Source organism: Bacillus sp. DX4.1, assembly GCF_030348195.1.
Lineage (GTDB): Bacteria > Bacillota > Bacilli > Bacillales > Bacillaceae_G > Bacillus_A.
Genome location: NZ_JAUCFT010000006.1, coordinates 115,343 through 173,013 on the forward strand (window position 1 = coordinate 115,343; position 57,671 = coordinate 173,013).

Here is a 57,671-nt window from a genome sequence, read left to right on the forward strand (position 1 = left end):
GTTGGACGGAGTGGAAGCGGGTATGGCCGCAAGTCCTTGGAGGTCTATTCAAAGCTTGCAATCACCGATGCCCAGCAGGGATATAACGAGTTCATCAATAAATAATTCCCCATTTAATTACATCTACATTGGGGGTGGTGTCAGCTTCGCTGGTACTACCCCCAATAGGGGGCTTAGCTTAACAAGCCAAATTAAAAAGTCGGTTCCTAAGGAATTCGACTTTTTTAGGTTGAATTTCACAATTCGTGTTTCTTTAATACTATTTTTGATATTGTTCGATTTGGAAAAAAAGTAATCCTATGACCCGTTTTTACACGTATCTCGGCTGAACCCCAAGAAAGGTACGCAATACATTCAGTTAGATATGGAGAAGTTGATGAATTCCATGCAGCCAGGACAAACCTATGAAATGACAGATGCTTATGTAGGGATGAGTGACAAAATACAGACTCGTGTTATTGTTCATCGACTTACAGAAGAACAACAAAAAAAACGTCTACAAGATCAAGCTGTTCGAGAGAAAAAGAAAGGAATGACGTATTCTCCTCGCAGCAAACGGCTCAGTGGTATAAATGTGTATATGACAAACACCCCTACAGATATTGTCCCGATGGGACAGGTACATGACTGGTATTCTTTGCGTTGGCAAATCGAAATTTTATTTAAAACGTGGAAGTCATTCTTTCAAATTCATCATTGTAAAAAGATAAAACCAGAACGATTGGAGTGCCATTTATATGGTCAATTGATTGCTATTCTACTCTGTTCTTCTATCATGTTTCAAATGCGCCAATTGCTCCTCATAAAGAAAAAACGAGAGCTTAGTGAGTATAAAGCCATATATATGATTAAAGACTATTTTCTTCTTCTATTCCAAACTATACAAAAAAACACCCAAGAGCTATCAAAGGTGTTACTTCGCCTGTTCAAGCTCCTACAGCAAAACGGACGGAAATCTCATCGATATGAGAAAAAAACGGTCTTTGATGATATATTAGGTGTCGTTTACAATTGTACCCTGTCTGATAATCAAGCCGCTTAATTTAAAAAAGTGAAACCCGTTAGGGCTTATTTCGTATGCAAATCTTTAAATCACCTACACTTGCCCTTTAGAAAAAAGAAACAATCTCGCCTAAAATTGACTTTGCATAAGCTTAGCTTGATAGCGATGGGGTAGCACCACATCGCTATCAAGCTAACAAAACAAAATTCCCCCTAAAATGAAAAAATACGCTATTCTTTCTGTAGAATCATAGGAAAGGATGGCGTTTTTGTATGTCAATTTCTGTATCTGATGAATTACAACTATTTGCTCAAGAAATTCAAAGCTTTTTATCCCCTAATATCTTACGAAATCTTGCTAGAGATGTTGGCTTTGTGCAACGAACAAGTAAGTACCAAGCCAAAGATTTAGTCGCTTTATGTGTATGGATGAGTCAAAATGTCGCTACGACTTCTTTAACTCAGCTATCTAGCTGTTTAGAAGCGTCAACAGAAGTTCTCATCAGTCCTGAGGGACTAAATCAACGATTTAATAAAGCGGCCGTTCAATTTTTGCAACACATATTAGCCGAACTTCTAAACCAAAAATTAGCCTCATTTATACCGATTTCTTCTCCATTCACTTCTGTTTTCAAGCGTATTCGGATCCTGGATTCCACCGCATTTCAACTTCCAGATATCTTTTCATTCGTTTATCCAGGTGCAGGAGGCTGCAGTCATACAGCTGGGATGAAAATTCAACTTGAGTATGACCTGTTAAGCGGACAGTTCCTACATATTCATACAGGTCCAGGTAAACAACATGATCGAACCTACGGTTCTCTGTGTGTCCCAACTATAACAGCGAATGATTTATGTATCCGAGATTTAGGTTATTTTCATTTGAAAGATCTTCAACATATACAAGATAAAAAAGCTTACTATATCTCTCGTATCAAGTCGAATACACGTATTTATCAAAAAAATTCCAACCCTGATTACTTTCAAGATGGAAGAATTAAGAAAGGTACAGAGTATATACAGATAGATATGGAGGTCTTAATGAACTCTCTTCAGCCAGGACAAACATGTGAAATATCCGAAGCCTATGTAGGAATGACTGATAAAGTACCAACTCGTGTGATTGTACATCGACTAACAAAAGAACAACAAAAAAAACGATTACAAGATCAAGCTGTAAGAGAAAAGAAGAAAGGAATGAAGTATTCTCCTCGTAGTAAACGACTCAGTGGTATCAATGTATATATGACAAATACCCCTACAGATATTGTCCCGATGGGACAAGTACATGATTGGTATTCTTTACGTTGGCAAATCGAAATTTTATTTAAAACGTGGAAATCATTCTTTCACATTCATCATTGTAAAAAGATAAAACGAGAACGATTGGAATGCCATTTGTATGGGCAACTGATTGCCATTCTACTCTGTTCCTCTATTATGTTTCAAATGCGGAAGTTACTTCTCATAAAAAAGAAACAAGAGCTGAGTGAATATAAAGCCATATATATGATTAAAGACTATTTTTTTCTTCTGTTTCGAGCAATGCAAAAAGACACCCAAGGATTATCAAAGATTCTTCTTCGTCTGTTTAACCTCCTACAGCGAAACGGACGGAAATCTCATCGATACAAGAAGAAAACAGTCTTTGATATATTAGGTGTCGTTTACAATTGTACCATGTCGGACAATCAAGCAGCTTAATAAAAAAAGTGAAACCCGTTAGGGTTTATTTGATATGCAAAATTCCCAATGATCTACACTGATTTTTAGAAAAAGAAAAAATTTTCTTCTGAAACTGACCTTTCCTAACCTTAGCTTGATAGCGATGGGGTAGCACCAACAAAACGCGGATTCCGTACGCTAAGGCTGAATTACTTGATATAACAGTAAGCGTCAAACTGTCCCCACCTACCAATAGAATCAGTTCCATGTCAAAATCTCCTTACGTACAAGACGGAAAGGAGATTTTTTATGGCTAAAATAGATCAATCAATAGCGTGGAAGAATCGAGTGGACGCTTGTCGTTCCAGTGGTTTAAGCATCCGAAACTCGTAAGAAAAAGAAAGATGTTTATTTAAGTCTTAATGCGTTCGCTTTTACTGTTGGTTATGATTGGTAGGGACATTCTCCATTAATAATTTTTAGGAAAGAGATAAACATTAGAAAAACTGTCAATGAAAATTCATGTAAACCCTCTAAAAAAGTCTTACAATCAAAGCAGAGAGACTTTGGAACGGGAGGCACTAGCCATGAATCGAATTGAACGTGAAGAGAAAACAATTAGCATTATGATTGATATGTATTGTAAAAACGAACATGAACAAGATACTATATGTGAAGAATGTCAGAAGTTAAAAGAGTATGCTTATTTTCGTTTATCAAAATGTCCATTTCAAGAGAAGAAGCCAGCATGTCAAAATTGCAAAATTCATTGTTATAAACCAGATATGAAAGATTTCGTTAAGGATGTTATGAAGAAGAGCGGACCGAAAATGATTTTAAAACATCCATATTTCGCGGTCATGCATGTTGTTGACACAATGAAGAAGGCTCCTGACTTACCGAAAAGAAAAAAGAGCTAAAAGAAAAAACGGGTTGTCTAACAAGCCCGTTTTTTCTTTTATTAACGTAAACGACAAATAGACCTAAAAAATCAATTTTATTATATCTTTAGGTCTATTTGTCGTTTACATATAACAAGGATTTAACAATAGGAGCCAAAAACGGACGTTTAAAGAACTTTATTGAGTTCTAACGAAACTAACAGAAAGATGGTCAAAAACCAGTTCCGAAACTCATTACCAAAAACAAAGTCCCGTAACAAGCATTAAGTATCGTTTATGGAACTTTCTTAACGTACGGTAAAACCAAGTTTTTGAACTTAGGTATTCCTTAGCGTACGAAATTCGCGAAATGTTGGCGAGACCCCATCGCCATCAAGCTAAGATTTTAAAGTACCCCTAAACGGAAATTTTGTGTTTTTTATAGTAACGAAGTTCATTTTTATCGTTTTTTGGGCAACCTGTTCTGTTAGATTGATAGGCAAGGGGTGGGCCCCCTTTTTGTAATGATTTATTACTTGTAAGGGGCTTGGGATGGGCTTATAAGGGACCATTCAGTGTGAATTGAAAAAATTATCTACCATTTTTATGTGTCGTTCTATTAAAAAATCCAAATTTGGCCAATTTAATGCGATAAAATCTGGTCAAAGATAATGAAATTCTAAGAACAATAAGGTACACTAGTCAATGGCTTTAGTTTAAAATCTATTGACGTTGATGTATACGGAGGAAAGATTGATGAACAACAATACAATAAATGAGTCAGTTGAAGAAGTTGATAAAAAACGAGTAGGATCAAGCAAACGTTTTACAAATTGGAAGCTTATCGCAGCGGGTGGCGGTATAATTGCACTTCTCATTGGGGGAATGAGTTATTATCAGGTAACCCACTTCAATTCAAATGTTACGATTAATGACACAAAAGTCGCTGGTCTGACCGCTGATCAAGCAATACAGAAATTAAAAACATCTGGACTAGAAAACAAAGTCTATGTCGGTCAACAACAAATTTTAGATGAAAAAGATACGCAAACGGAACTTACGGAAAAAGATTTGCCTCAAGTTAAGAAACTATTAAAAAGCCAGTGGACATTTTTCCCTTCCTCAAAGGAAAAAAAATATTCACTGCTACCGGAAAAGGCGGATCAGTATCGTAGCGAAACGATGAAAAAACTTGTAGAGGAAAAGCTCGTCTCTATGAATAAAAAATTAAAAGCGCCTCAAGATGCTATGGCGAAGCTCGAACAAGGAAAAGTTGTTATCTCGAAAAGCGTTGACGGAGAACAGTATGACGTTACTAGTCTATTGAAAGATTACGACAAGCAGAAGTATAAAAGCGAAATTCATCTGAAATCTGCATACATACAGCCTATTAAAGAAGATAATCCGATTGTCAAAAAAGAGGAGAAAGCACTACAGGATCTTCTTCAACAGTCCGTTGATTATAAGGTACAGAATGAAGTTTATCCTTTAAAAGCGAAAGATTTAATTCAAAATGCCTCTATGTCAAAGGATATGAAAGTTACAATCGATGCGAGCGACATTAAGAATAAGATTGCTGGAATTAATAATACTAAATCAACATTAAATAAAGACTTCACATTTAAAACACATTCTGGTTCGGTCATATCAGTAAAAGGACAAGGCTATGGCTGGGCACTGGATGTTGAAAAAGAAACAAAGCAAGTCCAACAAGCCTTTGAAAAAGGCGAAAAATCGCTTTCTGCTTCTAATATTCACGGAAATGGCTGGAGTAATGAAGGCATCGGTTATGAAACAACATCGAATAATGGCATCGGAGACACGTATGCGGAAGTTTCAATTGCAGAGCAACAAATTTGGATTTACAAAGATGGAAAATTAGCAGTCACAACAAATGTAGTAACTGGTAAACATAGCACGAGTGAAGATACATCATCAGGTGTGTGGTACGTCCTTTATAAACGATCACCGTACACACTCAAAGGCAGCGCAGTAGGTAAACCTGATTATTCCGTTAAAGTAGATTACTGGGCTCCGTTCACAAATAGCGGCCAAGGATTCCACGATGCCGGCTGGCGAACAAACTGGGCAAATAATGCTTATTTAACGGGGGGATCGGGCGGATGTGTTAACCTTCCTCCTAGTATTGCTAAAACTGTGTATGATAATTTAAGCACTTATGAACCGGTTATCGTGTACTAGTAAATAGCAATCTCACGTGAAGCGATGTATGTATCAAGAACTTAAATTTATAAAAAAAGCAGGAAATCGCGAGTGATTTTCTGCTTCTTTTTTATTATTTATGCTATGCATTTCTCGTGTGCGGGGTGGAAAAACAGTTATATACGTTAACGTAAATACATAAAGTCATAAAATCATAATTTCATGGCTTGTAAAAAAAGAGCATTACGTGGTGAGTTGTTAAAAAGAAAATAGCCTAATAGGGGTCACCATACATCGCTATCAAGCTAAGGTTATAAAGTACTCCCCTAAAGGAAAATTTTTATCTATCTACAATCATTTATAACAATTCAGTTCATTTTTTTCGTTTTGGAGAACAAAGAATTTCTTAAGTTGATGGCGATGGGGTTCAGCCAAGATACATGTAATTTTGGGTCGTAGTCTGTATTTTATTTCCATTATCAGAATTCGGTGTAACAAAAAGGTGGTTTACTATTAATGTTACGAATTATTTTTGATACAGTATTTTGTTACAGCCAGTTCAATGATTGGGATATTTCATATTTTCAAATACAAAGGGTAACTTAGCACAAATAGGCACTTACAGCAAAATGAATAATTGGGTAAAAGAAGGAATACTTTTGTATTTTAAAGAATTTTATACCTATTAAATATTTAATAAGTAAGGGGCTTACTGCCAGTTAATATAAGTTTTGCTACTAAAAAAGGAGGTAAATTAGAGTCGATAATGAAAAAAGAAACAAACTTTAACTCACCGTTGAAACCGAATGCACAAAATAGAAATCTAGTTTCAACAATTACACATTTCCCTAGTACCTACGTGATTTTTATTTTTGGCTTACTGATTTCCAGGATGGGTGATTCCCTTTATACGTTTGCTCTTCCTTGGATTGCCTATAAGTTAACTGGATCAGCAATAATTATGAGTTCACTTTTTGCTATCGGTGTGTTACCTATTGTTTTGTTTGGTCCAATCGTAGGAGTAGTAGTGGATCGTTTTGATCGGCGGAAATTAATGTGGGTTGCTGATTTAGGATGTATTATTTTAGTAGCCTTAATTCCTATCCTGTATAACTTGAACGTACTTCAACTCTGGCATCTATATGTTGTTTCTTTTATTTTAGCCGTACTATCGATGTTATTTGACGTAGCGACTATTACAGTAATTCCACGAATCGCAGGTCAATCGTTAACAAGAGCCAATTCCGCATACCAAATGGTTAATCAAATTGCTAGTTTAACAGGACCCGCATTAGCCGGCATTATAATTGCTATAATAGGTGGGATTAATGCCCTCTGGATAAATGCTATCTCTTTTATAGCTACTCTAGTTGCTGTATTACTATTGCCGAAATTAGAAAAGAAGAAACCCACAGATAGAGCAAGAACACTATTGCACACTATAAGGAATGATATGAAAGAAGGGCTTAAATGGTTAATGAATGATCGTCTTAACATTGCTTTATCTCTTCAAGCAATGGTGGGAAACTTTGGCGCTAGCGCTGTATTAGGTGGGCTTATGTATTATTTGCTTTCTACATTAAATCTATCTGCTGAAGAAAGTGGGATTAATTATACTTTAATCGGGGTGGGTGGTCTTTTAGGAAGTATCATTGTTATTCCACTTGAACGACGCTTTCGAAGGGGAATCCTTATTCCAATCCTTCTTGGTGTGGGAGCAATTGGATTGACCTATGCAATATGGAGTGAATATTGGCTTGCGCCGGGCATTTCATTTGGTATTGCTATGATTTGTAATATAGCTTGGAATACTATTGTAGCATCCGTCCGGCAGGAAACAGTACCCACTGATATGCAGGGAAGAGTTTTAGGATTTTCACGTGTACTTACTCGTTTGGCTATGCCATTAGGAGCACTAGGAGGTGGATTAATTGCCGATTTTAATCCGGTTGCAATATTTATTTTGGCATCAACTACAAAGATCATTGAAGTTATTATCGCGCTTACTAGTCCCATTCATAAACTATGAGCAAAAGTGCTTCTTCATTAATGACTTTCTTACTAATAAAAAAACTAATAATGTGTGATGAATCTCTGATTTCCCTTTTCAAAAATAGAATATTCAAGATTTTTCATTACATAAAATAGATTAATATGAATTAATATCATTCGATTGGAGATAATTCAAATAACTAACTAAACAAAAATCCAATTTCCTGTACGCTAAGGAAATTGGATTTTTGTTTATCGTGAGGTAATTATTTTTACCTAAAAAACTAATGATGGAAATATAATACAGCTTATGACCTGAAATTATACGTATCTCGGCTGAACCCCTTTTAGCCTTGTTTTAAATTGTGTTGCATATAAAAGTAGGCTATTTTGAGTAAATTGTGTTGCGTTAGCAACCGATTTGAATAGTTTTTCTCGTTTTAATGCAACACAAATGACATTGTGTTGTATTAATCGTTCTTATTGCTTTTAGAATTAAGTAGTTTTATGTTGAAATTAGTTTAATGGACTATGTAAAAAGAGAGGAAGTTACTACAATGATACAAAAAAATCAGAACCTCAAAAAAGAAGAAGAAGTTGTACAGTCATTTGTAGCAATAAATAAAGAAATTATAAAATTTACAAATCAAAATGCCTCTTGTTTAGGATTAACAGTACAACAAATGGGAATCTTAAACACAATTTATGGAATTCCTAATATTACTCTTAAAAGTATTTCAGAACGACTTTCAGTCCCTAAAAGTACAGTCAGTGTAAATGTGGATGAATTAGTTAATCTAGGATTAATCGAACGAAAGCCCTCATCAGAAGATCGTAGAGAGATAAAATTAAAAGTAACAACGAAAGGTCAAGAAACATCAAAAAAATCTATTGAAAATTCTACTTCCTATAAAGCTATGTCATTAGCATTAGAACAACTTCAGGAAACAGAAATTCAAACATTATTACGTATTCATAAAAACTTATTAAATTCTCTACAGCAATTTAATTAATTTATACAAACTATATTTTTACGTTTAAAAATCTAAATTCTTTACGTCTTTTAAATATTAAAGAGCCGCTTTACTCTTAACAGGGTAAAATGCGGCTCTTTTCTTATCCAAATTTGCTTAGCGTGGTTTTTTTCCGAAATGCTGACGGTACCCCATGTCCATCAAGCTAATATTTTGAAGTACCCCCAGAACGAAAGTTTTTATCTCTCTACAGTTATTTATATGAACGCAGCTCATTTTTTCGTTTTGGAGAACAATGAATTTCTTAATTAGATGGCGATGAGGTCACTATCTAATTAAAAAAATTGTACGCTAAGTGTAGGTGTTAAAAAAAGTTTGATCATTTTATTTAATATATCTTTTTTTGTCCCGTAGATAAATCAGTTGTACTGAAGTATCCATTTCTCATATCTACTTTGCCTTCTAGGTCTAATTAATCTTTTATAAGAAGAAAACGTGGCAAATATGTAATTTTCCATATCTGAGCCACGTTTTTATCCTATTGCAGTTTTTACACTAATCGTTTCCGTACCCCTACAAAGGTACAGGGAGCTTAATGCCATAACGTTGCTATACAATTGTAAGTCAATGTAGTTGCTAGAGTATTATACAGTGGAAATTCACATGGAAATCATAGAGCTACAATCACAGGCTAAATATGAAAAAAAGCTTCCTTATGAAGACTGTTTCATCCTTATGTATCCTGTGAGGATATCCATTATAAAACCCTAAAATCTTTAATACTTTCTCCAAGAATATAGTGTGAAAACCACATCAAATTCTGCTTCATAATAGCCACATTAATTCCTGGCTGGTCAGAACTATATGCCATTCCTTTAAATATAATTAATTCTGTATCAACTTCCATATCCCTTAATCCTTGATATAGCTCATATGCATTTGGAGTTGGAACTCTTGCATCCTTTTCGCCATGTTGGATTAAGGTGGGAGTACAGGCTGATTTAATATATATCATTGGTGATGTTTTAGTATATATCTCTGGATCATTCCATGGATTATTTCCTAAATACATCCTAATAAAGTAAGGTATATCTGTATTTACATAATGGGTACTCCAATTAGTAATTCCACCTCCAACTGAAATAGCTTTAAATCTACTACTAAATGTAGAACAGAAAGCTGATATATATCCCCCGTTGCTCCATCCCATAACCCCTACTCTATCTTTATCTGCAATCCCTTTGTCAACTAGTTTATCCACTCCAGATATAACATCATCGTAGTTAGCGATTCCCAGTTTTCTATAGTTTGCTTTTAAGAATTCATTACCATAACCAGAACTTCCCCTGTAGTTTGGTTCTAAAACTATAAAGCCTTTTTCGATAAACTGTTCAATAGGATATTTCTCATTAAAACAGTCTGAAAATATTGGAAAGGATGCCCAAGCCGGACCACCATGGATTACCACTAATAAGGGATATTTTTTATTTGCGTCAAACTCTACTGGGGTTGATAAAACACCCTCTATTTCAAGACCATCACTACTTTGCCATGAGATTATTTCCCTGTTACTTTTAAGCTTTCCTTTGAAAAAGCTATTTTCATTCGTTATTTTTTTATCGTCTAAATAGATTTCAAAGGTTTCATTTGTTATAGCCTTATTATAGGATATATGATTTCCATCCCTTGTTATAGAAGCATCCATTATAAAGCTATCTACTTTTTCGCTTAACATTTCCACAGTGCCATCCTCAGATAGCAACCCAATAAGATAATTAGTTTTATTCTGCCATCTAATTAAAATTCCTTTAGCTGTCCACCGTAATGGAATAACCGTACTATCAAAATCTGTTAAAGGTTGAATTAGCTCTCCATTATTAATATCATATATCTCTAATGTACTGTCTTGTATATGGGTCTTATAGTAATCCTTCTCCCTTATGCTTGCTGAGTAACATATTTTGCTGCCTTCAGGAGAAAAGCAAACGCTCCCTCCCAACAACTTATCTATATTCATCTTTTGTAGCTCTCCAGCTTTAATATCTAGTATGTATAGATCTCCATTAATATAATCTCCCATATTTGGGCTTGGTGTAGCCATAAATACAACCTTTTTCCCATCATTTGAAATATCAAATTCATGGATATGAAAATCCTTCCCATCAGTTAGTTGATAAACAACGCTATTTTCGTGTTCATCTTTATCCTTACCAGCACTATCAGAATTTTCCGGGTGTTCATATTTATCATTTTGTATCACTTTTTCTATTTCAATGTAATATAAACAATTATTCTGGTATTCCTTACCTATATGATGGAAATTTCCATATAGTTCCTTACGTTTCTTTATCACCTCAGATTCTTTTGACTGTGCAACATAATAAAAACCCTTGCCAGTAGACTCCCATTTGAATTTACTGACCCCTTCTTTCTCATCAGTAATTTGAACCCCACTATAACCATCTATTGACTTAACAAAGATCTGATTTTTCTTATTATCCCCGTGACCAACTGGGCTAAGGTATGCGATATCCCTAGAATCTGGAGACCATAATGGGTATGTACTATCTATATCCCTAGTTGTTAATGGGTAACTCTGCCCCTTATCTTTTTCATATATCCATACATGATTCCTATATTTATTGTCTTTCCAGTTAGCTGTCTTCTTGACAAATGCTACGTTTTTGCCATCATCACTTATGTTTGTACCTGATAAGGTTGGTAATGAAATAATCTCTTCTATACTTAGATATGTTTTTTCATTCATTTTCATTAATAAACCCCCTCGTAATGTCTAGTAATCTAATTTGTTCAATAAAACCTCTGCCCTATGCTGAACCCCTTTAGAACTGTGTTTAGCTTTCACCACTGTAATACCTTGACCTTCAATGCTTTTCAATGACTTACTTGTCCAAGTTCCACTATCATTCACAAGATTTATAAGCAGTCGATCATAAATAGTTTTCCATTCACGAATTTCAAACGATGATAATATTAACATCGACAAAGAGCGATTTTCCCGTTCAATTTCAAACTTCTCTAACACACGTTCTTCTAATAGCTTATCTTTCATTTTGATAGTATGAGCGACTTCAAATACACCTTGTCCTTTATCAACTGTTAATAAAAAGTCCGTTGTCATAACAATTGGATCGCCTGTTTTTGGATCAGCTGGGTGTTTAATCCCAAGCTCTTCAGCAATGACAATCGTCTCTTCTTGTGGTAATAAAGGAAATTGTTCACGAATATCTAAAATAACATCAGAAAATTCAGTTAAATAAAAGTAGTTCCGTTCCAAATCCGATAAAAACTCATGTTGTCTGGCGGTCTTTATACCTTTTAATCTTGTTGACCTAGATAATCATATCCAAAGGAGTAAAGCTTCGCAACTTTTTTATAAACGTCGCGACTTTATTTTAAACTTCGGTAAACGTAAAGTAACTCCAAAATATACAATAAAAGTTGATTTTGGAGTTATTTTTTGTTTGCTTCACTTTTTTTCGGTACTCTGCAACTAGATGGTAAATCCATTGACCACGGCAAGACTTTATCAATTTCCTCTTTATTGTTTAAATCGATGTTGGGAAGCGTTTCAAACAAATAACGAAGATAATGATAGGGACTTAGATTATTCTCTTTTGCGGTTTCAACCACACTTTACATGATGGCACTTCCTCTAGCACCTCGCGATGTATTTGAGAGCATCCAATTTTTTCTCCCGATTACAAACGGTTTAATAGAACGTTCACTTCTGTTGTTATCAATTTCTAAATGACCGTCTAATAAAAAAGCTTCAAGATGATTCCATTGATTCAAACAATAAGTGATGGCCTTTCCTAGAGCGCTTTTGGGTAGAACACGATCTTTCTGTTCATGAAGCCATGCCGAAAAAAGGTCCAGAATGGGCCTGCTTTTTTCAAGTCGCTGCTCATATCGCTCGGTAGGGTTGACATGTTTGAGCTTCATCAATCTCTAAACCGTTATTCCATTGATATATAAAGGATACTAGTATTAAAAGTATAACAAATCCTGCAACATATCTTACTGTTTCTCGCGTCTTTGTGTCATTCGTTCTCAAAATCATATTCATCCCTCTTTTTTATTTAATTAATAATTTTTTTGATTTAAATAGCCGATAAACTGTAGTCTTTTTTAGCTAGTAACTAAATATGTATAATTGCATAAAAAAATTGAAATATATAAGTTATCATTAAACTACATTTTTAATGTAGAAGAATATTTTTGTTTCAAAGTGAAATCGTTTACGTTATTGATGAAATTGAAATTTAGGAGAATCATATGAAAAAGAAATTATGTACATTGGCTCTTGTCACAGCAATAGCTTCTGGGACTGTGGTAATCCCAACAGTCACAGAAGCTTGTGGAATAGGCGAAGTAATGAAACAGGAAAACCAAGAGCACAAACGTGTGAAAAGATGGTCTGCGGAGCATCCGCATCATCCTAATGAAAGCACACATTTATGGATTGCACGAAACGCAATTCAAATTATGGGTCGTAATCAAGATAAGACGGTTCAAGCAAATGAATTACAATTTTTAAATACTCCTGAATATAAGGAGTTATTTGAAAGAGGTCTTTATGATGCTGATTACCTTGATGAATTTAACGATGGCGGTACAGGTACGATAGGTATTGATGGGCTAATTAAGGGAGGATGGAAATCTCACTTCTACGATCCTGATACGAGAAAGAACTATAAAGGAGAAGAAGAACCAACAGCTCTCTCGCAAGGAGATAAATATTTTAAATTAGCAGGTGAATACTTTAAGAAGGATGACCGAAAACAAGCTTTTTATTATTTAGGTGTTGCGACGCACTACTTCACAGATGCTACTCAGCCAATGCATGCTGCTAATTTTACAGCCGTCGATATGAGTGCCTTAAAGTTTCATAGCGCTTTTGAAAATTATGTGACAACAATTCAGACACAGTATGAAGTATCTGATGGTGAGGGCGTATATAATTTAGTGAATTCTAATGATCCAAAACAGTGGATCCATGAAACAGCGAAACTCGCAAAAGTGGAAATCGGGAACATTACCAATGACGAGATTAAATCTCACTATAATAAAGGAAACAATGCTCTTTGGCAAGAAGAAGTTATGCCAGCTGTTCAGAGAAGTTTAGAAAAAGCTCAAAGAAATACAGCGGGATTTATTCATTTATGGTTTAACACATTTGTTGGAAATACTATGTCTGAAGAAATTGAAAATACTGTAGTGAGAGATTCTAAAGGAGAAGTAATACAAGATAATAAAAAATACTTCGTAGTGCCAAGTGAGTTTCTAAATAGAGGTTTGACCTTTGAGGTATATGCTGCGAATGACTACGCGCTATTATCTAATCCAATAAATGATAATAAAGTTCACGGTACACCTGTTCAGTTTGTATTTGATAAAGAGAATAATGGAATCCTCCATCGCGGAGAAAGTGTACTGCTGAAAATGACGCAATCCAACTATGATAATTACGTATTTCTTAATTACTCCAACATGACAAATTGGGTACATCTTGCGAAACAAAAAGCAAATACTGCACAGTTTAAAGTGTATCCAAATCCGAATAATTCAGCTGAATATTACCTATATACAGATGGATACCCAGTAAATTATCAAGAAAATGGAAAAGAGAAAAGCTGGATTGTGTTAGGAAAGAAAACGGATCAACCAAAAGCATGGAAATTTATACAGGCTGAATAGGATTTTCTATCGTATAGAGAGAAAATGTGTATGTAGTTTTAAAATATTTCATGTGTTTAGAAAGAATTGTTTTCGTTCATTAGTTAAAATTAAATTCTAAAGGGGATATGTGTATATGGTGTTTCGAAATACAAAACTTGCTATTTTTACTATTTCTTCATTTTTCATTTTAGGTTCTTCATCCCTATCATTTACAGATATCGTATATGGTGAAGGAGCTTCTTCGTCCTCAAAAGCAAATCAAGGGGTAATTGCAACTAATTATGATGATACATATTATAATAGTGCGAAGGGAAAAGCGGGTTCAGAATTAAAAAAGGAGCTTCATAATATTATTGATAATCATACAAAGATATCATACAGTGCAGTTTGGGATGCACTAAGAGATACTGATGAAGATCCAAATAATAAAAATAATGTGCTCCTTTTATATACAGGACGTTCGCAAGGGAAATTTACAAATGGTTCAGGGGTCGATAATTGGAACCGAGAGCATGTTTGGGCAAAATCCCACGGTGATTTTGGGACAGCTGCAGGGCCTGGAACTGACCTTCATCATTTAAGAGCCACGGATGTATCTGTCAATAGTTCACGTGGGAATTTGGATTTTGATAATGGCGGTGTGAGTCATTCAGAAGCAACAGAATGTAAATACGATAGTGATTCTTGGGAACCTCGTGATAGTGTAAAAGGGGATATTGCTAGAATGTTATTTTACATGACTGTTCGTTATGAAGGAGACAATGGCGAAGTAGATTTAGAGCTTAATGAAAAAGTGAATAACAATAAAGATCCATATATGGGGAAACTATCTGTTTTACTAAAATGGAATGAACAAGACCCTGTCGATGATTTGGAACGAAAGCGTAATGAAGTTATTTTTACAAAATATCAACATAATCGTAATCCATTTATTGATCATCCTAAATGGGCAAATGAAATTTGGAAATAAATAAGTAAAATCATACCTGGGTAAATTTTAAAGTAGAAAGGAGTGATCATAAGAATCACTCCTTTTTTGGGTTTACTCCACAATAACCGGTCTGTAAGGGATTGGTGAGGAGAGTATCATAGAAGTTTTTACTGTACCAAATGGAATTACAACATCGATTAATTCTTCTAATTCTTTCATTGATTGCACAGCTACTTTTAAGTAATAGCTACTTTCGCCAGTGACTCGGTGGCATTCAAGTATTCTGTGTTCGTTATATATTTTTTCTTCGAATTTTTTACAGGCGATTTTTAAGTTTTCTATTCTTAAAAACGCTTGAATGTCTTTGCCGACTGCATCGAGGGAAATACGTGCTGTATATTTTTCAATTATTCCTGTATCATGTAATCGTTTGAGTCTTTCGGTAACACTTGGACGACTAAGATGTAATGGTCTTACCCCTGTCAAGTAGACAGTAAAAGATTAGATGCCTTTTCATTAAGCAGCCTTAGTTCCAAATTCAGCAGGACTAAGGTTGTTTAATTTTTTTTGGAATCGTTTGTTATTGTAATACCTCATATATCTTCTAATGGCTTTGAAAACTTGCTCTTTTTCATGAAACTCATTTCTGTAAAAACATTCTGTCTTAAAATGACTAAAAAAACTCTCTACACATGCATTATCATAACAATTGCCCTTCCTAGACATACTTACATTCATTTTGTATTTTTTAAGTAATAGGTTGTATTTTTTGGACGTGTATTGATACCCTTGATCGCTATGTAATACTGTTCCGTGGACATTTCTTTTTCTTAAGGCCTTATTCACTGTGTCTATAACTAATTTTAAATTGTTGCTTTCGCTTACTTGGTAGGCTACAATTTCGTTATTATAAAGATCCATTATCACTGAAAGATACATACGCTTACCGTTAAAAGTGAGATAGGTTATATCTGTAACCCATTTTTCATTTGGCTTGCTGGCTGAAAATTCCCTGTTTAAACGATTTTTTGATACGACACATTGTTCTTTTAAGCCAAAATGCCTCCACTTTTTCTTTCGAATCTTAGCTTGTATCCCCATTTTCTTCATTAAACGGTACACTCTTTTATGATTTATCTGTAAACCACAATACTTTTTGAGCCATGTACAAACTCTTGGATAACCAAAACTACCATTTATATCTGGATCTAGTTCGCATTCCACTATTTTGGACATAATAAATTGGTCTTCCTTCATCTTTTCAGAGGGATTAGTTCTTCTTTTTTCCCATTTGTAATATCCACTTCTTGAGACCCCCGCAATTTCACAAAGAAACACAATTGGAAAGCTATGCTTTAATGTATGAATGATCTCGTATTCTATTGATTTGTCTCTTTTGACCTCATCTCCTTTTTCGCAGCTAAGAGCTTTTTTAAGTATGCATTTTCTACTTCTAATCGTTCTATTCTATCATCATGACTTGTTTTTATTGAACTTGCATTTGTTTGTCTAGATCTCCCTCGTTTTTCTTGTAGGCCAAGAATACCCTCACTATTGTAGTTTTTAATCCATCTGTCTATAACTGAATATGTAACTCCTAATTCCCTTCCAATTAATTTACTACCCATTCCTCTATGTAAGTACATTTCAATAGCTTTCATTTTAAAATCAATCGAAAAAGTTCTTCTAATTTTCCCCATAAAAAAATCCCCTCCATAATAAACAGTACAGTAACTTTCTTTCAACTGTCTACTATGAGGGGATAATACCATAAATGTGCAGTCATTTCTTTAATTGTCATTCTGGCATCTTCTTGTAAAAGTGAAACTATCTTTTTATCGATTTCATCCATAATGTATACTCCTTTATGAAATTGAAAATAAATAATTAAAAAACCTTCATAATATAAAGTTTAGAAAAAGTTTATGTTCATTTTTGAATATAAAATAGATTAATAATTTTCTATAATTTAAATATAAATGGAGGTGCATTAAATGTCTAATGATTTTAAAGAAACGATTTCTATTCGAAAGGGAACAGCTTTATATGTGGGAGCTGTTTTAGGATCAGAAATTCTCATTTTACCGGGTATGACAGCAAGTATAGCAGGGCCAAGTGCTATTATCTCTTGGTTTATCATGATTTTGCTTAGTATCCCGCTTGCGTTTACTTTTGCCTTTTTGTCTATCGAGCATCCAAGCGCAGGTGGAATTGCAACGTTCTCTGAAAGTCAGCGGAAATTCTGCTTATTCCTATTCCCATCCCTTGGATGCAATAAATTCAGACATCAATTTCATTGCACCGCGGAATTTGTCAGGGTGAAGCCCAAATCCAACCCTGAAATATCCAGGACGCTCAAACACTTCACCAGGAAGAACAGATACTTCCGTACTCGCAATCAATTTCTCTGCATAATCAATCTTTATTTTAAATAATCGAACTTTGTTTTAAATGATCAATCTTTTTTATAAAACTACAATAAGTTAATGGTGTTTTTTCTATATAGGGGTCTCGCCACATCGCTATCAAGCTAAGGTTAGGAAAGGTCAGTTTCAGAAGAAAATTTTTTCTTTTTCTAAAAATCAGTGTAGATCATTGGGAATTTTGCATATCAAATAAACCCTAACGGGTTTCACTTTTTTTATTAAGCTGCTTGATTGTCCGACATGGTACAATTGTAAACGACACCTAATATATCAAAGACTGTTTTCTTCTTGTATCGATGAGATTTCCGTCCGTTTCGCTGTAGGAGGTTAAACAGACGAAGAAGAATCTTTGATAATCCTTGGGTGTCTTTTTGCATTGCTCGAAACAGAAGAAAAAAATAGTCTTTAATCATATATATGGCTTTATATTCACTCAGCTCTTGTTTCTTTTTTATGAGAAGTAACTTCCGCATTTGAAACATAATAGAGGAACAGAGTAGAATGGCAATCAGTTGCCCATACAAATGGCATTCCAATCGTTCTCGTTTTATCTTTTTACAATGATGAATGTGAAAGAATGATTTCCACGTTTTAAATAAAATTTCGATTTGCCAACGTAAAGAATACCAATCATGTACTTGTCCCATCGGGACAATATCTGTAGGGGTATTTGTCATATATACATTGATACCACTGAGTCGTTTACTACGAGGAGAATACTTCATTCCTTTCTTCTTTTCTCTTACAGCTTGATCTTGTAATCGTTTTTTTTGTTGTTCTTTTGTTAGTCGATGTACAATCACACGAGTTGGTACTTTATCAGTCATTCCTACATAGGCTTCGGATATTTCACATGTTTGTCCTGGCTGAAGAGAGTTCATTAAGACCTCCATATCTATCTGTATATACTCTGTACCTTTCTTAATTCTTCCATCTTGAAAGTAATCAGGGTTGGAATTTTTTTGATAAATACGTGTATTCGACTTGATACGAGAGATATAGTAAGCTTTTTTATCTTGTATATGTTGAAGATCTTTCAAATGAAAATAACCTAAATCTCGGATACATAAATCATTCGCTGTTATAGTTGGGACACACAGAGAACCGTAGGTTCGATCATGTTGTTTACCTGGACCTGTATGAATATGTAGGAACTGTCCGCTTAACAGGTCATACTCAAGTTGAATTTTCATCCCAGCTGTATGACTGCAGCCTCCTGCACCTGGATAAACGAATGAAAAGATATCTGGAAGTTGAAATGCGGTGGAATCCAGGATCCGAATACGCTTGAAAACAGAAGTGAATGGAGAAGAAATCGGTATAAATGAGGCTAATTTTTGGTTTAGAAGTTCGGCTAATATGTGTTGCAAAAATTGAACGGCCGCTTTATTAAATCGTTGATTTAGTCCCTCAGGACTGATGAGAACTTCTGTTGACGCTTCTAAACAGCTAGATAGCTGAGTTAAAGAAGTCGTAGCGACATTTTGACTCATCCATACACATAAAGCGACTAAATCTTTGGCTTGGTACTTACTTGTTCGTTGCACAAAGCCAACATCTCTAGCAAGATTTCGTAAGATATTAGGGGATAAAAAGCTTTGAATTTCTTGAGCAAATAGTTGTAATTCATCAGATACAGAAATTGACATACAAAAACGCCATCCTTTCCTATGATTCTACAGAAAGAATAGCGTATTTTTTCATTTTAGGGGGAATTTTGTTTTGTTAGCTTGATAGCGATGGGGTCTCGCCACATCGCTATCAAGCTAAGGTTAGGAAAGGCCAGTTTCAGAAGAAAATTTTTTCTTTTTCTAAAAATCAGTGTGGATCATTGGGAATTTTGCATATCAAATAAACCCTAACGGGTTTCACTTTTTTTATTAAGCTGCTTGATTGTCCGACATGGTACAATTATAAACGACACCTAATATATCAAAGACTGTTTTCTTCTTGTATCGATGAGATTTCCGTCCGTTTCGCTGTAGGAGGTTAAACAGACGAAGAAGAATCTTTGATAATCCTTGGGTGTCTTTTTGCATTGCTCGAAACAGAAGAAAAAATAGTCTTTAATCATATATATGGCTTTATATTCACTCAGCTCTTGTTTCTTTTTTTTGGTTTAGAAGTTCGGCTAATATGTGTTGCAAAAATTGAACGGCCGCTTTATTAAATCGTTGATTTAGTCCCTCAGGACTGATGAGAACTTCTGTTGACGCTTCTAAACAGCTAGATAGCTGAGTTAAAGAAGTCGTAGCGACATTTTGACTCATCCATACACATAAAGCGACTAAATCTTTGGCTTGGTACTTACTTGTTCGTTGCACAAAGCCAACATCTCTAGCAAGATTTCGTAAGATATTAGGGGATAAAAAGCTTTGAATTTCTTGAGCAAATAGTTGTAATTCATCAGATACAGAAATTGACATACAAAAACGCCATCCTTTCCTATGATTCTACAGAAAGAATAGCGTATTTTTTCATTTTAGGGGGAATTTTGTTTTGTTAGCTTGATAGCGATGTGGCGATACCCCTATTAGAGCGTAAATGCCCAAGTATAAATTTGGCTAAAGGGGCCCTGTTCATTTCAAAGATTGTAGCTAACATACTGAACATTTGATTAGAGAAGGAGGAAACAAAAGATTTATTGTTTACTTCCTCTAAAGGGATTTGGCTTATTAAATCAACTGTTATTAATCGAATTGGATCCCCCCATTTATTTCAGCTAGTGCATAACTAACTTCGGAGGAGGGAGGTTCTATTTTTCCATTTTGAAGATTACTCAAATATGATTTATTTTTATTAAACCCTTTTTCCTGCCTTTTTTTTTCTAGTTGGCTGAGGCGATTAGGAGTTAGTTATCTCTTATTATGTTTATTAAAAAACACCTCAAAGAACAAAGTAGCTCTTAGTCTTTGAGGTACTTTCTTTAAACTCACATTATCAAAATTAAATCACTGCATCGAAGTCATTTAATTTAGGCAGAGAAGCTGCTTTTTTCATAAGCACTTCCCATAAGTGTACGGATTTCTTCCATTCGGCTGCGGCCTGTCCCTTTTGATACATAGCGTTCTCATAACTGAAAGTAAGTTGTTGCATATCAGTCGAGTTGTAAAGTGTATCGATGCGGAGAGCGTATTCTCGGAATGTTTGACTTTCACCCCGTGGTATGCCGATTCTCGCAAATTGTTTTAAAAGTGCACCGTAAGCTTTTAGATAAACAGCATCACCTTTTCGGTATTTATAGAAAAGAATAATAAAAAATGTAATCCATTTCATTCTAGTGGTGAAGAGAATGTATCCCATGATACTAATCGGTATCGTAGAGAGGAATACGTACCACCAAGAAAACCCATTTTTAGAATTTGTGATCTTTTTAGTAGAGGCTTCTTCTGTATTTTCTATTAAACTTTTGAGCTTTGCTTCATTGTTCCGTTGGTGTATTTGCTCGTTTTTAGAATTATTTTCTTCGCTATTTTGTGAAGTAGAAGCAGGAGTATTATTTATAAAATTATAGGGATTGGTAAATCCTTTTGTTGGTTCGAATGGAATCCATCCGTATCCTGAAAAATATACTTCGATCCAAGAGTGTGCGTTATTGTTCGCGATTTTATAAACATTCTCACCTTCTGTACCAGCAAATGTATTCTCAATAGTTCCTTCTGTATAGCCTTTTACCCAGCGAGCGGGAATCCCGACAGAACGAAGTAACACGATCATAGACGTCGAAAAATTATTACAGTAGCCGCTTTTTGTATCGAAAAGGAATTGATCTACATAATCTTGGTTTTTGGCAGGAATCATGACATTCATTGTTTCGTATACAAAAGAATTGTCTGTGAAGTAATTTTCAATAGCTAATACTTTATCATATCGGTTGTCTTTATCATTTGTAAGATTGACAGCCAAGTCTTTTACTCGCTGCGGTAATGATTCGGGAAGTTGTGTGTACTTTGTCATGAAATAAGAACTTGTTTCATGACCTTCATTCGTTTTTACAGCTTTCAAATTTTCTATGGAAAACTCCGGGATCTCATATGTTACTTTATACGAATTTAAAGTAGTAGAAGAGTCTCCGTGCATTGTATAGATTTTTTCTGAAAATGGGTCAACACTGTATGATACATCAGAAGAAGCCTCAACTGATACTAATCCTGCTGGATAGGTAAGGTGAGGATAACTTTTTTGCATGGTGATTGTTGCTTCGGTTGTCTCCGTTTTTGTATTTTGTTCGTACCACCTCACGACGTCGTTTTTATTTTTAAAAGAAACCTTTTTCGGCTTTTCAGAAACCTCCCAGCCTTTTCCTGTATAAAAATCTTTTGTTTCTACTCTCCAATATTGTTTGTTTTGCGTTTGTGCTGTAAAAACAATTGTATTATCCGCCTTAAAAGGACCGCCTAATTGCGAGTCATCTAAACCATACCCAATTTTAGAAACTTCTTGTTTTTTACTTGCTTCGGATGTGTTGAATTTTAAAAAATTCATTGGGTTTGGCCATTGAGGGCCAAATTTTGGAGCAAAGTATGCGATGGTTGCTGACAATACAATAAATATTGTAAGAGGTCTAAGTAATTTTGAGATTTCTCTAGCATAATTTTGTAAGTGTTCAATCTCTTTTATTCGTTCTATTTGAAGAAGACTAAGCATAAAAAAGCCGATGACAACAGTACGAAGAATAGCGTAGTTTGCATTGTATAAATGTAAGTTATGAAAAGTTGTGATATAAATAATAGTCAATACAAGAAATAACAATCCACGTTTTTTATGAATCATCCAAAAAGAGATGAAAGAACTCAAAAACCAAAATGATAGAAAAAATAAAAATGTCGGAAAAACTGGAGAAATATCTAGCAAATTCCCCTGGAAAAACAGGGAGGAATTTTGAGAAATATCAGAAAAAAATGTTGTTAGCCAAGATGGATTTATAAAAGCATTTTTATAATACAGGGAATGAATGATGAATAAGATCGTGACGATCTTTATTGGAATCTGCCACCTTGTTTGAAAAAAAGAGAGAGTGAAGCAAATTCCTATAAATATTACAAAAATATCTAATCTACCTACGTTTGTAATACCTATAAGAGGTCTTAGCCATTCTAGTAAAAGAAGAAGTCCACATACATGCATGAAGAATCTGCTCATATCCCATTGGTTTTTTGTTTGTAATGTTATCATTTGCTCACCTCAAAAAACACGTTTGTATACCGGTTTTCATAAACCGCTTTTACAAATATTTTTCGTTTTTGTAGAGTTTCTAGTATACTTAGTTCTCGATGTGAGAGTTGGTTCGCTTTTTCTTTCACGACAAACACCATTAATTTTCTATTTTTTATAGCAGCACAATCAGCCGCCTTTTGAATATCGGGAGAAAGATCGCTTGTCACGAGTATAATCGTTACGGGCTGATAAATTTTTCTTAATTCCATTTCTACACTTCGAGAGAGCGGGAATACACTGTCTGCTTGTACTTTCGCTAAATGACAAAAGATTTGTTGCAACTGAGTATCTCCATTGTCTAAAGGGAAAATAGTTCGTTCTTTTCCGACAGACACGAATGAGGCTGGTGAATTTTGCTTCAAGACAGCCCTCACAATAGAGGCAGTAAACGTTACGACTGATTCGAATAGAGGGGATTGGGTTCTGTCCATGAATATCATGATATTATGGCTGCGCTGTTGTTCAAACTCTTTCGTCATAATATTGTTTGTTCGTGCAGTTGCTTTCCAATCAATCCATGAAAAGCGGTCACCAGGTTTATATTCTCTGACACCGACAGAGACTGTAGAGTCTTTTGCTAAATTTATATTTGCTGAAAGCGCTCCTTGTTCGAAATGATTTTCCAATTGTCGATACGTTATATCTACATACTGGGGATAGACTAAAAATGTATCTGGAACTGAAAAAGTTACTTCTTTCTCCATCATACCGAATAGATCGCCAGTTTTGACACGTACGCTTGTAAAAGTGTGCTCTCCTCTAGGGATTGTGTCAATAACATATTGAAACGAAATATTTCGTTTTAATCCTGGAAAGAGTATTACCTTATTCGTCTTTGTTTGTCTACAACTTGTAAATTGTGGTGGCAGTTCATCTTCTACAACTAAATAAAGTAAGGGAAAAGGAAATTTTCTTTTTATTGTAATAGTGCTTAAAAATTGTTCTCCTGCTACATATTCGTTTTGGTTTGTTATTCGTTTTACTTCAGCGTCCCGTAAAGCGTAGAAGGGGAGTAGTAGTGAATAAAGGCCAATAGGAATCGTACTGTAAAACAAAAACCAACTTACAAATCCTCCTTGAAGCATGGCGTACACAAATGTTAAGACTAGGCATAAAGGGATTAGCAATAACTTGGTAACGTGATATAGTGCTCGTAGTAGTCGTTTCATCAAAGGTTCATCGTCCTTTGAGTCGGCACGGTAGTTCGTGCAACGATTTTGGCGATAACTTTTTCTCCTGTTATTCCTTCAAATTTTGCTTCCATTTTTAGAATGAGTCTGTGAGCTAAAGCGTAAGGAGCTAAAAATTTAACATCGTCTGGAATAACATAATTTCTGCCATGGATGAATGCATAAGCCTGTGAAGCTTTCATTAAAGCAATTGAGCCGCGTGGACTTGCACCTAGCTGTATAGAACTATAAGAACGAGTCTGATTAACAAGCTTTACAATGTAATGCTTGATTGCTTTGTCCATGCTTACTTCCCGTACGCTTTGTTGTAAATAAAGCAATTCTTCTATTGTAGTAATAGCTTGTAAACGGGAGAGTGGATTTGTTTTTTCCATCCGGTTTAAAATTTCAAATTCTTCCTCTGGTGTAGGATATCCCATTTTTAGCTTCAACAAGAAACGATCGAGCTGAGCTTCTGGTAAAGTGTATGTTCCCTCATATTCGACCGGATTTTGTGTAGCCATTACAAAGAACGGTTTTGGTAACGGTCTTGTAATGCCATCTATTGTGATATTGCCTTCTTCCATACTTTCAAGTAAGGCAGATTGTGTCTTTGGAGATGTACGATTAATTTCATCAGCAAGTACAAAATTCCCCATAATTGGTCCAGGCTTGAACTCAAATTGGAGCTCTTTTGGATTATAAATAGAAACACCTGTTACATCTGACGGCAGTAAATCAGGTGTGAATTGAATTCGCTTGTAATCGGCATCAATTGATTTAGAAAGAGCACGTACTAGCATTGTTTTCCCGACACCGGGAACATCTTCTAATAGTACATGACCTTCAGCTAAGAGAGCTGTCAAGGCTAAGATCGTTTCTTTTCGTTTTCCGACCATTAATTTTTCAATATTGTTGATTATTTTTTCTACAATGGGATGTAATGAATCAAGCTGGGTCATCGTAATCCTCCTAATTTTATTATCGTTTTCTAATTCATTTAGTGGAAAATAGAATTTATGTTAAAGAAAAGGAGTTCCTTCATTTTATTGCAGTATGATAGTAATCTAAGAGGTAATTAGTAATGGTATTATATAAGTTCATATTGAGAACTTATATAAATAGGAAGAAACTTACATGTTAAAAAATCATGGTGATATACTTTATAATTTCTATGTCCTCAAAGGAAATCCTACTCTTAATTTCAAAAATATTCAGATTATACATTCGGATTACATCTAGTATAATTGTTGCCGTAACCAAGGGCAAAACAGTAAATAATGAAAGGTACATCTAATTCAATGGTTGCTTCTTGAATGTGAATTCGAATCGTGGCATGTATGTTTTCTTCTACGACAGGGACATTCATAGAAATCCAATTCACACGCTCATTTTCATTTTGATCTGCAATTTCAGGTGATAATTTTTTCAGCCAGTAATATAGCTGATGAACTGGTAGGTTCTGTTTTTGACATCAGGCAACTTTTGATAATCCACTGTTTTTATAGTCTTGAATATAAGCTTCCCATTCTTTCTTTAATAGGTGTCTTTTCATAAAAAAACCTCCACATGTAGTATGTAAGGAGATTATCTCATTGGTTATTTACAAATTGTAGGTGGGGAATATTTGACGCTTACAAATATATCCAGTCTATGTGGGCTTTTTCAAAGAAGCAGTGAACTGAACCCGGTCTATGTGTTTTATTAAAAAAGTGTTTTAGACTATAGAATAAAGTATTAGACTATTAAAAAATAGTTGTAGACTAAAAAGGTGTTTTCTGTCAAGAAATGAATCTTTTGTTAACATAAAACCAATTTCAATAACATATGGAAGAACAAAAAAGTTTCGGTGACCAAACCGATACTTTTTTGACCATGTGATAGAACGTGAATTAGAACCACCCAAATTCCTATTCTTTAGGATATAGCTGTTTCATATCTAGTATATTTAACGATGCATATGTAGACAATTATCCATACGAAACTTCCTCATACTCATGTAGAGAAGAGTCTCTAAGAAAATCGAGGACCATCTCATTGAAAATATCTTTTCTCATTACATTGAGTGGATCGAATGCATCTTGGAATAAAGCAAGTGTGCTATTTGGGATATGCTGGTGAATTGTTTTAGCTGCTTTTCCTTCATCAACACCTGTTACAACTTTTCCTGCTCCAGATAGAATTAGAGTGGGGGATTGAATGAGATGTAATAAAGAAGTATGAACAGGAAATTTTGCTTTTTTCATCATTAATAACATTTTTTTGTCTATTGAAAATGAATCGCATAGCATTTGTTGCGTGTACGGTTCGTGTTTGTAAAATTTCATCATTAAATCAATAATTGTTGAATAGGATAGCAAACTGAAGATGAAATTTGAAAGTTCAAGCACCCATTTAGAAGTTTTAGTTGGAAATTCACTATAGCTATTAGAAATGACCAATTTTTTTACATAGGAAGGATGATGAATGGCTACTAATGTCGCAAGAACTGCTCCTTGTGAAACGCCGATTACATTAAGAGGTGTGTGGCTTAGTGTATCTAAAAATGAAATGATATCAGATACGATTAAGTCGTAATCATATACATTACCAGGAAAGGTTTTTATTGATTCGCCATGACCACGATAATCGAGAAGAATCATTTGATATTCTTTAGAAAATGATTCGATTTGTGGTTTCCACATCTTCCAAGATGCCCCGCTTCCGTGTAAAAAAAGGATTGGTTCCCCTTGTCCAAAAGACTCGTAGTGAAATTCACCGTTTTTTGTTTTAATAATTGGCATGAATAAGCCCCCTTTTTTCAGTTATCAAAAGTAAGATCACTTTTAAAATACAATATATGGAATACGCAATCAATATAATTTTGAAATATCTATTGTATTTTATTTCAAAATTACAAAGTGCGTTCGCTTTAATCGTGAGATGCGTTTTCATACGTGTGATAGAATAAACCCTACTATCTAGTCTAATACTTTATTTTAATAAAATTTCTTTTCTCTAAATAAAAACTATTCATTAGTCTAAATCCTTATTTAATTAAAACAGGAAAATAAAACTAAAGGAATCTTATTAAACCAGCGATACTCAGTCTAAAACATTTTTTTAATCAAACAATAATCGGTTATTTTGGAGAATAAAATTAGGTATGATAATAGCATACGCTGTTGTATCTATCAGCTTAAATGACAGCGTACACTAAGATGTATTCACATATCTTTCAACTTTTAGAGTCTGTGTAGTAACGAAACCTCTTGTGCATATCATATTCATGTGAGGTTTACATAACGTTCCTTATCGGTATTCAATGTATCTAGGAATCTAAAAGAATCCCTTCAGAAAATCCAAAAGGGATTAACTGTCCCAAAAGGTATACCTTTTGGAACAAAAAAGAAGAATCCTTTAACAATAAGGATTCTTAAATAGGAAATTACAATTGTATATTTTGGAGTTACTTTACGTTTACTTCTTAAATTGATGAGCATGTGTTGTGCCAGAACCAAATGGAAACGGCAAGCGGGTACACTCCGCTTGCCGTTTTTTCATAGATTCGTATGTATTTGAATTCCTTTCGCTTTCTCTTCTTCACCCTTCACGCGTACAATTAAATCATATGATCCGGATTTTGGCGCTTCAAAGGAAAGCAAACCTTCTTTTTGAGAAGTGACTTCTTCTTCATAAATGACCTTATCGTCTTTTGTGACTTGCAATAAAATCGTACCTTCTTCAACGGCTGCCTCATAAGGAATTTCCACATTTCCTTTTTCAGCTTTAATCGTTTGCACATCGTGATACCCTTGCAGGGAGCCAATTTTTAAAGTCGTTTCGCCATTTTCTTGAACCTTTGTGACTTTTGTTGCTGTATTGCATGCGCTTAACAATACAACAAGAGTGAGAATTAGAAATGAACGTAGCAATTTCATAGAGATTCGCCTTTCTTTTTTATCATTATAAAGTTTTACCATTGCGGTAACTATTTTATCATTTTTTGATAAGCCAACATACTCATCAAAATTAAAAATTGTTATTTACTGATAACCTGTATGACATCCGCATCCTTTCAGCCTAATAAACTCCCGTAAATTTACTTCATCTACATTTCTTTTTGTAAATTTTAATACAGATTCTCTTGAACGTTCGATTTCCTTTTTATTTTCATTATAGAACTTTGACACATACCCCCAAACACAATTGGAATGATTTGGTTTGTACAAAAACCCCCTAAAAATATTAATAAATAACGCTTCCAAACTGGAGGGACTGGTTGCAGACAAGAGCTGGTCTGTAGGAGACAAAATTCTGTCTGAACCGGAACTAATCGAAAAGCTAGGGTGCGGCCTAAATGCCATCTGTTCAGTTTGAAAAATGTTTTAGACTGAACATCATTAATCTAATTTGATTCCTCAATTCTTATATTTCTAATTTAATAAAATAAAGATTTAGACTGGTGAATAAGTTTCATTTTTGGAAAAGAGTTTTTATTAAAATATAGTATTAGACTAATAGTAGTTATGTAATTTTCACACGAGAAATAGGAACAATTCTGAGAAAACATACTTAATAAAACAAGAATGTATATATTCTGGCATAAAACTTTTAAAAGGGACAAGGTCTAATCTTAATGAATATGGAATTAAGCTCTGTGTTTACTGCGTATAATGAGACATTATGGAAACTTCACATGTATACGCTATACAGGATTTCATTGCTCAATATAGAACATTAAAGGAGTATTGATATATTTAAAAAAGGGGAAATATACATGAAACTCACAAATGATGTTAAAGCCATTGTCTTAGATCTCGATGGAACTTTATTAAATTCACAAAAAGAAGTGTCCGAAAGAAGTAAAAGGGCCATTTTGACAGCTCACGAAAAAGGTGTTGCTATTATTTTTGCAACAGCAAGACCACCAAGGTCTGTTAATGATTTTTTATGTAGAGAGCTTCAGGAAATAGCATCTGTTGTTTATTATAACGGTGCTTTGTCCGTAGATAATCAGTTAGGTAGAAAACATTACCCAATTAAACAGATGTTGACCGAAGAAATACTAAACTATATACATACAAATCAGCCAGATGCTTATATTTCTATAGAGTCTGAAGATGTTTGGTACAGCAGCCAAACTTTAGACTATAAACAGGTCATGAAAGTTACAACAAATCCTACAGTGATAACCATTGATGAACTAAGGAAGATACAAGCCTCCAAAATACTAATTTCTCAATACTATGACTATAAAAGTTTACAGAAACTTTTTGCAGATAAAGTTAACATCATACGCACTGACTCGGGAAGCTTGATTCAAATTATGGATAAAGATGTGTCGAAAGAGCGTGCTGTTATTGATATCTGTACAGCTAAGAGAATACCTATGGATTATGTTATGCCTTTTGGGGACGACTGGAATGATTTTAACTTATTTAGGGAATCTGGATTACCAGTAGCAATGGGTAATGCTATTCCTGAGCTAAAAGAGATTGCATTTTTTGTTACTGGAAACAATGATGAAGAAGGTGTGGCACAGGTATTAGAACAAATAATCTTTGGTGCCAATCCAATTAAAAACTAACGTGAATAGAAGGTCCCTTCAGTTCTTCTAAAGGGACTTTTAAAGGTTTTGTGATCCTTGGTTTTATGTTAATAAAAGGTGCTTTCATGTCCAAAATACGCTTTTGCAGTCTATAACTATTTTTTAATAGTCTAATACTTTTTTCTATAGTCTAAAACATTTTTTTAATGAAACACCATCCTTACCCTGATTTACTCAGGGCTTCTACATACACGGCATGGAATAAATACATTCTTCTAAATGATTTGTATAAAAAAGTGCGCCATTGAGATAAGATGGCGCGCTTTTTTATTTTACTTGATCCGAGAAGGTGTAATATGTTCTAGCCATAGAATGCCATCATACTGTTGATTTGGAATCATAATTTCATCCTCATTTCCCCAATGTTGTGCAATTATTGGCGTATACATCCAAGATGTTTCAGGACGATTTTTCTCACCTTTTAAATTTACAAATACTTGTGGATGTTGCGCAGCTTTCAAAATTTCTTCGATACTATTGGATTCATGTTTCTCCTTTACATACACAATTGTTTTATTATCCTCAGAATTTAGGCTACTCCCGCTATACGCAAATAAACCAATGGCATACATCTGATCCTTTATATGTTTTGGTAGGTAGTCTATCATATTGGGGCCTACAAATCCGTATTTATGAGTATTACTAATATCCTGTATCATTTTAGAATTTTGTTTTCGAATATGATAATTATGACCCCATACCATTATTTTTTACCTGTATATTGTATTTCACTAAGCCATGCTAGGTTTTGAGCCATCTTTTGGTCACGTGAATATAATGAGTAATTATTGTAAATAGTGTAGTCAAATGGAATGCTATACGTCTCTTTCACTTGATTTGACATATATGTTTTAAGCGAATCAATACGAATACTAATTGTCTTTTCTAAAAGATTTACATCATATGATGATTTAGGTGCCACTTGTCGTAATTCATCCTTATGTTGTTGGATAAATTCTTTTATCCTTTCATATTTGTCTATAAGGGGTGTCTGCATTGCTTGAAACTCTTTATAGGAAGACACAGAATGATATTTAAAGATGTCACCTTCAGCTTCTGTAAGTAAATTAGCTACTTCAGGATTCAACTTCTCAATCCATTCGTAAGCAAAGGTTGCAAATGGAAAATTTTCAATTTCATACGGGATTTGTATGTCAAACCCCGTTAACATAAGGGGTGTCCCTTTTTCCTTTTGTTCCTTTATGTACTGAAATAATTCTTCCACGTCTTCTGTAGACCATACATCAGAAATAGATTTCTTCATCGCTTGTTCAGCTGTTAAATTATCTAGGTTTTGATACACTGTATTCATTTCTGCAAATCCTGATTCAAATGCAATTACATCATAACCCATTTCTTCATGTAAATACTTAATTATACGAATCTTTGATTGGTTCATTTCTGTTGAACCATGTGTTGATTCACCAAGGAGAACAAAACGTTTGTCTTGTATCGTTTCTTTCAAGAATGATAAATCCTCATACGTATGAGCAGTTGGCTCCTTTAATTTTTTGGCATGCTCCCCAACCCATTCTTGCCATTTTGGCTGATCCACAGGTTTTTCTTCAGCGGATACCGCCGCTGTAAATGTCGTTAGTGCAAGAATTGATGCTGTAATTCCTATTTTCCACTTTGATAACACACATACCCCTCCTGTATTTGTTAGATTCTCATCCATCTAGGAAAATAATTTTCTACAACCAATGTATGGGCTTTGATAATTATTTTCCTTATATTTATATTAATAAATAGAAATGGTGTGCACAAGAAAAAACATAACATTCATTTTAATCAGAAAATATAAAAGCATTTTCCTAGGACTGTACCTATGCCTATCAAGCTAACATAACAAAATCCCCTCTAAAATGAAAAAAAAGGCTCTGGTGCAAACCTCGAATGCTGTCAAAATACACACAAAAATATAAGATTAATTACGAACATTCAATCTTTACAAAGTATAAAAATACGGATTTTTATACTAATTCCCGAACAACTCATTCACATAAAAATATAACATTCATGTTGTATTATCTACGTAATCATTTTTGCACCAGAACCCCAAATTGATTAATGCTGTCATGGACCACGGCATCAAACTCTCTCGGGGTGAAATGAAGCCGCCGCGCATTTTCGATCCAAATACACTTTCACCTCCGATCAACGAACCTGCACCGATTCCGTTAAAGAGAGCTACTCCGCCCGCGCTTCCCACCATTCGTGTGCCAAACTTGGTTGGCTACTCTGCCTGCGACTTTGAATGGGCGAGCAGATGCCTTTCGGCAGCTACCGTTGACGCTTGTCTTGCCGGGACTGTCTGGCCCGACGAATCAGGTAATCTTACCCCGATGGCTCTTAGTCGGGATGCTGCCGAATTTTTAGTATTGAGTTGGTCTGGTCAGGTGAAGCTAACTTCTGACCCGCCGGATGTAGATTTATGTAATGCAGGTCCTTTTGTTTCCAATGCACAGTTCCCATCTGCTGGAACCCTTGTGGCAATTGGCTCCGAGGTCATTCTTAAGTTCGTATGTGACGACCCCTCCTCACCAAATTGCAATTAGGGAGGGATAACAAGACAATCAGCAAAAGGTAATGAGAAGCAAATTTCTTAATTTTACTATACCCAGTATAAATAATGATTTTGTAGAAAAAATAACCTTGTATAAACAAACTGTTAGTTTTGTGAAGTATAAAAATACTGTGGTTAAGAAGGAAATCATGACAAAAACAACTATAGCAACAAATATAACCCTTTCCCCTGGAAGAAACGGAGCAGATCAACGGCGAAATAGCTACCGTACAAGTGAAGCTCACACTCGATGACGACTCTATAAAAGAGGAAACGGGTTCTGTTGCAAAGTTTTTTTATACATAGAGACATGGGAAGATTGTGGTCAAATTTTATGAAACCGTTAATAAAGTCTGTAATTCGTTATACGCTGAAAAAGACGGAGTCTGATTGTGGTCTTATCCCTTTTATCGTACGTGAGGCATAACGAAGACTTTGAAATCCTAAGGAACGAGCGAAACGGCGCTTCACGTGTCGATGATCTTGCTCAATGAGATTATTGAGATATTTTGTTGTACGATGAAAGGTATTTTTGTAAAAGTCTATCCTCTGTAATTTTTTAAATGCGCAAATTAAAGAAGGAGCCTTATCTGTAGTCAAAACCGTTGGTTCTCCATAAGTTCGAACCAGTCTTTTCATAAAAGCATATGCCGCTTGTGTATCTCTCTTTTTACGTAGTTGAATATCAAACGTTTGCCCCTCTTTGTCAATGGCACGATATAAATAACACCATTTTCCTTTGACTTTAATATAGGTTTCATCCAAACGCCAAGATAACTGTACCGTTTTGTTTTTCTTTTTCCAAATCTGATACATCAGATTGCCATATTCATGTACCCAGCACATAATCGTTGTAGGATGAACTGAAATACCACGTTCCTTCAGAATTTCAGACACATCACGATAGCTTAGAGAAAAACGGCTACTAAAATGATATCTTTCTTAAACTGTTTTCCTTTAAAATATCTCATCATTTCGTGCTCCTACTCATTTTTTCTAAAATGTATTGTGGTTTAGAGAACTTTGCAACAGAACCAAGAAAATCAAATCGCATAGCCTACAAAAAAGAAAGCAAACTAAAATCGTGGGTGCCGATAACGAAAAAATACTACTTCACTATCTTTATATAGCGTATTTACTATAGTTGGCATCCTTGAAGGAATAACTAAATCAAACTACAAGGGTGGTGAAAAAATGGTTAAAAATAAGAATAATCAATTAAAAATAATAAAAATGCTCTACCAAAAGCAGATGTAGAATTTGCAGGAGAAAATGGGCTTGAAAAAATAGCATTAAGAGCCCAAAAAAAATCAAAATAAGTAAACAATAGGGGGCAGTATATCTGTCCCTCTGTTCCTCAAAATCAACCTGATGTTTTTTAGGGATACTAAAAATGGATCATCATAAGGCGGTCTTTTTATTGTAGGTAAACACTGGGAACTAACGGGTGCGATGGCTTTAATGTTCTATGTTGAGTTATGAAATCATGTATATCGTATACATGTCATGTTGACATAAAGCTTTATTGAAAATTAACATAGCTTTTCAAAAAATTGCAGCCGACTCAAATGAGTCAGCTGCAATCTGAAATTATTAATTGAGTACATGCAATAATTGGGTTCTGGTGCAAAAAATCTCTTAAACTTGGACATACTGATATTACTACTCTACAAAAGGGGGTTTGGTGCAAAAAAGGAATAAAATGCATATATTCTTAACGGAATCGTATCTTATACAGCAAGTGCAAACAATTTATGGATGAATTCTTTCTGTTTTTGGACAGACTGGTCCCGTAAATCAATCTGTTCTTTTTTAATCATATGCATGGCTTCTACTCCAGAAAGAATGGATACCAGGGTTTGAACAAGCTTCCATTTCAAGTGTAGGTGCTCAAATAGGAATTCGAGAGTCACGTCGTATTGAAGGTCAATATATCTTACAAAAAGAAGATGTAACAGTCGCTAAAGAGTTTGAAGATGTTATTGCTAGAAGTGGATACCCAATTGATATTCACACTCCAAGTGGAAAAGGAATGGAGATTGGATGGATAAAAGGTGAGGGAGCTTTTGATATTCCTTATCGCTGTTTATTACCTAAAAAGATTACCAATCTTTTAGTAGCTGGTAGATGTATGTCTGCTTCTTATGAGGCATTAGCTACTACACGTTTAACTCCTAGTGCTATGGCTACTGGACAAGCAGCTGGAACAGCAACTTCACTGGCTTTAGACAGTAAAGTAAATCCAGCAGACATTAATATTAAACAACTGCAGAAAGAACTATTGAAAGATGATGTAGTACTTAATTAGAACTTTTATCGTTTTCCGACATTCATCTCCCACCTAAAATTGGTGTTTCACACCTTCACATTTTTGAGCTGAGAGTCTTCTGTCGGGAATAGATAAAATAATTAAAACTGAATATAACACTTCAGAAGAGGGATTTGCATACAAATGGATGTATCTTGTACAATAATACTAAGAAAAGAAACGACAGGGAGAGGAAATCCATGTCCAATAAGTTAGTAAATTTACGAATTGATTTTGCTTTTAAACAGTTGTTTGGCACAAAAGGGAATGAAGAGATTTTAATCGGTCTCCTAAATGCCATTTTAGAAGAATCTTTAGATGAACCAATTGTCTCACTACAATTGGAAGACCCCCATCTTCACAAGGCTTATGAAGATGATAAATTATCCATCTTAGATTTATTAGCAACACTAGAGAACGGAACGCAAGTGAATATAGAAATTCAGCTTCGAAATACCCATGATATGATCAAGCGTTCTTTATATTATTGGAGTAAACTATATACGTCCCAAATGCAAGAAGGAATGCCATATCGTTCACTTCGCAAAACAATCACCATTAATTTATTAGATTTTATACTATTTTCTAATGATGAATCCTTTCATACAATCGGACAGTTATGGAATACGAAAACACAACAAATCTTAAGTAATGATATTGAAATTTATTTCGTAGAGATTCCAAAACTTGTGAAACAATGGCGTGAAGAAAAAGTGAATCCGTGGGAAAATGCGTTTGTTCGTTGGATGTTATTATTACCAGCACATGAAGACGAATATTTAACTCAAACATTGGAGGAGATTGCAATGAATCAAGATCCAATTTTACAAAAGGCAATGAATAAATGGGAAAATATGAGCCATGACTCGTCTTTCCGAACAGCTTATGAAGCTCGCGAGAAGGTACTTCTAGATGAACAAGCTAAAATAGCGCATGCTCGTGAAGAAGGTTTAGAAGAAGGTAAAGAAGAAGGTAGACTAACTGAGCGTGTACAATTAATTCGTGGTATGCATAAGAATGGTATGCCGTTAGAAGACATTGCGAAATTCACAGGTCTAAGTACAGAAGAAATACGAAAGATATTATTATAGTGCATGGAATTATAAAATCCTTCAACTACATCTAAAGAACCGCTCCTGTATCTATTCAGAAGCGGTAAAGTTTGCTCATGTGCGCAAAGAAGGGCCTCAAAAGGGAAGAGACAAAAATATATTTTTGTCTCTTGTATCTCAAAAACTAAGAATACTTTTCATTTTGAGATACAAATGAAATCTACAAGGTTTTTGAACTGGTGAATACAGTTATAAAATTATGGAGATCCAAGAGAATCGTGACATAATATTTATCTTTTTTCAAAACATCGTCATGATATAACTTACGTAATATGTTAAATATTAAACAAAACGAATCGATGTACCAATTTTTTAATATTTCATCTCAATAAGATAAGAATACTTTTCATTTTGATATTAGATAATTTCAGTTACTAACAACTACCGATAAGATTTCTTATGTAAACTAGATAATGGAGTTTATAAAAAAATTCTAAGTGTGTGGGCTTCTTGTGTATAGTGACAGAATTATACTCACTTAATACACGATATTTTATTTTTTTCTGGATTTTATGATAATGACACGAATGTTTTCGTTTATATAATTCTACTTCGGTCTCTTAAGTATTTTATTATACATGGTTTCCTTATCCGGTTTCGATACGATTTCAAATATGATTTTTGAAAATTTACTAAGTCATATTTCTATCCAATAGCGCTGAACAATTTCGCCAGTATTAGGAGAAATTACTTCACCTTCTAGAATACCTCCTACTTTTTGAATGGTTTTGGCAAAGCCGATATTTGCTTTGTCACAAGTTATCAACACTTTCTCTAATCCTAATTTTTTCGCTTCGGATAAGGAAAGCCGAAGTTGTTCAGAGGCGTAACCTTTTCGACGTTCGTCGGGATGCACGCTATAACCGATATGTCCGCTTTCCATCAGTAATTCTGGTGTTAATCGATGGCGGAGATTAATTACACCGACTAATTTCTCTTTTTCAATACTCAAAAACTGAGTGGATGGAACTCGATTTAGTGGTAAGTTTTCTCCTTTTTCTTGGATTTTGACTTTTTCAAGCCATTCGTCAAAGGAATCAAATTGTTGTAAGGAACAACTACCATTCTTTTAAGGTAGCTGTTTCATAATCTACTTATCCTCTATGCAGCTGTAACAGTTTTAATGTTAAATTCTCTATATCCCCAGCGTTTCTTATTTCTTGTATAACCTTACCTTCTTTCATGAAAAGTATTCGATCACCAATTTCAGCGGCTACATCCATCATATGTGTGGAGAAAATAATCATTGTACCACTTTTTTTAAATGCCTTTAATAAGGATAGAAACTCATCCACCCAATATGGATCTAATCCATTTGTTGGCTCATCTAATATTAATACCTTTGGTTGTGCAAGACATGCCTGCCCAAATAAAAGTCTTTGTCTCATCCCTTTTGATAATCTATGTAAACGTTCATTTCTTTTCTCATCTAATCCCAGCATTTCAATAACTTCCTGTACTCGCTCTCTTCCTACATTTCGAAAAGCTGCATAAAATGATAAAAACTCTTGTACAGTCATGGACTGTTGTGCATGAAAATCATCTGGCATATAACCGATTTCCCTCACATACCGCCTTCTATCTTTCTGTAATTCTGTATCTCCTAATTGAACCGTTCCAGTTGTAGGAGTCGAAATCCCTGCTATTATATCAAGGAAGGTACTTTTCCCCGCTCCATTTCCACCACATAATACGATACATTCTCCTGCTTTGCTTTGTAACGAAACAGGGGATAACGCAATTTTCTTTTTGTATCGTTTGCATACCTCTTTAAGTTCTAATACTGTCACTTTTTTCTTCCTCTCTCCATTCGCCATCCTGCCAAAAATAAGAAAATCATCGTATACATTACACTATATATCAATAAAACTAAAATAACTGCTTTACTTTGAAGAAACATAACAAGTTGGTCATATGCTTGTCCAAATATTGCCCCACCCCCTAATTGAATAACAAATATAATTCGGAGTAATTCAGCTGGATTACAGAACAATAAAATTTTTATAAGCGGTGCAATCATCGTATATGGAACAAAACTAAGAATGCTAATTAAAGCTGTAGGCCACATCATAATAAGGAAAAACCAAACTACGATGCCAATCGCTAACGCTTGCCACCTTGTTGCAGAAAAAGATCCAATTGTTATCCCTAACACCATAAAAAAGAATATAAGCAAAACAGAGAAGATATAAATTGCTAATATCCAATGAATATTAAATCTACTCCCACTTAACAATCCGATTATTGTACTAGTTCCAAAACTAATTGTAAAAATAGCTGTTTGCGCTATAAATTGTCCTACTACTTTCCCTATTACATATGAAGAGGTCTTTAAAGGATATGTACATAAAAGTCTCCATTTCCCATTTTCTACCTCACCGGCAATAGAGAATGATCCTATAATTAACATAAACAAAGGTATAATATATAAAATAAGGTTTACCATTGTCCCTGTTATATTTGTATATCCTGCTAGAATTGGTATATTTCTTTCCATAATAAATATTAAAGAAAGCATGACCACCCAAAGTAATAAAAATGTGTATGCAGACTTATTCCTTACTGCGCTACGCCATTCTGAATATAATATATTCCACACACATAATCACCTCTCTATCGAAAAAGACAACCTTAGTTGGTTGTCTTTTTCTAACTATTGTTCATAGTAATAAATCTCATATTAATGAGAATGTCCACTACCATGATCTTTCTTTGTTTTTCCCATCATCTCTTTATTCATTTCCCATTTGTGGTCCCCTAGCTCTTTATGAGAGAGAACTTTTCCGGTATGTTTATCTACAAAACTTTCTGCATCTTTTTTATCTTTAAAAGAAATAACATTATAAGCCATTGGAGTTTTAATCGTTTTATCATATACATATGTAGCTTTATCTACCGCAACCCAATTTTTTGTATTGTAATCTCTCACGAACTTTTCTTTTGTTTTTTCATTTTTATGCTCATCCATCCATTTATACATGCAACCAATATCATCGAACTTTAAAGCTTTTCCATTTTCTAAAATTACCTCTGTTGCAAATGGATTATCCATGACCGCCATATTACAAATATCACACTTATCATTTTTCTCATCAATTGTAACGGCCTCAATTTCTTTCTTCCCACATCCCACTACTGCAAATACCAAACATAAACATACAGCAAACAAAATATATTTTACTCTCATCAATATTTCCTCCCTAAAAAGAATAATATACTTCCCACTAGCATCATACTTAGACTTATAACCAAAATGTTAGATTGAAATCCAATATTTTCACCTATTTGTGAAGAAACTCCGCTCCTCATACTAGGCTCTTTATCTAGCAATAATGATTGATCTGGAATTTTTATTAAATGTTGCAAAATACGCATCCCTGGTGATTGGAAAAACAACTGATATTCAGGAATATCTTGTGTTAACAAAAGAAAATAAGCATCCGCTTTGTACGGAATATTACTAATACCCGAACCATCTACATCTACTTTTAAAGAAGCATCCCAATAATTTTTATAGATGTTATTCTCCTTACTTCGCGTAGCTTGAGATTCATTAACATTCCCTACCAATACATTCCCAGTTAATTCATTCGCACTGGCATCTTTAAATTGTAAACCGATAAAATTATTAAAAATTTTATTCCCCATAATCTTATTGTTTTTTGCCTTCTCTACATAAATACCCACTCTATTATTAGCAATTTCATTTTGTAAAACTTTCGTTTCTACTGCATCATATAATAACAATCCTTGCGCATGAACATTTCTTTTATTATTAATAAAGTGATTTCCTATTACAGATGTTCCCTTCGTCCCCATAATCATTGCACCAGTTATATTTTCTTTTGATGTATTATTTCCAACAACCGTTCCATCAGAATACATAAGATGAATACCATAACGAGACTGCCAGATTGTATTGTGCTTTATTTTATTACGGTCGCTTTGTTCTAAATAAATACCATCACGTACATTTTGTATTTTGACGTTCTCAATTAGATTTTGGCCAGATTGCCATAAATCAATTCCATTCCCATTTCCTTTTCCAATGATATTGCTACTCTCAATCTTTATATTTTGGGCATCTTCTAGCTTAATTCCCATGTTTGACGTACGAACTTCCAATCCACTGAAATAATGCTTCGTTCCTGATACAAATATTGCTGTCTTCTCTTTGCTATTATTACATTGCTCTACTTTTATATTTTTAAGGGTAATTCCTTCGCCTTTTACAGTAATAACAGGGCCCTTCCCACATGAGAGAATCTTCGTATTCGTATCTCCTTCTATTATAAGCGGTTTCAATATTTCAATTGTTTCGTTGTAAGTAACATTTTCTAAGTTGATGGTTTCATATGGAGAAGCCGCGTCAATTTTTGATTGTATTGTAGACTCAGCATGACTACTAAGTGTGGGAAAACATAAAACTAAAAACAAAAGAAGAGAACACCGGATTATTTTCATATACAATTCCCTTCTCTCAAACCTATTAGTTATTATTAAATAAAAGCATACCATGGTTTTGTGTGAAATTTGTGAAAAATTAATGTGTTTTTTGTGATACACACAAGGCTGTTCGGTTCTGTTGCAAAGTTTTCGAAACTCAAGTACACTTTGGAAAAAGATGAACGGGAGCGTAACAAATGGGATATTTTAAAGGAAACCAATTCAAACAAGCTATTATTTTAGTAGCCGTCGGCTACTATTATCGTTTTTCTTTAAGCTATCGCGATGTAACTGAAATACTGAAGGAACGTAGGGTGTCTGTTCACCCAACAACCATCATGCGCTGGGTTCATGAATATGGTAACTTGATCTATCAAATATGGAAGAAGAAAAACCAAAACATAAGATTATCTTGGAAAATGGATGAAACCTATATAAAAGTTAAAGGTAAGTGGTGTTATTTATATCGTGCGATTGATAAAGAAGGCCATACGCTTGATATTCAACTTCGCAAAAGGCGAGATACTCAAGCGGCATATGCTTTCATGAAAAGATTGGTTAAAACCTTCGGGGAACCAACGGTTCTGACGACAGATAAGGCGCCTTCTTTACTTTGTGCAGTGAACTACCCACCACTTAACGCTCTTACGAGCCGTTTGAAGTGGGGGCTTCTCGGTTAGTCGTTACTTTTATTAGCTAACGAATTATTAAAAAAGTTAAAAGAGAAAGATCTTTATAAAAACACCGTGCATTATACAGCTAAACATCTAAATAATCGTATCGGACAAGACCATAGACACGTGAAACGTCGTTTTGCTAGATCCTCAGGATTTCAAAACCTTCGTCATGCCTCACGTACAATAAAAGGAATCGAAACCATTCATGCCCTATATAAAAAAAGACGGAGTCTTCAACCAAACTCCGTTTTTTCGACGTATAATGAATTACAGAAATTATTGATACCTGCATAAAATTTGTTTTCTTCAACCACAGATCTTTTACATTTCAGCTAACTTTGCAACAGAACCTTATTTTTTACAATAACAATATAGATAAATAATAAAGTTTTTAACTTTTACTAATGACATCGGTTCTTTTACTTTCTGTTAACGTAAAAGTATTAGGATCAAATTTCACTTCCGAAAAAGAACAATAATTTATTGCGGGATATGGATCTACTAATTTGTTCAAATCAATCCCAGTTGCTTCGTAAACTTCATTAATACATTGGATAGCAACGTTTTCTAAGCCTTCACCAACTACTTCTTGAATAGATTCATAACCGGTCACCGCTTTTTTAATGTACCACAAATCACAAAATTGTTTAACATAGCAGAAACTTAAGTTTGCTATGTTTGTTCAAAAGCTTTAAAAAAGAACCGATATTTCCTTATTTTTGTGGAGGTCCCACTTTTAATTCTTTGATCCCTTCTTTTAATGTGATCGTATCCGTTGTTAATCTTTTCCAACTCACTTGAGCTGAATCCAAGTTAGGTTTTAAGAATTTAAATTTATTTTGATCAGCTTTTTCAGATGCCTTCTCAATATGCCCCAGTACTCCCGTATATTGAGAATCTAAATCATGCCATTGAGTAGACATATAAGTAAGAGCATTAATAGCTTTATCAATCGTACTATGTATCTCATTAATATTATTAAACGCAACTCCAACTACACGATTTAATGTTATTTTATAATCTACAGTCTGACGTAATTTTGCTAATTCCGGCTCTAACCAGCCTAACTTACTTCTTGCATCACCTATCATTATACCACCAGAAATCATTACAGGAGGAAAGGGGATTTTTACCATTGTCAAACCTTTAGATTCTATGTCTTTCTGATAGTTTATTTCCGCTAAAACTTCATTTAGACGCTTTTCATCGTCCTCAACCGCAGCACCTTGGTTTTTTAAAATCGACTGCAAGAGATCTTTATCGCTTCCAAATGCTCTAATATCTTGTCCAATATCGTCTTTTAACTTAGTTAATTCTTGGATTAATTTTTGTGCATACTCTTGGTTTTGTTGAATTTCACTTCGTAAATCTGTAATCCCTTTTTTTAAAGTATCTCCATTTCCTGTATTAATCGCCTCTACTAATGTTCCGTAATAATTGTCAAATTTTGTGTCGTATTCAATAATGCCTGTCAATGCATCTAAAAGCTGTTTTTTTACTTGCGTATCCCATGTAACAGCATGTGCTCTTGCATTCTTTTGATCTTGTACAATTTTACCAGGTAAATCTGGATACCCATTAATAGTAATTTCTTCAAAATTCACATCTGGATTATTAATTAACAAATAAGAATAGTCATTCATAGATTTTGCAAATACCCCAGCATCTTGCAAAGCTTTTTTCATCTGTTCTTCATTTGCTGAAAGAGACATATCTCCATTGTTAGCTTGTTCAACTTCACTTGCAAAAGCTGCTACTGGTGTGATTGCATAAGTGGTTGTCATAGTTAAAAACGTTGATACAGCGAGTATTTTGTAATGGATTTTATTTATCATTTCATATTCCTCCTATGTAGGTTTTGATTTTAAGTTCTATTCTTCTTTAAAAGCGAAATGAATTCTGCATCTTTATGAATATCATTCCAACTTTGTTTAGTAGCTTTTAAATCATCAAGTATTAAAGAGAATTTATAGTAAAAGGCGAAGTCTTGAATCAGACTCCGCCTTTTCGGTGTATAAGGAATTACTAATTGTCGTATGACTATTTAACGATGTAATCCTAGATTCTCTATGTTTTGGGCAACTTTGCAACAGAATCGATATTTCCCTACTTTTGTGAAGAAATGGGTTCCACTTTTAATTCTTTTATATCTTCTTTTAATCTGAACGCATCTGTGTGTAAATTTCTCCAACTACTTTTAGCTGCATTCAAGTTAGCTTTTAAGAATGTAAATTTCTCTTGATTAGCTTTTTCAGATACCGTATCAATTCTATCCAGTACCCCTTTATATTGAGAATCTAAATCATGCCATTGCGCAGACATATAAGTAAGAGAATTAATAGCATCATCAAGCGCTTTATGCATCTCATTAATATTATTATACGCAACTCCAACTACACGATTTAATGTTATTTTATAATCTACAGTCTGACGTAATTGTGCTAATGTCGGCTCTAATTTAGCTAAATTATCTTGTGCTGCAATCACTATTATACCACCAATCAACGGTAGGCCCAAAATGGCACCCTTCATTACATTAAATCCATCAGATTCTAATTGTTTATAATAGTTTACTGATCCTAAAACTTCCTCTAGACGCTTTTGATCGGACTCAACATCAACACCTTGGTTTTTTAAAATCGACTGCAAGATATCTTTATTGCTTCCAAATGCTCTAACATCTTGTCCAATAGCGTCTCTTAACTTAGTTAATTCTTCTATTAATCTTTTTGTAGACTCTTGGTTTTTTTGAATTTCACTATGTAAATCTGAAATCCCTTCTTTTAAAGTATCTTTAGCCTCATTAGCTTCAGCCACTTTGGCTACTTTAGCTTCAGCCACTTTAGCCTCATTAGCCTCTTTAAACTTTTTAGAGGCCGTATCAGCCGCATTTACTAATGTTTCATAATAAGTATCAAATGTCGTATCGTATTCGATAATGCCTGTCAATGTATCTAAAAGCTGTTTTTTTATTTCCGTATCCCATTTAACAGCATGTGCTCTTGCATTCTTTTGATTTTGTAGAATTTGACTAGGTAAATCTGGATACCCATTAATAGTAATTCCTTCAAAATTCACATCTGGATTCTTAATTAACATATAAGAATAGGCATTCATAGATTTTGCAAATAACCCAGTCTTGTTCAAAGCTGCATTCATCTTTTGTTCATTTGCTGAAAGAGACATATCTCCATTGTTAGTTTGTTCAATTTCACTTGCAAAAGTTGCTACTGGTGAGACTACAGAAGTTGTTGTCAAAGTTAAAAACGTCGATACAGCGAGTAGTTTGTAAGGGATTTTTTTCATCATTGCATATTCCTCCTATATAGATTTTGATTTTTAGTTCTTTTCTTCTTGTTTAAAAGCGATGTCTTTCGAAATGGATTCTGCATCTTTATGAATATCATTCCAACTTTGTTTAGCAGCTTTTAAATCATCAAGTATTAAAGAGAGTTTATGTTCTTGCATAGAGTCGATATTATCATGTAAATCTGTATAATTGGCCCCCATTGTATTCCATTGTTGTTGAATATTTGTTAGAGACATTATCGCTTGATCCACTGTCTGATACAGCTCTGTCAAAGTTGCTTTTGCAGTAGTAAGCGAAATAACTGCTTGGCTAGCAAGATCGGCTTTCGTACCTAATTCTCCGATTTTTTTAGAAATTTCGTTATAGGAGTTCATATGATTAGACGCCATGACACCAGATGCTGTTCCTAAACCGATACCAGCTGCACCGAGAGTCGTCGCAAAGGTAGCAAGGCCACCGATAACAGCTGGTGTTGCTGTACCGCCAGTCACAACAATTACTACCACTCCTGCAATGGCTCCAATAACTAAAATGGCCGCTCCTAATCCACCACCAATTGACCATGCTAATACATCGTCAAAATGTTTTTTCTGAGTAGAATGTAGCTTCTCAATTTCAGCTTGAAGTTGTGGAATCAATGCTTGTTGTCCCGCTAATATTGCCGTTAATCCACCTTTTCCATCTGGGCCACCAACATTATTTTTAAAATCTGTAGAATTTGTATACAGTTTTGCTTTGAAGTCTTGTAACACCTTAATTACTTCTGTAACTTCTTTTGAATTTGTATTAATTGTAGTGATTAAATCATTTATGCCCTCTTTTAGGCCTGCCTTATCTTTCTTTTGTACAGTATCTACTAATGTATCGTAATAATTTTTAAATTGTTCATCGTAATTTACAATATTACGTGCTGTTTTTTGAATCTGTGGTTTCGCTGTATCTAACCAATAATTCGCATTGATTCGCGCCAGTTCCTGATTAAGGTGAATGTTTTTGAGTAACTCTCCTCCTTCTGAACCTAAATCAATATTGGATAAATTTACATTCGGTTGTTTAATCATTGTTTTTGCGTACAAATCCATTACAAAAATATGAGATCCTGTTTGAGCCAATGCTAACTTCATGCCCTCAGGCCCTAATGCATAATTCCCTACTTTTTGTTCTTGAGCAGTCTGTTCTTGTGCAAGTGCATGAATAGTGTTACCGCTAGTAGCAGTTATAACCGTTGCCAGAGTGGCTAAAGTTAACACTTTAAATGGAAATTTTTTCATAATTATTCTCCTTCTCAGTTTTTCGATAGATTCTTATAATCTTTGTAGTTTTTTTAAAAAACATAATATTAAAATTTATTAATTTGTTCTTCAAGGTAACTTGTTACATTTTTTAATTGTCTTAATGTATCTTTTTGAGACTGCTGGTTAGTTGTATCAACATTAGTAGATAATTTTGTAATACTATTTTTGATTAGAGCCAAATCTTCTTTATAACGTTTCAGTAAGTCAAGTTCTACATCCACTTGATTTGCAAATGTATGTAAATCATTTTGCATAATAAGAAGCATTGATTTTTGTAAATCCGCTATTGTTAGTTTCGTTGTTAAATCATATAATTTTTGGTTTTGTTTCTCTAAATCATCTAAATGTGCTCGTTGCTCTGCTGTTAGTCTATTTACTTCAGCGAAGGTACTATATGTTTTTTTAATTTTTTCAGGGTCAATAACTTTCATAAGGTCATACTCTTTCGCTTTTGCAGCTGCAGCTGCAGCTATTTCGCCTTTTTTGTTTTTCTCAATTGCTTCACGAGCTTCTTTTTTGGCAGATTCAATCTCTTGAGTAGATTTACCCTTTTCTTTCAATTCTTTCTCTGCTTTTTCCTGTGCTTCTAAAATAGAGCTTTCAATTTCTTTTCCTTTGTTAACTGCTGCCACAGCTGCTTGGGCAGCAGGTTCAATGATATCTTTTGAAAGACTATAGATTTCTTGGAATATTTTAAGTCCTTGTTCATTTAAAGCTCCTGGTAACAATGCTATTTGTTGTAAATCATTTTGAATTGATTTTTGGGTATTTAGTAATTCATTTTTAAACAGGTCTATTTTCCCTGTTCCATCTGAACTTAGTACACTTTGTGCTTTTGTCACATCAGTATCGAGATCTTTAAGTTTTTTATCAAGCTGTAATTTAAGATCTGTTAATTCATTAATCTGACGTTGTACGTTTTCTTGGTTCGTCATATCCATTTCTTGAAGAACTTCTAGTCTATCCAAAAACCCTTCTCTATCTTCTTTATTGTCTACAAACCCTTTTAATGTTGGGTAATAGTTATTAAATTTAGTTACAAATCCTTTACTTTTTGAGTTTAATAGAATTACTTTTGGATAAAGTTCCGATGACCATTCGTTCATATCTTTCTTGATTAGGTCCTGGTTTGTATTTAAAGCTGGGACTTCCTCTAGTTGTACATTAGGCTTCATTAAAGCTTGATCTATACATGTTTGGATTAATTTAGTTTGTCCACCTAATTTTCGTAATGATGAAGAAATATCCGTGTTCTCTTGTTGCGTTTCTGCCTGAACGATTGGCGTTGCGAGAGTATTGATAGGAATAGCTGCCCCAGTAACAATGGATGTTATTAAAAATCCTGTAATTATTTTATTTTTCATTTAGTACACCTCTTCACTATTGTCTTTTTGCAATCTTATTCATACATCTTGAACGACCTAGCGCTAAGCTCTCTCCTTGCACACGCTTGAGGAAGGAGAATTCTTTCGGATAGAGTGTTAAACTCTCGTTATTATTTACTTCTCATAGAATGTAAGGACCTTACTTCCCCCTCATTTAAACACTATGTTTTTAATAAGTAAACAATGAAATTTCATCATTTATATTTTATTATTCAGACATTTTGTATTCATATTAGAAAAACATTATATTTAAAAAGTTAAATACTATTAATCACTTCACTAAGTAAAATAATTATACTATGATAATTAAGCCTTAAATATAATGATTTTCATTGCTCTATATTAATCTCTTGCTAAAAAATATTTTTAATATAATTTAATGGTACTTTATATATCATTTCACTTTATTTGGATATGTAAAATTACATATAAATATAGTCATATCAACCATAAATAGCCCATAATATTATTATCTTATGAATAGTAATTATATTTGGTTCTGGTGCCAATATATGAAGAAGAACGCGGATAATAGTAGATTCCTAGTGAAATCGTATTTTATGCTATAAGTCCAAACATTTGGTGGATGAACTCTTTCTGATTTTGGACAGACTGATTGGTCTTACCCCCGTCAAGTAGACAGCTGTAGAAAAAGACTATGCAGCCATCGAGATTCGATATTCAATCGGAGCTCGATGGTTAAGCCTTTTTTGGAATCGTTTGTAGTTGTAATGATAGATGTATGCTTCAATAGCTTGAATTAGTTCTTCCTTTGTTTGGTAATAATTAAGATAAAACATTTCAGATTTAAAATGAGAGAAGAATGATTCAATGCAAGCATTGTCATGGCAGTTTCCTTTGCAGGAGTGGCTGCCGATGGCGCCTAGCTGTTGAAGCGTACGGTAATAAGCATGAGATGTATATTGGAATCCTTGATCGGAGTGGATGATGGTTCCATACACATCTCTTTTTTGTGCTGCTAAATCTAACGTTTTTAGGACAAGTTGTAAATCATTGCGATGTGAGAGTTTCCAAGCAACAATTTCATTGTTATAAATGTCTTGAACGACCGATAAATAGAGAAATTTATCTTTGAATGGCAAATAAGTGATATCTGTGACAAGTACCTCATTTGGTTTGCGGTTTCGGAATTGTTGTTCTACTACATTCGGAAAAATCTTTGAGGATTTCCCGTTAAAAAAGCGTCGCTTTTTACGGATGATTGATTGAATTTGAAGTTCTCGCATAAGTCTACATACTTTTTTGTGATTCACTAAAAATCCAGCCTCTAGTAAGGCAATTTTCATGCGAGGATAACCGTATTCCTTGTGTTTTATGTGAATGGCTTGAATCTGTTCACGCAATGTATGATCCTTTGAAAGGCGTAATTGCCTTTGCGTACATGTTGAGCGCCACTTATAGTAGCTAGATCGATTTAACTGCGCAATGACGACCAGCCAGGTTACTTTGTATCGAGAACGTAGTTCTTCAATAATCTCGTACTTAGCCGTTTGAGCAAGAACACCTCCTATAGATTTGGATACTGCTTTTTTAAATAAGCCACCTGTGCCTTGTAGTATTCCAATTCTTCTTCCACACTATCGAATTTCGTACGAGGACGACCTTTCAAGAGGTTTTTTAAGCCGTTATTGCCGCCGTTGTTTCCCCGCAAGTCTGAAATATCGCCTGTTTCTTGATATCTCCGGACCCAATTCATTAACTGTGTTCTACTTTTTAGCTTATATTTCTTAGCTATAGCTGTTTGGCTGCCCTCACCATTTAAATAACTTTTTACAACTTGTATCTTTAATTCATCTGAATAAGTTTGAAATTTATTCCCTTTTTTAACCATAATAAAATCCCCTCCAAGTATAGTGTAACATTCCACATTAAGAATGTAGTCTTTTTACACTGTCTACTTAAAGGGGATAATACCAATTGAAGACTTCGTCTTTGTTTGTATATGGCATGAAGCGTTTCTATCCCTTTTATCGTACGTGAGGCATGACGAAGATTTTGAAATCCTAAGGAACGAGCGAAACGGCGCTTCACGTGTCGATGATCTTGCTCAATGAGATTAGTGAGATATTTTATTGTACGCTGAAAGGTATTTTGTAAAAGTCTAGCTTCTTTAATTCTTTAAATGCGCAAATTAAAAAAGGAGCCTTATCTGTAGTCAAAACCTTTTTTTCCATACATCATAAAAAAATGAAACTTCAGCTTCTTCAACAAAGGGTTTTAAGAACACTAGCTATATAATAACCCTTTTGATTAATAATACTTATTACAAGGGAATCTGGGGGATATTTTGTTATTTTGATAAAAATCTCGTGTGAAAGTATATTTTTTTCATGCATTTCAGAGGCTTGTAGTCATGCTAGAGTTCATTTTAATAATTTATCGAATTAATTAATTTCTACCTTTACTGCTAAAGTATTTATAGATTATTGCAACAAAAAAAGAACCACTAGAAGTACAGTGGTTCTTTTTTGATTGGCATCTTTCTAATGTGATGAAGATTTTAGTGTTTATACAACATATGTTGATTAATTTTATCTCGGATTGCGCTTGCAATAAATTCTTCAATAGAACTGTTCGTTTCTTTTACAATTTTTGTAATTGAATGGTGTTCATTGCTTGTAATCGTTACTGATTTAGTCACGCTGCTGCTATCTAAATACACGCTATTATTAACACGTCCTGTTAGTTTTCCTTCTATTATATACGGGGTTAAACAATCAATCCATTCTACCTGCATTTGCATTGGTAATTGAATATTAGATTGACGAACATCAAAATACCAGAATCCATCTTCCTCAGAAACCTTAATATTTCGTGGTGATACATACTGTAGTACTAAATCAATTAAGTGAAAAATGTTACTACGTAATTGATCTGATTTAGGAAAACGAAATTTTACAAACTTTTGATGATGACTTCTTGGTTTATCGGATAGAACATATGAGGGCTTATACCCCATTTTAGTTGCATCTTCTAGTGTCATATTGTTTCCAAACTCATCAAGAAGCACAATATCCCCACGCTTCGGAATAGATATAATACGTGCTAATTTATTGCCCTCCATAAATTTTTGGAACAATACTACACTATGCTTTTGTGAGAATGTATAGAGGGTATTTGTCTGATCCAATTGTTGTACCAATCCGTGTATTTCTTCCTCTTTTACAAATTTCGTTTCACGATTACGATGTTTCTGTATAGTACAAGTCAAATTCCCTTCTTCTATCCACTTTTCAAGCTGATACATACTCACATTATAATCTTTGGTTGCCTGATATAAGGTAATTCCTTCTGTTTCACGTTCTTCTTTCAATTTTTCTATATCTTCTCGCTTAAATAAAAAACTGCCATCTAAACGCCAGGTATCTCTATTAATTGGATTTAATTGGCCTTGCTTCATAAGAGTACTGAAAATAAAGCTACTAATTTTTAAATAAGCCTTTACTTCATTTGTATTCATATTCATTTCTTGCATTTCAAACATTCTCTTTCCTCCTACGAGTAAGCTTCTTTTATGTGAAATTTATAATTTTATTATGTAAAGTTAGATTGCTAAAATATATGATTTAAATTAATTATAACACAAATAACTCTTAATTTATTTTTAAACATATGCGAAAGGTAAATTCATTTTCTAATTAAATTATCTTTTTTATAATTAGAAAACATATAAAAGATAATCTTTAAAAATAATTCGACTATAACCATAGAAAATGTGCAATTTTCTATGGTTGGTATTCATTTACTAATAATTAAAGTTTAATTTCTTTATACAACTAGTTTTACATGTATATAGGTTATAATAGTAATAGATTGTAATTCCGTTAGGAGTTGATATATGATGAAATTTGAAATAAATACACTACATAAGGATAGTTCTTTAGAAATTATTGAAAAACAAAAACAAGAATTTGCAAATATAATTGCAATTTGGAATGAAGATATTCTAAAACAAGTGGAGCAAAGAAAAGAAAACAATGAACGAGAAGATAAACAAACGTATGATAGTTTTTCTGATGAAGAGATACTGTACTACTATTTAAACCGACAAACTCATTTTGATAAGGAAAAACGGATAAAGGATAATTCACGTGTTTTATATGCACGTGATCTAAGTCAGTTCTATTTTTTTATTAAACAAAGCAAAGAGTTTCTGCAGCAAGATGTAAAAGATTACGAAGATGGTCGTGTATGGAGGAATCTACGAAAACGTCATATCCGTAACTATCAGAGGTGGCTGTCAGAGGAGGCAGTTTCCTATCAATCTAAGGAGAAATACAAACCGTCCACAATAAGTAGAAAGCTAGGTGTAATTCGATCCTATTTAAAATGGTTATATGAAATCGGATATATTCAGGAGCCACTTCATGTAGAAGTATTGAGTACCACAGTAGGCAAGCATCATAAACCAAAGAGGGATTTATCCTATGAAGAAGTAAAGCAGTTACTTTGCTATTATCAGGATAACGAGATTAATTATGCTTTATTATCTATTCTTGCGACAACGGGGTTACGTGTCGCGGAAGTTGCTCATGCGAAGTGGGAAAACCTTGAATTTGATTCAATACGTGATCGGTATTACTTGACTGTAGATACAAAGGGTAATGGTGAAAGAATTGTTTCTATTAATAAGGAGATTTTTCATCGTATTGTTGCCTTTCGTATACGCCGACGACTTCCTATTAATATAGGTAATAAAAATGGTGGTACCATCTTTCAAACCAAAAATCATACAGCATATCGAGAAAATTATTTATCTCAGTACATTACAAAGATTATTAAGGATACGGAGCTACCGTTTACGAAAGATATTAGAATAACCCCTCACTTCTTTAGACACTTTTATGTACAGTACTTGTACGATTACAAAGAGTTACCACCACATCTTATCGCAGCCGCAGTAGGTCATAAGGATGATAGAACGACAAAAGAAAATTATTTAAAACAAAGGCTGGTTAAAGATAATGATGCAGGAAATTTAATTGGTGAAGATGAATTTTAATGTGTAATTAATACATAATAAATTGAAAGTAGGAAAGGTAAAACCGATATCGGTTTTACCTTTCCTACTTTCAATTGTTTTAAATATTTAAACCGCATAGACTTCAATTTTTGTAGGATTAGAAAAGCGACGTTCTAATTCTTTTTTAATTTTTTCGATAGCAAAGAACGCAGAAGATGCATATACAGTGATTACTTTTTTTACAAAAGTATTACCCGTTATTAAAATGTATCTTATTGAATATGATGAAATCACACTCTCACCCTTTCACATATCTATTGTATTTAATATATATGCTGACAGATGTGGATATATTCTCAAAAGATATAAGATAAGTAGACAGGTGGTATGAAAGGGTTTTTTTGCACCAAAACTAAAGAGCCGCTTCTGAATAGATACAGGAGCGGTTCTTTGAATGTAGTTGCTGGATTCATTGAATTTCATGCATTATAATAATATCTTTCGGATTTCTTCTGTACTTAGACCTGTGAATTTCGCAATGTCTGCTAACGGCATACCATTCTTATGAATACCACGAATTAATTGAGTTTTCCCTTTTTCCATACCCTCTTGTTCTGCATGTGCAAGCTTAGCTTGTTCATCAAGTAAAAGCTTTTCACGAGCTTCATATGCAAGTCGGAAAGAAGAATCATGACTCATATTTTCCCATTTATCCATCGCCTTTTGTAAGATTGGATCTTGATTCATAGCAATCGCCTCCAGTGTTTGAGTTAAATGTTCATCTTCATGTGCTGGTAATAATAACATCCAACGAGCAAATGCATTTTCCCATGGGTTCACTTTTTATTCGCGCCACTGTTTAACTAGCTTTGGGATCTCTACAAAATGGATTTCCATATCATCACTCAATACTTGATGTGTCCTTGTATTCCAGAGTTTCCCTGTTGTATGAAATGCTTATTCACTAGAAAACAACTTGAAAGGTTCTGTTGCAAAGTTACCCAAAACATAGAGAATCTAGGGTTGCATCGTTAAATGGTTATGCAACCATTAATAATTCCTGTAATTCGTTATACACCGAAAAGGCAGAGCCTATTTGAAGACTTCGCCTTTGTTTGTATAGGGCATGAATGGTTTCAATGCCTTTTATTGTACGAGAAGCATGCCGGAGAGTTTGAAATCCCGATGACCTAGCAAAACGACAATAGTAGCTTGTTTGAATTGTTTTCCTTTAAAATATCCCATTTGTTACGCTCCCGTTCATCTTTTTTCAAAGTGTACTTGAGTTTCGAAAACTTTGCAACAGAACCTTTTTTGTTTTTAATAAAAAATCTCTGTTAAAGACCGCTGTTGATTTTTTTGTTAAACTAACAATGTAGTTTAATACAGTAAAAAAGAATTAATAAATTTTTATTTAAATGAAAATATAATGCGAGTAACGGTAACGGGGTGTGATTATGGATGAACGAAAGATACGTTTAAAACAAAAGTTAAAAATAACTAAACAACAGAGCCAAAGATATAAATTAATGAGTTTACTACCCCAAGATATATCAAATGTTATAGAAAAAAGTGATGTAATCACATCTCCAGAATTAGAAACAATCCTTAATAAGGTTCACGAGAAATGGAACTTTGAATTACATAAAGGGGATTTTGTAATTAATTATAGTAATTTCAGAAAAGAATTTAGTTGGGAACAAGAGGTTATTCAGTATGTGCAAGGGATAGATATTGAAGAAAAATTAGTTTATTTATTTTTAGGGATAGATGACAGCCCAGTATTTCTTGTTAACGGAAAATGGGCAATAGAGAACTTTAGCATTCTATGGCAATGTATTAACAATGATGATATATGGATTATTAGTCAAAGTTTTAGCTATGGTGTTCTAGTTTCCCGCTATGGAGGATATTTGGAACACGACCCCAATCCAAAAGAAATTCTTTATGCAATTACTAAATGGGATAATTAATTTAAAGACTACTTCAACTAAAGTATCTTTTCTTTTTACTAGATGTCAACATTATCATTTAACAAAGCCAATAAAAAGGAGGATTATATGGAACAGCAATCTCAACTGTTGGTAAATAATGTATCACTATGACCTAGTTTCATGTATTATCTTAACAAAGAAAATTAAAAAACGAATTTAAAAGGGTCCTTACGTTGAATACATGTACTCAACGTAAGGGCGGATTATGTAAAATGACAATAAAGTTATTTAATTAGCAAGTAAAAAGTGATATTGTGAGTAGAATGAAAAATATCAAAAAGTTGATTTAGAAAAAGCACTGCCAAAATCTTCAGCAATGCTTTTCGATTAGACGCACTACGATAATGAGCGTCTACTTTCTTCTATACGTTTGCTCATGAATAGAATACAAATTTGTATTTAAAATAGGTTCTGTGTGTGTTTATATATTTACTTTAATTTCAAGATACGTTCTACTTCCTCCACACTTAACTTACTTGCTTTTGCAATAGTTTCAAGCGGTACACCAATTTCATGCATCCCTCGAATCATTTGCATCTTACCTTGCTCAATGCCTTTTTCCATACCCTCTTGTTCTGCATGTGCAAGCTTAGCTTGTTCATCAAGTAAAAGCTTTTCACGAGCTTCATATGCAAGTCGAAAAGAAGAATCATGACTCATATTTTCCCATTTATCCATCGCTTTTTGTAAGATTGGATCTTGGTTCATAGCAATCTCCTCCAGTGTTTGAGTTAAATGTTCATCTTCATGTGCCGGTAATAATAACATCCAACGAACAAATGCATTTTCCCATGGGTTCACTTTTTCTTCGCGCCACTGTTTAACTAGCTTTGGGATCTCTACAAAATGGATTTCCATATCATCACTCAATACTTGATGTGTCCTTGTATTCCAGAGTTTTCCTGTTGTGTGAAATGCTTCATCACTAGAAAACAACTTGAAATCTAATAGGTTAATGGTTATTGTTTTTCGAAGCGAACGATACGGCATACCTTCTTGCATTTGAGAGGTATATAATTTAGACCAATAATAGAGGGACCGTTTAATCATATCATGTGTATTGCGAAGCTGTATCTCTACATTTATTTGTGTTCCATTATCAAGGGTTGCGAGTAAATCTAAAATGGATAATTTATCGTCTTCATATGCTTTGTGGAGATGTGGGTCTTCCAATTGTAAAGACACAATCGGCACATCTAAAGATTCTTCTAAAATGGCATTAAGAAAGCCCGTGAGAATATCTTCACTTCCTTTTGTACCAAATAATTGTTTAAACGCAAAATCAATTCGTAAATTTACTAACTTATTGGACATGGATTTCCTCTCCCTGTCGTTTCTTTTCTTAGTATTATTGTACAAGATAAATCGATTTGTATGCAAATCCCTCTTCGGTGTGTACAGTATTTCCGGGTGGTTATTTTTTCGTATGCATTGGTAAAGTATATCTTAACTGATACCTGTCCTTTCTAACCCTTCGCGTATACATGAATTTGTGAAAGTTCCTCTTTTACTCACCATTTCCGTGAAACAATCCCCAATTTTAAACAGCTCATAAGAGAATTATGTGACGGGTAGTTCAAAAGATATTTGGTACATTACAAAATTGCTTTTTAGAAAAAGCTATTTACCATAACTTCCACCATGGTTTCTTCTTTGTTGCTGCTGTCTCTAATAATATTTTCTTTTCTTCTTGTATTTCTCTTATCACACTCATTAACTGCTGATCGCGTTTTTCTAACTTTTCATCAATATATCGCTGTTGTGCATCTAATTTATGTGTCAGTTTCTCTAGCAAATGGTTTTGCTGCTGAATCATTTCTTTCAGTTCATTATATCGTTCGTTATGTTGTTCGGCTTCTGTTATAACGTTTGTGTCATCCTCTGATACATCTTTCTCTTTTATCCATATCATTACTGCGTTACAAACCTGTTTTAATGTCATATCAGGATGTGATTTAATCTCAATTAACCGTCTCAGCGTGATAACATCTTGATCTAGGAATCCCCTGTGGCCATGCTCATTCTTATGGAATGGGTATCCGGCTTCCTCTAGCATGATGCAGTACTTCCGTAAAGTTGACTCTTGAACTTTGAGCATCATCGCTACGTCCTTGCTAATATACACCAGCTGAGAACTTCCTGCTTCATTAGCCATATCACCATCACCTCGCGTTATAGCATTCGTGATGTTAGAAAGAGATTCCTTGTCCTCGCCAAAACCCCCTATAAATAAACAATTTATTTATAATCTAGTTATCTTAAGTAGTATCATGGGTACAACCTAGCCTGCATACAATTTATACGAATGGTCCATGTGATATATGAAATTTATAAGAAAAAGAGATCCGTTTATTTTAAACAGATCTCTTTTTCTATGTTTGTTTCCAGTTAGGGTATAACCAATTTGGTATTAGCACACATGATGAAGCATGTTAGGAACTTCAAGATAAATTATAATAGATTTTTCATACGGTTTTTCATGCAATATTGCATAAGGAAATAAAGAAATAGGTTCACTTATTATCAAGACCTAAGTTATAAAAATCCTCAATAAATAAAGGAGAGAACATATTAGTCATGTATACTATATTCTCTCTTTTTATCATACTAAAACAGGTTCTGTTGCAAAGTTCTCTAAACCACGTTACATTTTAGAAAAAATGAGTAGGAGCACGACAAGATGAGATATTTTAAAGGAAAACAGTTTAAGAAAGATATTATTTTAGTAGCCGTTGGCTACTATTGTCGTTTTTCTCTAAGCTAGATAGACTTTTACAAAAATACCTTTCATCGTACAACAAAATATCTCAATAATCTCATTGAGCAAGATCATCGACACGTGAAGCGCCGTTTCGCTCGTTCCTTAGGATTTCAAAGTCTTCGTCATGCCTCACGTACGATAAAAGGGATAGAAACGCTTCATGCCATATACAAACAAAGACGAAGTCTTCAATTGGTATTATCCCTTTTAAGTAGACAGTGTAAAAAGACTACATTATTAATGTGGAATGTTACACTATACTTGGAGGGGATATTTTTATGGCGAAAAAAGGAACAACATTCCGAAAATATACAGAGGCGTTTAAATTGAAAGCTGTACATTTGTATGAAAATGGCGGACGGAAAAGGCCGATCCAAGACGCTATCCTGCATTCTGATCAGGGTTTTCAATACACTTCTAAGAACTATTCCCAATGTATAAAGGCTTACAATATGATAGGAAGTCATTCCCGTAAGGGAAATTGTTTAGATAATGCTTGTATCGAATCTTTCTTTTCTCATTTAAAAACAGAGACATCTTATTTTTCAGGGTGCCATTCAAAAGAACAATTAATCCAAGCTATTGAAAAATATATATGGTTCTACAATAATAAACGATTTCAAAAGAAATTAAACCAGTGTGCCCCGATTGAATATCGAAACACACTGGTAGCTTAGTCTTTTTCTGACTGTCTACTTGACAGGGGTAAGACCAACTATAACTAACCTAAAAAGAAAATCTTCGGATTTTCTAGGATTCTCTATCAAATCTGTTAAAAAGCGCAAAAGATATGTGGCAAACACACATATAAGCGAGAAAAAGAAAAAGGATATCCTTGAAAAAGCAAAAACAAGGATTAAAGCAATTCAAAAGAATCCAACAGCAAAAGCAGTACAGGACTATAACTCCTATGTGCTTGGTATCAAAAATTATTACAGAATCGCAACACATGTGAATATAGACTTTGCTGAAATAGCCTTTCGTCTCTCGAAAACCTTGTTTAATCGTCTAAAATCAATAGGAAAATATAAAATTCCTACCAATGCTAATATATTATACAAAAAATTGCACAGGAACAATTTTAGAACCTTTGAAGTAGCAGGTAATCATGTATATCCAC

38 protein-coding genes and 19 pseudogenes (1 of these 57 cut by a window edge) are annotated in these 57,671 nt (G+C 34.1%); 19 read left to right on the top strand and 38 right to left on the bottom strand.

Annotated features, from left to right (window positions below; translation table 11 throughout):
• Nucleotides 1–331: 331 nt before the first annotated feature.
• Nucleotides 332–1,042 (top strand): annotated as a pseudogene (locus QUF99_RS00750) (IS4 family transposase); the annotation flags it as partial.
• Between the two features lie 233 nt (nucleotides 1,043–1,275).
• Nucleotides 1,276–2,706, top strand: a complete 1,431-nt coding sequence (locus QUF99_RS00755) for an IS4 family transposase (protein WP_289368096.1) — start codon at nucleotides 1,276–1,278, stop codon at nucleotides 2,704–2,706.
• 25 nt (nucleotides 2,707–2,731) lie between these two features.
• Here the strand turns inward: QUF99_RS00755 and QUF99_RS00760 are convergent, their stop codons facing one another.
• Nucleotides 2,732–2,935 (bottom strand): hypothetical protein, encoded by a 204-nt coding sequence (locus tag QUF99_RS00760; protein ID WP_289368098.1) that lies wholly within the window; start codon nucleotides 2,933–2,935, stop codon nucleotides 2,732–2,734.
• Between the two features lie 244 nt (nucleotides 2,936–3,179).
• Between QUF99_RS00760 and QUF99_RS00765 the strand changes: the two genes are divergently transcribed.
• The 4 genes from QUF99_RS00765 (at nucleotide 3,180) to QUF99_RS00780 (ending at nucleotide 8,716) form a co-directional block, all read left to right on the top strand.
• Complete coding sequence (locus tag QUF99_RS00765; protein ID WP_006097186.1) at nucleotides 3,180–3,587, top strand: nitrous oxide-stimulated promoter family protein; 408 nt, start codon at nucleotides 3,180–3,182, stop codon at nucleotides 3,585–3,587.
• Nucleotides 3,588–4,304: 717 nt separating this feature from the next.
• Nucleotides 4,305–5,750 carry a L,D-transpeptidase family protein gene (locus QUF99_RS00770; RefSeq protein ID WP_289368100.1) on the top strand — a complete coding sequence of 482 codons (1,446 nt, stop codon included), beginning with the start codon at nucleotides 4,305–4,307 and terminating at the stop codon, nucleotides 5,748–5,750.
• A 727-nt stretch (nucleotides 5,751–6,477) separates the two neighbouring features.
• Complete coding sequence (locus QUF99_RS00775; protein WP_289368101.1) at nucleotides 6,478–7,740, top strand: MFS transporter; 1,263 nt, start codon at nucleotides 6,478–6,480, stop codon at nucleotides 7,738–7,740.
• Between the two features lie 520 nt (nucleotides 7,741–8,260).
• Nucleotides 8,261–8,716 carry a MarR family winged helix-turn-helix transcriptional regulator gene (locus QUF99_RS00780; protein ID WP_289368103.1) on the top strand — a complete coding sequence of 152 codons (456 nt, stop codon included), beginning with the start codon at nucleotides 8,261–8,263 and terminating at the stop codon, nucleotides 8,714–8,716.
• A gap of 718 nt (nucleotides 8,717–9,434) precedes the next feature.
• On the opposite strand, the gene QUF99_RS00785 is transcribed toward QUF99_RS00780, so the two are convergent.
• From QUF99_RS00785 to QUF99_RS00800, 4 genes and pseudogenes are all read right to left on the bottom strand, one after another.
• Nucleotides 9,435–11,450 carry a S9 family peptidase gene (locus tag QUF99_RS00785; RefSeq protein WP_289368105.1) on the bottom strand — a complete coding sequence of 672 codons (2,016 nt, stop codon included), beginning with the start codon at nucleotides 11,448–11,450 and terminating at the stop codon, nucleotides 9,435–9,437.
• A gap of 21 nt (nucleotides 11,451–11,471) precedes the next feature.
• Nucleotides 11,472–12,032 (bottom strand): annotated as a pseudogene (locus QUF99_RS00790) (Tn7-like element transposition protein TnsE); the annotation flags it as partial.
• Nucleotides 12,033–12,151: 119 nt separating this feature from the next.
• Nucleotides 12,152–12,640 (bottom strand): annotated as a pseudogene (locus tag QUF99_RS00795) (IS66 family transposase); the annotation flags it as partial.
• Entirely contained in the window at nucleotides 12,606–12,761 is a 156-nt protein-coding gene (locus QUF99_RS00800; RefSeq protein ID WP_289368386.1) for a hypothetical protein, read from the bottom strand. The gene QUF99_RS00800 and the pseudogene QUF99_RS00795, both read right to left, overlap by 35 nt.
• Before the next feature lie 215 nt (nucleotides 12,762–12,976).
• Here QUF99_RS00800 and QUF99_RS00805 point away from each other — a divergent pair, with 215 nt between their 5' ends.
• Complete coding sequence (locus QUF99_RS00805; protein ID WP_289368107.1) at nucleotides 12,977–14,398, top strand: zinc dependent phospholipase C family protein; 1,422 nt, start codon at nucleotides 12,977–12,979, stop codon at nucleotides 14,396–14,398.
• A gap of 115 nt (nucleotides 14,399–14,513) precedes the next feature.
• Nucleotides 14,514–15,350 (top strand): endonuclease I family protein, encoded by an 837-nt coding sequence (locus tag QUF99_RS00810; RefSeq protein ID WP_289368108.1) that lies wholly within the window; start codon nucleotides 14,514–14,516, stop codon nucleotides 15,348–15,350.
• A gap of 72 nt (nucleotides 15,351–15,422) precedes the next feature.
• On the opposite strand, the gene QUF99_RS00815 is transcribed toward QUF99_RS00810, so the two are convergent.
• The 4 genes and pseudogenes from QUF99_RS00815 to QUF99_RS00830 all read right to left on the bottom strand — a co-directional run.
• On the bottom strand, nucleotides 15,423–15,797 hold the full coding sequence (locus QUF99_RS00815; RefSeq protein WP_353958371.1) for an Lrp/AsnC family transcriptional regulator: 375 nt from the start codon (nucleotides 15,795–15,797) through the stop codon (nucleotides 15,423–15,425).
• 30 nt (nucleotides 15,798–15,827) lie between these two features.
• Nucleotides 15,828–16,769, bottom strand: coding sequence for an IS3 family transposase (locus QUF99_RS00820; protein WP_353958373.1), 942 nt, complete (start codon nucleotides 16,767–16,769; stop codon nucleotides 15,828–15,830).
• Nucleotides 16,691–17,011 carry a helix-turn-helix domain-containing protein gene (locus tag QUF99_RS00825; RefSeq protein ID WP_289368028.1) on the bottom strand — a complete coding sequence of 107 codons (321 nt, stop codon included), beginning with the start codon at nucleotides 17,009–17,011 and terminating at the stop codon, nucleotides 16,691–16,693. The genes QUF99_RS00820 and QUF99_RS00825 overlap by 79 nt, the downstream gene beginning before the upstream one ends.
• 71 nt (nucleotides 17,012–17,082) lie before the next feature.
• A pseudogene (locus QUF99_RS00830) lies at nucleotides 17,083–17,163 on the bottom strand (AsnC family protein); the annotation flags it as partial.
• A 142-nt stretch (nucleotides 17,164–17,305) separates the two neighbouring features.
• On the opposite strand from QUF99_RS00830, the pseudogene QUF99_RS00835 reads away from it, so the two are divergent.
• Nucleotides 17,306–17,539, top strand: a pseudogene (locus QUF99_RS00835) (amino acid permease); the annotation flags it as partial.
• Nucleotides 17,540–17,955: 416 nt separating this feature from the next.
• Here QUF99_RS00835 and QUF99_RS00840 read toward each other — a convergent pair.
• From QUF99_RS00840 to QUF99_RS00875, 9 genes and pseudogenes are all read right to left on the bottom strand, one after another.
• Nucleotides 17,956–19,386, bottom strand: coding sequence for an IS4 family transposase (locus tag QUF99_RS00840; RefSeq protein WP_289368096.1), 1,431 nt, complete (start codon nucleotides 19,384–19,386; stop codon nucleotides 17,956–17,958).
• 231 nt (nucleotides 19,387–19,617) lie between these two features.
• Nucleotides 19,618–19,853: pseudogene (locus QUF99_RS28625) on the bottom strand (IS4 family transposase); the annotation flags it as partial.
• Nucleotides 19,849–20,163, bottom strand: a pseudogene (locus tag QUF99_RS28630) (IS4 family transposase); the annotation flags it as partial. The pseudogenes QUF99_RS28630 and QUF99_RS28625, both read right to left, overlap by 5 nt.
• A gap of 520 nt (nucleotides 20,164–20,683) precedes the next feature.
• Entirely contained in the window at nucleotides 20,684–22,912 is a 2,229-nt protein-coding gene (locus tag QUF99_RS00850) for a transglutaminase TgpA family protein (RefSeq protein ID WP_289368110.1), read from the bottom strand.
• The gene (locus tag QUF99_RS00855; RefSeq protein WP_289368112.1) at nucleotides 22,909–24,123 is read right to left on the bottom strand and encodes a DUF58 domain-containing protein; all 1,215 of its coding nucleotides are present in this window, start codon (nucleotides 24,121–24,123) and stop codon (nucleotides 22,909–22,911) included. Before QUF99_RS00855 ends, QUF99_RS00850 begins: the two co-directional genes overlap by 4 nt.
• Complete coding sequence (locus QUF99_RS00860) at nucleotides 24,123–25,085, bottom strand: AAA family ATPase (RefSeq protein WP_289368113.1); 963 nt, start codon at nucleotides 25,083–25,085, stop codon at nucleotides 24,123–24,125. The genes QUF99_RS00855 and QUF99_RS00860 overlap by 1 nt, the downstream gene beginning before the upstream one ends.
• 257 nt (nucleotides 25,086–25,342) lie before the next feature.
• Nucleotides 25,343–25,585, bottom strand: a pseudogene (locus QUF99_RS00865) (hypothetical protein); the annotation flags it as partial.
• Nucleotides 25,586–26,093: 508 nt separating this feature from the next.
• Complete coding sequence (locus tag QUF99_RS00870; RefSeq protein ID WP_289368117.1) at nucleotides 26,094–26,906, bottom strand: alpha/beta fold hydrolase; 813 nt, start codon at nucleotides 26,904–26,906, stop codon at nucleotides 26,094–26,096.
• A gap of 756 nt (nucleotides 26,907–27,662) precedes the next feature.
• Nucleotides 27,663–28,043 carry a BA_1872 family lipoprotein gene (locus QUF99_RS00875; RefSeq protein WP_289368118.1) on the bottom strand — a complete coding sequence of 127 codons (381 nt, stop codon included), beginning with the start codon at nucleotides 28,041–28,043 and terminating at the stop codon, nucleotides 27,663–27,665.
• An 839-nt stretch (nucleotides 28,044–28,882) separates the two neighbouring features.
• On the opposite strand from QUF99_RS00875, the gene QUF99_RS00880 reads away from it, so the two are divergent.
• Entirely contained in the window at nucleotides 28,883–29,692 is an 810-nt protein-coding gene (locus tag QUF99_RS00880) for a Cof-type HAD-IIB family hydrolase (protein ID WP_289368120.1), read from the top strand.
• 293 nt (nucleotides 29,693–29,985) lie between these two features.
• On the opposite strand, the pseudogene QUF99_RS00885 reads toward QUF99_RS00880, so the two are convergent.
• The 3 pseudogenes from QUF99_RS00885 to QUF99_RS00895 form a co-directional block, all read right to left on the bottom strand.
• Nucleotides 29,986–31,355, bottom strand: a pseudogene (locus QUF99_RS00885) (erythromycin esterase family protein).
• A 1,256-nt stretch (nucleotides 31,356–32,611) separates the two neighbouring features.
• Nucleotides 32,612–33,250 (bottom strand): annotated as a pseudogene (locus QUF99_RS00890) (IS6 family transposase).
• A 759-nt stretch (nucleotides 33,251–34,009) separates the two neighbouring features.
• Nucleotides 34,010–34,138 (bottom strand): annotated as a pseudogene (locus tag QUF99_RS00895) (IS6 family transposase); the annotation flags it as partial.
• Nucleotides 34,139–34,179: 41 nt separating this feature from the next.
• Between QUF99_RS00895 and QUF99_RS00900 the strand changes: the two are divergent.
• Nucleotides 34,180–34,587: an FAD-dependent oxidoreductase gene (locus QUF99_RS00900; RefSeq protein WP_289368374.1), complete on the top strand. Its 408-nt coding sequence runs from the start codon at nucleotides 34,180–34,182 to the stop codon at nucleotides 34,585–34,587.
• A gap of 200 nt (nucleotides 34,588–34,787) precedes the next feature.
• The gene (locus tag QUF99_RS00905) at nucleotides 34,788–35,678 is read left to right on the top strand and encodes an Rpn family recombination-promoting nuclease/putative transposase (RefSeq protein WP_289368122.1); all 891 of its coding nucleotides are present in this window, start codon (nucleotides 34,788–34,790) and stop codon (nucleotides 35,676–35,678) included.
• Between the two features lie 658 nt (nucleotides 35,679–36,336).
• Here QUF99_RS00905 and QUF99_RS00910 read toward each other — a convergent pair.
• The 5 genes and pseudogenes from QUF99_RS00910 to QUF99_RS00930 form a co-directional block, all read right to left on the bottom strand.
• Nucleotides 36,337–36,765 (bottom strand): annotated as a pseudogene (locus QUF99_RS00910) (GNAT family N-acetyltransferase); the annotation flags it as partial.
• Nucleotides 36,766–36,793: 28 nt separating this feature from the next.
• Entirely contained in the window at nucleotides 36,794–37,489 is a 696-nt protein-coding gene (locus tag QUF99_RS00915; protein WP_289368124.1) for an ABC transporter ATP-binding protein, read from the bottom strand.
• Nucleotides 37,486–38,298: an ABC transporter permease gene (locus QUF99_RS00920; protein WP_289368126.1), complete on the bottom strand. Its 813-nt coding sequence runs from the start codon at nucleotides 38,296–38,298 to the stop codon at nucleotides 37,486–37,488. The genes QUF99_RS00915 and QUF99_RS00920 overlap by 4 nt, the downstream gene beginning before the upstream one ends.
• Before the next feature lie 81 nt (nucleotides 38,299–38,379).
• Nucleotides 38,380–38,886 carry a nitrous oxide reductase accessory protein NosL gene (locus tag QUF99_RS00925; RefSeq protein ID WP_289368128.1) on the bottom strand — a complete coding sequence of 169 codons (507 nt, stop codon included), beginning with the start codon at nucleotides 38,884–38,886 and terminating at the stop codon, nucleotides 38,380–38,382.
• The gene (locus tag QUF99_RS00930; protein ID WP_289368130.1) at nucleotides 38,886–40,163 is read right to left on the bottom strand and encodes a right-handed parallel beta-helix repeat-containing protein; all 1,278 of its coding nucleotides are present in this window, start codon (nucleotides 40,161–40,163) and stop codon (nucleotides 38,886–38,888) included. Before QUF99_RS00930 ends, QUF99_RS00925 begins: the two co-directional genes overlap by 1 nt.
• Nucleotides 40,164–40,342: 179 nt before the next feature.
• On the opposite strand from QUF99_RS00930, the pseudogene QUF99_RS00935 reads away from it, so the two are divergent.
• Nucleotides 40,343–41,116: pseudogene (locus QUF99_RS00935) on the top strand (IS6 family transposase).
• Nucleotides 41,117–41,535: 419 nt separating this feature from the next.
• Here the strand turns inward: QUF99_RS00935 and QUF99_RS00940 are convergent.
• The 8 genes and pseudogenes from QUF99_RS00940 to QUF99_RS00975 form a co-directional block, all read right to left on the bottom strand.
• A complete protein-coding gene (locus QUF99_RS00940; RefSeq protein ID WP_289368132.1) occupies nucleotides 41,536–42,657 on the bottom strand; it encodes a ClyA family alpha-helical pore-forming toxin in 1,122 nt (373 codons plus the stop codon).
• Between the two features lie 271 nt (nucleotides 42,658–42,928).
• Nucleotides 42,929–44,131, bottom strand: coding sequence for a ClyA family alpha-helical pore-forming toxin (locus tag QUF99_RS00945; protein ID WP_289368134.1), 1,203 nt, complete (start codon nucleotides 44,129–44,131; stop codon nucleotides 42,929–42,931).
• A gap of 30 nt (nucleotides 44,132–44,161) precedes the next feature.
• Nucleotides 44,162–45,403, bottom strand: coding sequence for a hemolysin BL lytic component L1 (gene hblD, locus QUF99_RS00950; protein ID WP_289368136.1), 1,242 nt, complete (start codon nucleotides 45,401–45,403; stop codon nucleotides 44,162–44,164).
• Between the two features lie 68 nt (nucleotides 45,404–45,471).
• Entirely contained in the window at nucleotides 45,472–46,791 is a 1,320-nt protein-coding gene (gene hblC / locus QUF99_RS00955; RefSeq protein ID WP_289368138.1) for a hemolysin BL lytic component L2, read from the bottom strand.
• Between the two features lie 677 nt (nucleotides 46,792–47,468).
• A complete protein-coding gene (locus QUF99_RS00960; RefSeq protein ID WP_353958376.1) occupies nucleotides 47,469–48,398 on the bottom strand; it encodes an IS3 family transposase in 930 nt (309 codons plus the stop codon).
• Complete coding sequence (locus QUF99_RS00965; protein WP_289368140.1) at nucleotides 48,341–48,664, bottom strand: helix-turn-helix domain-containing protein; 324 nt, start codon at nucleotides 48,662–48,664, stop codon at nucleotides 48,341–48,343. Before QUF99_RS00965 ends, QUF99_RS00960 begins: the two co-directional genes overlap by 58 nt.
• Nucleotides 48,665–48,759: 95 nt before the next feature.
• A pseudogene (locus tag QUF99_RS28635) lies at nucleotides 48,760–49,004 on the bottom strand (DDE-type integrase/transposase/recombinase); the annotation flags it as partial.
• 329 nt (nucleotides 49,005–49,333) lie between these two features.
• Nucleotides 49,334–50,317 (bottom strand): DNA-binding protein, encoded by a 984-nt coding sequence (locus QUF99_RS00975; RefSeq protein ID WP_289368142.1) that lies wholly within the window; start codon nucleotides 50,315–50,317, stop codon nucleotides 49,334–49,336.
• Between the two features lie 357 nt (nucleotides 50,318–50,674).
• Between QUF99_RS00975 and QUF99_RS00980 the strand changes: the two genes are divergently transcribed.
• Nucleotides 50,675–51,835, top strand: a complete 1,161-nt coding sequence (locus QUF99_RS00980; RefSeq protein WP_289368376.1) for a tyrosine-type recombinase/integrase — start codon at nucleotides 50,675–50,677, stop codon at nucleotides 51,833–51,835.
• Nucleotides 51,836–52,282: 447 nt separating this feature from the next.
• Here the strand turns inward: QUF99_RS00980 and QUF99_RS00985 are convergent.
• Nucleotides 52,283–52,753: pseudogene (locus QUF99_RS00985) on the bottom strand (Rpn family recombination-promoting nuclease/putative transposase); the annotation flags it as partial.
• Between the two features lie 82 nt (nucleotides 52,754–52,835).
• Nucleotides 52,836–52,997, bottom strand: a pseudogene (locus QUF99_RS00990) (IS6 family transposase); the annotation flags it as partial.
• Nucleotides 52,998–53,253: 256 nt separating this feature from the next.
• Here QUF99_RS00990 and QUF99_RS00995 point away from each other — a divergent pair.
• Entirely contained in the window at nucleotides 53,254–53,769 is a 516-nt protein-coding gene (locus QUF99_RS00995) for a hypothetical protein (protein WP_289368144.1), read from the top strand.
• 450 nt (nucleotides 53,770–54,219) lie between these two features.
• Here QUF99_RS00995 and QUF99_RS01000 read toward each other — a convergent pair whose 3' ends face one another.
• Both QUF99_RS01000 and QUF99_RS01005 read right to left on the bottom strand, forming a co-directional pair.
• Nucleotides 54,220–55,104 carry an Rpn family recombination-promoting nuclease/putative transposase gene (locus tag QUF99_RS01000; protein ID WP_289368145.1) on the bottom strand — a complete coding sequence of 295 codons (885 nt, stop codon included), beginning with the start codon at nucleotides 55,102–55,104 and terminating at the stop codon, nucleotides 54,220–54,222.
• Between the two features lie 310 nt (nucleotides 55,105–55,414).
• A complete protein-coding gene (locus tag QUF99_RS01005; protein WP_289368148.1) occupies nucleotides 55,415–55,945 on the bottom strand; it encodes a DUF3967 domain-containing protein in 531 nt (176 codons plus the stop codon).
• A gap of 525 nt (nucleotides 55,946–56,470) precedes the next feature.
• Between QUF99_RS01005 and QUF99_RS28640 the strand changes: the two are divergent.
• The 4 genes and pseudogenes from QUF99_RS28640 to QUF99_RS01020 all read left to right on the top strand — a co-directional run.
• Nucleotides 56,471–56,551: pseudogene (locus tag QUF99_RS28640) on the top strand (IS6 family transposase); the annotation flags it as partial.
• A 9-nt stretch (nucleotides 56,552–56,560) separates the two neighbouring features.
• A pseudogene (locus tag QUF99_RS01010) lies at nucleotides 56,561–56,734 on the top strand (DDE-type integrase/transposase/recombinase); the annotation flags it as partial.
• Between the two features lie 95 nt (nucleotides 56,735–56,829).
• On the top strand, nucleotides 56,830–57,228 hold the full coding sequence (locus tag QUF99_RS01015) for an IS3 family transposase (RefSeq protein WP_289368150.1): 399 nt from the start codon (nucleotides 56,830–56,832) through the stop codon (nucleotides 57,226–57,228).
• A 34-nt stretch (nucleotides 57,229–57,262) separates the two neighbouring features.
• Nucleotides 57,263–57,671: pseudogene (locus QUF99_RS01020) on the top strand (HNH endonuclease signature motif containing protein); its annotated part runs 449 nt beyond the window's last position; the annotation flags it as partial.

Excerpts from the sequence above, each read along its gene's own strand:
- QUF99_RS00975 (WP_289368142.1), bottom strand. The coding sequence starts at position 50,317 with ATGTTTGAAATGCAAGAAATGAATATGAATACAAATGAAGTAAAGGCT.
- hblD (WP_289368136.1), bottom strand. The coding sequence starts at position 45,403 with ATGAAAAAATTTCCATTTAAAGTGTTAACTTTAGCCACTCTGGCAACG.
- QUF99_RS00995 (WP_289368144.1), top strand. The coding sequence starts at position 53,254 with ATGGATGAACGAAAGATACGTTTAAAACAAAAGTTAAAAATAACTAAA.
- QUF99_RS00940 (WP_289368132.1), bottom strand. The coding sequence starts at position 42,657 with ATGATAAATAAAATCCATTACAAAATACTCGCTGTATCAACGTTTTTA.
- QUF99_RS00800 (WP_289368386.1), bottom strand. The coding sequence starts at position 12,761 with ATGATTTTGAGAACGAATGACACAAAGACGCGAGAAACAGTAAGATAT.
- QUF99_RS01005 (WP_289368148.1), bottom strand. The coding sequence starts at position 55,945 with ATGGCTAATGAAGCAGGAAGTTCTCAGCTGGTGTATATTAGCAAGGAC.
- QUF99_RS00965 (WP_289368140.1), bottom strand. The coding sequence starts at position 48,664 with ATGGTTAAAAAAGGGAATAAATTTCAAACTTATTCAGATGAATTAAAG.
- QUF99_RS00765 (WP_006097186.1), top strand. The coding sequence starts at position 3,180 with ATGAAAATTCATGTAAACCCTCTAAAAAAGTCTTACAATCAAAGCAGA.
- QUF99_RS00905 (WP_289368122.1), top strand. The coding sequence starts at position 34,788 with ATGTCCAATAAGTTAGTAAATTTACGAATTGATTTTGCTTTTAAACAG.
- QUF99_RS00880 (WP_289368120.1), top strand. The coding sequence starts at position 28,883 with ATGAAACTCACAAATGATGTTAAAGCCATTGTCTTAGATCTCGATGGA.
- QUF99_RS00825 (WP_289368028.1), bottom strand. The coding sequence starts at position 17,011 with ATGGGGAAAATTAGAAGAACTTTTTCGATTGATTTTAAAATGAAAGCT.
- QUF99_RS00875 (WP_289368118.1), bottom strand. The coding sequence starts at position 28,043 with ATGAAATTGCTACGTTCATTTCTAATTCTCACTCTTGTTGTATTGTTA.
- QUF99_RS00840 (WP_289368096.1), bottom strand. The coding sequence starts at position 19,386 with ATGTCAATTTCTGTATCTGATGAATTACAACTATTTGCTCAAGAAATT.
- QUF99_RS00760 (WP_289368098.1), bottom strand. The coding sequence starts at position 2,935 with ATGGAACTGATTCTATTGGTAGGTGGGGACAGTTTGACGCTTACTGTT.
- QUF99_RS01000 (WP_289368145.1), bottom strand. The coding sequence starts at position 55,104 with ATGTCCAATAAGTTAGTAAATTTACGAATTGATTTTGCGTTTAAACAA.
- QUF99_RS00980 (WP_289368376.1), top strand. The coding sequence starts at position 50,675 with ATGAAATTTGAAATAAATACACTACATAAGGATAGTTCTTTAGAAATT.
- QUF99_RS00785 (WP_289368105.1), bottom strand. The coding sequence starts at position 11,450 with ATGAAAATGAATGAAAAAACATATCTAAGTATAGAAGAGATTATTTCA.
- QUF99_RS00850 (WP_289368110.1), bottom strand. The coding sequence starts at position 22,912 with ATGATAACATTACAAACAAAAAACCAATGGGATATGAGCAGATTCTTC.
- QUF99_RS00755 (WP_289368096.1), top strand. The coding sequence starts at position 1,276 with ATGTCAATTTCTGTATCTGATGAATTACAACTATTTGCTCAAGAAATT.
- QUF99_RS00810 (WP_289368108.1), top strand. The coding sequence starts at position 14,514 with ATGGTGTTTCGAAATACAAAACTTGCTATTTTTACTATTTCTTCATTT.
- QUF99_RS00805 (WP_289368107.1), top strand. The coding sequence starts at position 12,977 with ATGAAAAAGAAATTATGTACATTGGCTCTTGTCACAGCAATAGCTTCT.
- QUF99_RS00945 (WP_289368134.1), bottom strand. The coding sequence starts at position 44,131 with ATGATGAAAAAAATCCCTTACAAACTACTCGCTGTATCGACGTTTTTA.
- QUF99_RS00860 (WP_289368113.1), bottom strand. The coding sequence starts at position 25,085 with ATGACCCAGCTTGATTCATTACATCCCATTGTAGAAAAAATAATCAAC.
- QUF99_RS00930 (WP_289368130.1), bottom strand. The coding sequence starts at position 40,163 with ATGAAAATAATCCGGTGTTCTCTTCTTTTGTTTTTAGTTTTATGTTTT.
- QUF99_RS00925 (WP_289368128.1), bottom strand. The coding sequence starts at position 38,886 with ATGAGAGTAAAATATATTTTGTTTGCTGTATGTTTATGTTTGGTATTT.
- hblC (WP_289368138.1), bottom strand. The coding sequence starts at position 46,791 with ATGAAAAATAAAATAATTACAGGATTTTTAATAACATCCATTGTTACT.
- QUF99_RS00870 (WP_289368117.1), bottom strand. The coding sequence starts at position 26,906 with ATGCCAATTATTAAAACAAAAAACGGTGAATTTCACTACGAGTCTTTT.
- QUF99_RS01015 (WP_289368150.1), top strand. The coding sequence starts at position 56,830 with ATGGCGAAAAAAGGAACAACATTCCGAAAATATACAGAGGCGTTTAAA.
- QUF99_RS00780 (WP_289368103.1), top strand. The coding sequence starts at position 8,261 with ATGATACAAAAAAATCAGAACCTCAAAAAAGAAGAAGAAGTTGTACAG.
- QUF99_RS00855 (WP_289368112.1), bottom strand. The coding sequence starts at position 24,123 with ATGAAACGACTACTACGAGCACTATATCACGTTACCAAGTTATTGCTA.
- QUF99_RS00775 (WP_289368101.1), top strand. The coding sequence starts at position 6,478 with ATGAAAAAAGAAACAAACTTTAACTCACCGTTGAAACCGAATGCACAA.
- QUF99_RS00770 (WP_289368100.1), top strand. The coding sequence starts at position 4,305 with ATGAACAACAATACAATAAATGAGTCAGTTGAAGAAGTTGATAAAAAA.